Annotated in this window: 48 protein-coding genes (1 of these 48 only partly in view); 10 read left to right on the top strand and 38 right to left on the bottom strand. The window is 40.8% G+C overall.

The genetic code is table 11. The annotated features are described in order from the left end of the window. From CVD27_RS09685 to CVD27_RS09695, 3 genes are all read right to left on the bottom strand, one after another. Positions 1-233, bottom strand: the 5' portion of a protein-coding gene (locus tag CVD27_RS09685; protein ID WP_101647694.1) for a TerC family protein. The gene continues 529 nt to the left of window position 1, outside the view; the window shows 233 of its 762 coding nt (coding positions 1-233); its start codon is at positions 231-233; its stop codon lies beyond the left edge, outside the window. A 183-nt stretch (positions 234-416) separates the two neighbouring features. Then, the gene (locus CVD27_RS09690) at positions 417-1,529 is read right to left on the bottom strand and encodes a cell division protein FtsZ (protein ID WP_101647695.1); all 1,113 of its coding nucleotides are present in this window, start codon (positions 1,527-1,529) and stop codon (positions 417-419) included. 133 nt (positions 1,530-1,662) lie between these two features. Next, positions 1,663-2,868 carry an MFS transporter gene (locus tag CVD27_RS09695; RefSeq protein ID WP_101647696.1) on the bottom strand — a complete coding sequence of 402 codons (1,206 nt, stop codon included), beginning with the start codon at positions 2,866-2,868 and terminating at the stop codon, positions 1,663-1,665. Positions 2,869-3,159: 291 nt separating this feature from the next. Here CVD27_RS09695 and dltX point away from each other — a divergent pair, with 291 nt between their 5' ends. The 5 genes from dltX to dltD are packed head-to-tail and all read left to right on the top strand — an operon-like array spanning position 3,160 to position 7,435. After that, positions 3,160-3,309 (top strand): teichoic acid D-Ala incorporation-associated protein DltX, encoded by a 150-nt coding sequence (dltX, locus tag CVD27_RS09700; protein WP_101647697.1) that lies wholly within the window; start codon positions 3,160-3,162, stop codon positions 3,307-3,309. Positions 3,310-3,328: 19 nt separating this feature from the next. After that, the gene (gene dltA, locus CVD27_RS09705; protein ID WP_101647698.1) at positions 3,329-4,834 is read left to right on the top strand and encodes a D-alanine--poly(phosphoribitol) ligase subunit DltA; all 1,506 of its coding nucleotides are present in this window, start codon (positions 3,329-3,331) and stop codon (positions 4,832-4,834) included. After that, entirely contained in the window at positions 4,831-5,997 is a 1,167-nt protein-coding gene (gene dltB, locus CVD27_RS09710; RefSeq protein WP_101647699.1) for a D-alanyl-lipoteichoic acid biosynthesis protein DltB, read from the top strand. The genes dltA and dltB overlap by 4 nt, the downstream gene beginning before the upstream one ends. Positions 5,998-6,002: 5 nt before the next feature. Further along, positions 6,003-6,239: a D-alanine--poly(phosphoribitol) ligase subunit 2 gene (gene dltC, locus CVD27_RS09715; RefSeq protein WP_101647700.1), complete on the top strand. Its 237-nt coding sequence runs from the start codon at positions 6,003-6,005 to the stop codon at positions 6,237-6,239. Continuing rightward, positions 6,236-7,435: a D-alanyl-lipoteichoic acid biosynthesis protein DltD gene (dltD, locus tag CVD27_RS09720; RefSeq protein WP_101647701.1), complete on the top strand. Its 1,200-nt coding sequence runs from the start codon at positions 6,236-6,238 to the stop codon at positions 7,433-7,435. Before dltC ends, dltD begins: the two co-directional genes overlap by 4 nt. A 73-nt stretch (positions 7,436-7,508) precedes the next feature. On the opposite strand, the gene CVD27_RS09725 is transcribed toward dltD, so the two are convergent. The 3 genes from CVD27_RS09725 to garR form a co-directional block, all read right to left on the bottom strand. Further along, positions 7,509-8,831: a gluconate:H+ symporter gene (locus CVD27_RS09725; protein ID WP_101647702.1), complete on the bottom strand. Its 1,323-nt coding sequence runs from the start codon at positions 8,829-8,831 to the stop codon at positions 7,509-7,511. 71 nt (positions 8,832-8,902) lie between these two features. Further along, positions 8,903-10,339: a four-carbon acid sugar kinase family protein gene (locus CVD27_RS09730; RefSeq protein ID WP_101647703.1), complete on the bottom strand. Its 1,437-nt coding sequence runs from the start codon at positions 10,337-10,339 to the stop codon at positions 8,903-8,905. A gap of 3 nt (positions 10,340-10,342) precedes the next feature. After that, the gene (gene garR, locus CVD27_RS09735) at positions 10,343-11,236 is read right to left on the bottom strand and encodes a 2-hydroxy-3-oxopropionate reductase (protein WP_101647704.1); all 894 of its coding nucleotides are present in this window, start codon (positions 11,234-11,236) and stop codon (positions 10,343-10,345) included. A 250-nt stretch (positions 11,237-11,486) separates the two neighbouring features. Between garR and CVD27_RS09740 the strand changes: the two genes are divergently transcribed. Next, entirely contained in the window at positions 11,487-12,116 is a 630-nt protein-coding gene (locus CVD27_RS09740; protein WP_180960216.1) for a GntR family transcriptional regulator, read from the top strand. 110 nt (positions 12,117-12,226) lie between these two features. Here the strand turns inward: CVD27_RS09740 and CVD27_RS09745 are convergent, their stop codons facing one another. The 12 genes from CVD27_RS09745 to CVD27_RS09800 all read right to left on the bottom strand — a co-directional run bounded on the left by CVD27_RS09745 (position 12,227) and on the right by CVD27_RS09800 (position 24,037). After that, positions 12,227-13,777 carry a phospholipase C gene (locus CVD27_RS09745; protein ID WP_257984316.1) on the bottom strand — a complete coding sequence of 517 codons (1,551 nt, stop codon included), beginning with the start codon at positions 13,775-13,777 and terminating at the stop codon, positions 12,227-12,229. Between the two features lie 289 nt (positions 13,778-14,066). Next, positions 14,067-14,774 carry a M48 family metallopeptidase gene (locus tag CVD27_RS09750; protein WP_101647706.1) on the bottom strand — a complete coding sequence of 236 codons (708 nt, stop codon included), beginning with the start codon at positions 14,772-14,774 and terminating at the stop codon, positions 14,067-14,069. A gap of 18 nt (positions 14,775-14,792) precedes the next feature. Beyond that, positions 14,793-15,290, bottom strand: coding sequence for a YehS family protein (locus CVD27_RS09755; RefSeq protein WP_101647707.1), 498 nt, complete (start codon positions 15,288-15,290; stop codon positions 14,793-14,795). A gap of 48 nt (positions 15,291-15,338) precedes the next feature. Beyond that, entirely contained in the window at positions 15,339-16,091 is a 753-nt protein-coding gene (locus CVD27_RS09760) for an NADPH-dependent oxidoreductase (protein WP_101647708.1), read from the bottom strand. A 36-nt stretch (positions 16,092-16,127) separates the two neighbouring features. Beyond that, a complete protein-coding gene (gene rlmD / locus CVD27_RS09765) occupies positions 16,128-17,504 on the bottom strand; it encodes a 23S rRNA (uracil(1939)-C(5))-methyltransferase RlmD (protein ID WP_101647709.1) in 1,377 nt (458 codons plus the stop codon). 136 nt (positions 17,505-17,640) lie between these two features. Then, complete coding sequence (locus CVD27_RS09770) at positions 17,641-19,110, bottom strand: nicotinate phosphoribosyltransferase (protein WP_101647710.1); 1,470 nt, start codon at positions 19,108-19,110, stop codon at positions 17,641-17,643. A gap of 64 nt (positions 19,111-19,174) precedes the next feature. Then, positions 19,175-19,720: a cysteine hydrolase family protein gene (locus CVD27_RS09775; protein ID WP_101647711.1), complete on the bottom strand. Its 546-nt coding sequence runs from the start codon at positions 19,718-19,720 to the stop codon at positions 19,175-19,177. 83 nt (positions 19,721-19,803) lie between these two features. Beyond that, positions 19,804-20,745: a diacylglycerol kinase gene (locus CVD27_RS09780; RefSeq protein WP_101647712.1), complete on the bottom strand. Its 942-nt coding sequence runs from the start codon at positions 20,743-20,745 to the stop codon at positions 19,804-19,806. A gap of 93 nt (positions 20,746-20,838) precedes the next feature. Beyond that, positions 20,839-21,753, bottom strand: coding sequence for a hypothetical protein (locus tag CVD27_RS09785; RefSeq protein WP_101647713.1), 915 nt, complete (start codon positions 21,751-21,753; stop codon positions 20,839-20,841). Positions 21,754-21,837: 84 nt separating this feature from the next. Further along, positions 21,838-22,923: a DUF6677 family protein gene (locus tag CVD27_RS09790; RefSeq protein WP_101647714.1), complete on the bottom strand. Its 1,086-nt coding sequence runs from the start codon at positions 22,921-22,923 to the stop codon at positions 21,838-21,840. Beyond that, positions 22,920-23,501, bottom strand: coding sequence for an anti-sigma factor family protein (locus tag CVD27_RS09795; RefSeq protein WP_257984317.1), 582 nt, complete (start codon positions 23,499-23,501; stop codon positions 22,920-22,922). Before CVD27_RS09795 ends, CVD27_RS09790 begins: the two co-directional genes overlap by 4 nt. Continuing rightward, positions 23,462-24,037: an RNA polymerase sigma factor gene (locus CVD27_RS09800; RefSeq protein WP_101647716.1), complete on the bottom strand. Its 576-nt coding sequence runs from the start codon at positions 24,035-24,037 to the stop codon at positions 23,462-23,464. Before CVD27_RS09800 ends, CVD27_RS09795 begins: the two co-directional genes overlap by 40 nt. A gap of 372 nt (positions 24,038-24,409) precedes the next feature. Here CVD27_RS09800 and plsY point away from each other — a divergent pair, with 372 nt between their 5' ends. Further along, the gene (gene plsY / locus CVD27_RS09805) at positions 24,410-25,039 is read left to right on the top strand and encodes a glycerol-3-phosphate 1-O-acyltransferase PlsY (protein WP_101647749.1); all 630 of its coding nucleotides are present in this window, start codon (positions 24,410-24,412) and stop codon (positions 25,037-25,039) included. A gap of 41 nt (positions 25,040-25,080) precedes the next feature. Here the strand turns inward: plsY and CVD27_RS09810 are convergent, their stop codons facing one another. Both CVD27_RS09810 and CVD27_RS09815 read right to left on the bottom strand, forming a co-directional pair. After that, on the bottom strand, positions 25,081-25,632 hold the full coding sequence (locus CVD27_RS09810) for a thioredoxin family protein (protein WP_101647717.1): 552 nt from the start codon (positions 25,630-25,632) through the stop codon (positions 25,081-25,083). Between the two features lie 18 nt (positions 25,633-25,650). Beyond that, positions 25,651-26,187, bottom strand: coding sequence for a DUF1697 domain-containing protein (locus CVD27_RS09815; protein ID WP_101647718.1), 537 nt, complete (start codon positions 26,185-26,187; stop codon positions 25,651-25,653). 153 nt (positions 26,188-26,340) lie between these two features. On the opposite strand from CVD27_RS09815, the gene CVD27_RS09820 reads away from it, so the two are divergent. Further along, positions 26,341-26,772, top strand: coding sequence for a VOC family protein (locus tag CVD27_RS09820; protein WP_101647719.1), 432 nt, complete (start codon positions 26,341-26,343; stop codon positions 26,770-26,772). A gap of 419 nt (positions 26,773-27,191) precedes the next feature. On the opposite strand, the gene dgoD is transcribed toward CVD27_RS09820, so the two are convergent. The 6 genes from dgoD to gatC all read right to left on the bottom strand — a co-directional run bounded on the left by dgoD (position 27,192) and on the right by gatC (position 33,522). After that, on the bottom strand, positions 27,192-28,340 hold the full coding sequence (gene dgoD, locus CVD27_RS09825) for a galactonate dehydratase (protein ID WP_101647720.1): 1,149 nt from the start codon (positions 28,338-28,340) through the stop codon (positions 27,192-27,194). After that, positions 28,327-29,364: a 2-dehydro-3-deoxygalactonokinase gene (locus CVD27_RS09830; RefSeq protein ID WP_101647721.1), complete on the bottom strand. Its 1,038-nt coding sequence runs from the start codon at positions 29,362-29,364 to the stop codon at positions 28,327-28,329. Before CVD27_RS09830 ends, dgoD begins: the two co-directional genes overlap by 14 nt. Before the next feature lie 42 nt (positions 29,365-29,406). After that, the gene (locus CVD27_RS09835) at positions 29,407-30,030 is read right to left on the bottom strand and encodes a bifunctional 4-hydroxy-2-oxoglutarate aldolase/2-dehydro-3-deoxy-phosphogluconate aldolase (protein ID WP_101647722.1); all 624 of its coding nucleotides are present in this window, start codon (positions 30,028-30,030) and stop codon (positions 29,407-29,409) included. Positions 30,031-30,318: 288 nt separating this feature from the next. Continuing rightward, complete coding sequence (gene gatB / locus CVD27_RS09840; RefSeq protein WP_101647723.1) at positions 30,319-31,746, bottom strand: Asp-tRNA(Asn)/Glu-tRNA(Gln) amidotransferase subunit GatB; 1,428 nt, start codon at positions 31,744-31,746, stop codon at positions 30,319-30,321. Between the two features lie 12 nt (positions 31,747-31,758). Further along, positions 31,759-33,216, bottom strand: a complete 1,458-nt coding sequence (gene gatA / locus CVD27_RS09845; protein WP_101647724.1) for an Asp-tRNA(Asn)/Glu-tRNA(Gln) amidotransferase subunit GatA — start codon at positions 33,214-33,216, stop codon at positions 31,759-31,761. Positions 33,217-33,228: 12 nt separating this feature from the next. Then, entirely contained in the window at positions 33,229-33,522 is a 294-nt protein-coding gene (gene gatC, locus CVD27_RS09850; protein ID WP_101647725.1) for an Asp-tRNA(Asn)/Glu-tRNA(Gln) amidotransferase subunit GatC, read from the bottom strand. Between the two features lie 205 nt (positions 33,523-33,727). Here gatC and CVD27_RS09855 point away from each other — a divergent pair, with 205 nt between their 5' ends. Further along, a complete protein-coding gene (locus tag CVD27_RS09855; RefSeq protein ID WP_101647726.1) occupies positions 33,728-34,390 on the top strand; it encodes a lysozyme family protein in 663 nt (220 codons plus the stop codon). Positions 34,391-34,396: 6 nt separating this feature from the next. On the opposite strand, the gene CVD27_RS09860 is transcribed toward CVD27_RS09855, so the two are convergent. After that, on the bottom strand, positions 34,397-34,882 hold the full coding sequence (locus tag CVD27_RS09860) for a VanZ family protein (protein WP_101647750.1): 486 nt from the start codon (positions 34,880-34,882) through the stop codon (positions 34,397-34,399). A 91-nt stretch (positions 34,883-34,973) separates the two neighbouring features. Between CVD27_RS09860 and CVD27_RS09865 the strand changes: the two genes are divergently transcribed. Further along, positions 34,974-35,435 carry an OsmC family protein gene (locus CVD27_RS09865; protein ID WP_101647727.1) on the top strand — a complete coding sequence of 154 codons (462 nt, stop codon included), beginning with the start codon at positions 34,974-34,976 and terminating at the stop codon, positions 35,433-35,435. Here CVD27_RS09865 and fosM read toward each other — a convergent pair. The 11 genes from fosM to pruA form a co-directional block, all read right to left on the bottom strand. Further along, on the bottom strand, positions 35,432-35,851 hold the full coding sequence (gene fosM, locus CVD27_RS09870; RefSeq protein ID WP_101647728.1) for a FosM family fosfomycin resistance protein: 420 nt from the start codon (positions 35,849-35,851) through the stop codon (positions 35,432-35,434). The genes CVD27_RS09865 and fosM overlap by 4 nt on opposite strands. An 85-nt stretch (positions 35,852-35,936) precedes the next feature. Further along, positions 35,937-36,380 carry a YueI family protein gene (locus tag CVD27_RS09875; RefSeq protein ID WP_308301794.1) on the bottom strand — a complete coding sequence of 148 codons (444 nt, stop codon included), beginning with the start codon at positions 36,378-36,380 and terminating at the stop codon, positions 35,937-35,939. Between the two features lie 324 nt (positions 36,381-36,704). Beyond that, on the bottom strand, positions 36,705-37,988 hold the full coding sequence (gene aceA, locus CVD27_RS09880) for an isocitrate lyase (protein ID WP_101647730.1): 1,284 nt from the start codon (positions 37,986-37,988) through the stop codon (positions 36,705-36,707). A 50-nt stretch (positions 37,989-38,038) separates the two neighbouring features. Further along, positions 38,039-39,631 (bottom strand): malate synthase A, encoded by a 1,593-nt coding sequence (gene aceB / locus CVD27_RS09885; protein WP_101647731.1) that lies wholly within the window; start codon positions 39,629-39,631, stop codon positions 38,039-38,041. A 182-nt stretch (positions 39,632-39,813) separates the two neighbouring features. Then, positions 39,814-40,431: an NAD(P)-binding protein gene (locus CVD27_RS09890; protein ID WP_101647732.1), complete on the bottom strand. Its 618-nt coding sequence runs from the start codon at positions 40,429-40,431 to the stop codon at positions 39,814-39,816. Next, positions 40,428-41,882 (bottom strand): uroporphyrinogen-III C-methyltransferase, encoded by a 1,455-nt coding sequence (gene cobA, locus CVD27_RS09895; protein WP_101647733.1) that lies wholly within the window; start codon positions 41,880-41,882, stop codon positions 40,428-40,430. The genes CVD27_RS09890 and cobA overlap by 4 nt, the downstream gene beginning before the upstream one ends. A 21-nt stretch (positions 41,883-41,903) precedes the next feature. Further along, positions 41,904-42,224: a nitrite reductase small subunit NirD gene (nirD, locus tag CVD27_RS09900; RefSeq protein WP_101647734.1), complete on the bottom strand. Its 321-nt coding sequence runs from the start codon at positions 42,222-42,224 to the stop codon at positions 41,904-41,906. Continuing rightward, positions 42,221-44,644 (bottom strand): nitrite reductase large subunit NirB, encoded by a 2,424-nt coding sequence (gene nirB / locus CVD27_RS09905; protein WP_101647735.1) that lies wholly within the window; start codon positions 44,642-44,644, stop codon positions 42,221-42,223. Before nirB ends, nirD begins: the two co-directional genes overlap by 4 nt. A gap of 232 nt (positions 44,645-44,876) precedes the next feature. Continuing rightward, the gene (locus tag CVD27_RS09910; RefSeq protein WP_101647736.1) at positions 44,877-45,863 is read right to left on the bottom strand and encodes a hypothetical protein; all 987 of its coding nucleotides are present in this window, start codon (positions 45,861-45,863) and stop codon (positions 44,877-44,879) included. Between the two features lie 94 nt (positions 45,864-45,957). Beyond that, the gene (locus CVD27_RS09915) at positions 45,958-46,185 is read right to left on the bottom strand and encodes a hypothetical protein (RefSeq protein WP_142384084.1); all 228 of its coding nucleotides are present in this window, start codon (positions 46,183-46,185) and stop codon (positions 45,958-45,960) included. A 343-nt stretch (positions 46,186-46,528) separates the two neighbouring features. Next, positions 46,529-48,076, bottom strand: a complete 1,548-nt coding sequence (gene pruA, locus CVD27_RS09920) for an L-glutamate gamma-semialdehyde dehydrogenase (RefSeq protein WP_101647738.1) — start codon at positions 48,074-48,076, stop codon at positions 46,529-46,531. Between the last annotated feature and the right edge of the window lie 192 nt (positions 48,077-48,268).

Here is a 48,268-nt window from a genome sequence, read left to right on the forward strand (position 1 = left end):
ATAAAACGGAATAAATAAGCTCCCCACAAACCGTAAACCAAAGCCTTTTTTTGCTGTTCCTTCGGCAATGGTTTAACAAAGGCAGATAAAACCAAAGCATTATCAGCAGATAAGATACATTCTAATACTGCTAAAGATAAAATTAACCCCCACGCTTTTGGTGAGGACAACACTTCCGCCCACATATGCCAATCAAGCATAGAGGCAAAGGTTGAGACCACATTTTCCCACATCGTTCAATTCTCCTTTTTTTAAAAGCATTTGCTGTCTACCTTTTATTTTAGCGTAAAATCATCAGTACCTTCTAGTTTTTACCTCTATATGCTCTTTACAACTCCTGCATTTATTATTCGTGCCCCAAGAAAGGGACATTTACCCAAAAAGGGCCAGCCTCAAATTCGAGGCTGACCCTTTAGTTACCTGTGATATTTAGATAGTTTGGAAGTAATGTTGTTTGTCTTTCTCTCCTGCGGCCGCGCTTTTAAATTAGATGCCCAGTTAACCTGAGACTGATAGTGCTGGGAATGCTCCTTATTCACTAGTTGCTGCAGGCGTTCTTTATTCTTCTCAAGAAGATCTTCAAGCGTCTTCAAGCGGCGGGCTGGAAAAGCAAGTCCCGCGAGTATGGTCGTAATCGTCGGGTCCGATTCAGAAATATAGGTCCCTTCGAATAATTCAAGCGGTTCTCCAACCCTTTCAAAAATAGACGGAACATTAATGAGCTTTGCCATACCTTCAGGACCTTCATAGATCAATCCGGCTCTTATCACTCCAGTTGATTCAACAGGGCAGAAAATCGAGTTTACCCAAGATTGTTGAATTTTACTGGAAACATCAGCAGTGGTTCTTGCATCCGTGATGGTGGTTGTTGAGATAATGGTAACTCCTCTTGTACTCAGTATATTCATTAAATCCGTTTCATCGAAGTTACCAAAAAAGGAACTCTTCTTCGTTACTTGCAAGACGTTATGAATGGCTTCCATCACTGAATGATTAGAAGAAAGGTAGATTTGATGTTTACTGGACTGTGGAGTAGACTTCCTCAATTGATCATTATCAACAAGGAAGACGGAAGATAATGCCTCGATTCTAGAAATCTCCTCAATACAGGCAGCCGCATTAATTCGGTTCCCCGCCAATACATTACGATCTGGGACCACCGCGATCGCTCCAATATTGACGCCAGGCAGCTGATCCAGTAGTAAGTCCATTAAGAGCGGACTCATCCCTGAACCTGTTCCGCCATCTGTAGAGAAGGCTACTAATAACAGTTTAATATTCTTAAACGACCGTTTAACAAAGTCGATTAACTCCCGGTAATTCTCATTGACTGCCTTTAACCCAATCGACCGATCCTGACCGGCCCCGCTATAACCTGGAACAAAGAATTTCTTTTCTACTCTCGTATTAACTGTACCATCACGTTGATTTGTATTTATTAGTGCGGCCTGAAAGCCCATAGAGGCTGCAATTTCGGCAATATTCCCGCCGGCCTGGCCGACACCTAAAATCCCAACTGATTTCGCCATTTTCCATATCCCCTCCCTTTCTTCTAAAATAATACTCATATTTTATAAATTTAGAATTTACCATTTAAAAAAGCAGGAAAATAGTTGGGACGAAAAAGAACCCTTCTTATTAGAAAGGTTCCTTATTAAATACTTATTCGCTCACAGCCCTTAATGATTTCCCAGTTACAGAGGAAAGTTTAAAGGATAGTGGAAAAGCCATTAGAAGTAAACAAATAATAAAACCAATAACCCCTTTCCAGCCAAAATTGGACCAGAAAAAACCTCCAGCGGTACCAGCAATGCTTGAACCGGAGTAATAAAAAAATAAATAAAGCGACGAGGCTTGAGCTTTGGCCGTTTGAGCCCTTCTTCCAACCCAGCTTGAGGCAATGGAATGGGCTCCAAAAAAGCCAAATGTAAAGACTGCAATACCGATGATTTTTAACACTAATGGTGTCACGAGAGTCAACAACGCGCCAGCTGCCATGATAACAAGTCCGATCCATAGCACCTTCTTGCGACCTAATGTATCTGAAAGACGCCCCATCCAGGTTGAACTAAATGTTCCAGTGATATAGACAATAAAAATCCAGCCCACAATTGTCTGGCTTAAGCGATAGGGAGGTGCAAGCAGTTCAAAGCCAATATAATTATACAAAGAGACAAAGCTGCCCATTAAAAGGAAGGCGATACAAAACAAGCACAAAAGGGCTGGATCCTTTAAATGTCCAACCAGGGATTTACTTAGTGTTTTTAGCTTCAATGGCTTTGGTGTAAAGAAGCGGGAGTTCGGAAGGTGAAGCCAAAACCAGATGCTTAGGATGAGGCTTATGATTCCAATACTCCCCATAGCGATTCGCCAAGAGAACAGGTCTGTAATGGAGCCGGTAATTATTCTGCCAGCCATTCCGCCTATAGAATTCCCGCTTATATAAATTCCCATTGCAATTCCCAGACTCTTTGAATCGACTTCTTCCCCCAGATAGGCCATGGCAATCGCAGGTAATCCTGAGAGTACGACTCCCTGCACAACACGAAAGCCAAGTAACGAGCTAAAGGTCGGGCTAAAGGCTGTGAAAATCACGATAAGTGATGATAAAAGCAGCGAAGCCGACATAATCGATTTTCTCCCCCATGCTTCGGAAAGAGAACTAATAAATAACATAGATATTGCAAGAGTAAACGTAGTAACTGATAGTGTCAGACTCCCAGTCGCGGCCGTAACATCAAATTCCTTTGTAAAGATTGGCAGCAGCGGCTGGACATCATAAAGAATCGAAAAGGTAATAAATCCTCCTGCAAAGAGAGCAAAATTAGCCTTTCGAAAGGCAGTCGTTCCTTGTTGCAGTTTCCCCAACGATAAAACCTTCTTCCCTTCGTTTTTACCTTATCCACTTTACTCCATTTTGGTGTCAGGCACCATCGAAATACATTTGTCTTCTCCCAGTGCACACTTGTTAAAGGTCTGTTTTAAACAAAATAACCCATTAGTTTCAAGCTTCTTTTATCGTTTTTTTAAGATTAAATTAAAAATTAATTTCCTTTTCATTAAATCTTAATGCAAGGAGTTTCAAAGCGCATTATGATAGTTACGTAAAAAAAATAGGAATACAGTCACAATTGACTAACTTTATTGTGAGGTATCATCATGCGGCAAAAATTAAAGAGCTTTTTTTACCAGGAGAAAGTTAGGTGGGGCAGTAGATTTCTGTATTACTTACTTATCCTGCTTTTACTGTTTTTTATGTATGGTTTCAATGACGCGAGTGCAGGTTCGTATATTTACAATGATTTCTAACTTATGGGGGGATTACAAAATGGAATTATTACATGCCATTCAAAACAATGCCAGGTTACACCCAGAAAGAGTGGTTTTTGTCTCTCCCACTAAACAGCTTACCTACAGTGAGCTTTGGCAAAAATCAGACCAATGGGCTGCTTTTATTATGGCACAAAACCTAAACAAGCACTTACCTATTTTGGTTTATGGACATATGGAACCGGAAATGCTGGTTTCCTTCCTTGGCTGTGTAAAAGCTGGTCATCCTTATATTCCTGTTGATACCTCCATTCCATTGGAAAGAGTGGAGAAGATAATTAGTAATTCTCAGACAGAAATATTACTCAATGTATCTGGTCTGGAACTTGCCCTGGAATCTTCGGTTAGAATGATTACCCCTGAAGTGTTAGGAAGCCATAGGGGGAATTCAGTTGATCCAGCCAACTGGGTTAGGGGAAACGATGATTTTTATATTATCTATACATCAGGAAGTACAGGAAATCCTAAGGGAGTTCAAATATCCGCTAACAATCTGCAAAGCTTTGTAGATTGGATGCTGGGGGATTTTCCGATTGAAGGTGGACTTCGCTTCTTAAACCAGGCCCCCTTCTCCTTTGATCTTTCGGTAATGGACCTCTACCCTGCTTTAGCAAGCGGCGGAACCTTATTGGCCATTACAAAAGAAATGATCGCTAAGCCAAAAATTTTATTTGAAGAATTAAAGAATTCCAAGACACAGGTATGGGCCTCCACACCATCCTTTGTGCAAATGTGCCTGATGGACCCTTCGTTTAACAGCGAACTCCTTCCGGAATTATCCGTCTTTCTTTTCTGCGGCGAAATTCTTCCTGTTACCATTTGTAAACAGCTGCGGGAACGATTTCCAATGGCGAGGATTTTTAATACCTATGGTCCGACTGAGGCAACAGTTGCTGTTACCTTTACAGAAATAACTGATGCAGTACTAAAGGAATATCAAACTCTTCCAGTAGGAGCTGCAAAATCGGATACGCAAATCCTTCTTTTAAATCAAGAGAATATGCCTGTATCTGCGGGAGAAAAAGGAGAAATCATTATCGTTGGTCCAAGTGTAAGCAAAGGCTATCTTGGACAGCCAGATCTCACGAATAAAGCCTTCTTTACCTACAATGGACAGCAGGCTTACAGAACCGGTGATGCCGGTTTTATCCAACAAGATTTACTTTTTTATAAAGGAAGACTGGACTTTCAAATCAAATTACATGGGTATCGGATGGAACTTGAAGAAATTGAATACCATATTGCAAAATCTCAATATGTAAAATCAGCAGTGGTTGTTCCGATCTATCAAGAGGATAAAATTGAATACCTTTCTGTCTTGATCATTCCTGCGGAACATCCTTTTGAAAAAGAATATCAGCTCACTGGTGCGATAAAAAAAGAACTAGGGTCAGTACTGCCAGCCTATATGATTCCAAGGAAGTTTTCATATCATAAGGAACTGCCCATTACTCCAAATGGAAAAGTAGACCGTAAGCAAATCCGCGAAAAGGTATTGCTATGATTCCATATAGTTCTTTTACATTCTTTTTCATCCTAGTGATTCTATTAGCACCAACCGTGATTCTTGGCTTACAGGGAAAGAGATTTCAAACCTATAACATGATGGTCACAGTTATCGTCTTAGCTATTATTTTTGCAGCTAAGCCGGCAAGTGCTCTTGCATTAATTCTGTTTACCATCTGGCAGGTTCTGTTGATTGAAGGTTATATAGCCTATAGAAAAAAGGCAAACAGCGGCTGGATGTTTTCCATTGCAGTGATTGCATCCATTCTTCCTTTAACCATTTATAAATTGCTTCCTTATTTTGCTGACACCAACTGGATGTCCTTCTTAGGTATATCCTATTTAACCTTTAAAGGAACACAATTGATTATGGAGACAAGGGACGGGCTAATCAAACAAAGGCTCCCCCTTGCAAGTTTGTTATATTTTATCTTGTTCTTTCCGACCATTTCATCCGGCCCCATTGACCGATACCGCCGATTTGATAAAGATATAAAGGCGGAACTAAGTGGTGAGCAGTATAAGCAGCTTTTATATGACGGGATCAACAAACTATTCCGCGGCTTTTTATATAAATATATCATTGGTTATTCTATTAACCATTTTTTCATTGCAAATTTAAGATTTATCGCGACAAATCATTTTCAAAGCCAGCTCTTTTATATGTATGGATATAGCTTTTATTTATTTTTCGATTTTGCCGGTTACAGTGCTTTTGCCATCGGTATCAGCTATATTATGGGAATCAAATCACCGGAAAATTTCAATCTGCCGTTTATCAGCAGAAATATAAAAGACTTCTGGAATCGCTGGCATATGAGCCTTTCCTTCTGGTTTCGAGATTACGTCTACATGCGATTTGTTTTTTGGATAACGAAAAAGAAGTGGATTAAAAACCGAAACATCACCTCTAACCTCGGTTATATTTTATTATTTCTGTTAATGGGTGTATGGCATGGACTTGAAATTCAATATATTCTTTATGGAATTTATCATGCCTTGCTGATGGTCGGGTACAACACCTTCGAGCAGTTTAATAAAAAGCATAAATGGTGGCCGCAAAATAAATTTACTCGAATTGTTAGTATTGTGATTACCTTCCACTTTATTTGCTTTGGATTTTATCTATTTTCAGGACATTTTATTCAAAAAGGAGTATGATTTCGATGGAATTTAAAGATCAAGTGTTAGAATTATTAGCAGAAATTTGTCAAGATGAGGTTGTTAAGGAAAATCCAGATATCGATTTATTTAATGAGGCACTATTAGACTCATTTGGAACAGTCGAGTTATTGGTTCAAATAGAAGAACGTTTTGGAATCCTTGTCCCGATTACCGAATTTGACCGTGATACTTGGAATACACCAAATCAAATCGCCATTCAGTTGGCTGATTTGAGATGAAGAAGCCTGTATTTATCCCGCTTTTTCTAGCGTTTTTTGTTTTATTTATCCTAGTAATCATTCCCGATCGCTGGATTGAAAGTCTGATTCCGAAAAACCGAATCAGTCAAGCAGCAACAGAATTAAATCCCTTCATGTTTCAGGGTAAATATATACAACAACAAATGCTCGATGATAGCCGTTATCTGCCCATCTATGGTTCATCCGAACTGGCAAGGCTTGACCGTTTTCATCCCTCTAATTACTTTCAAGAGGTCCATGAAGACTTCACACCTTTTTTGATCGGCCGTGGCGGAACCGAGTCATTGATTCACTTTTTAAATTTTTCCGAGCATATTAATCAGTTAAAGGATAAGAAAATTGTGTTTGTGTTGTCTCCGCAATGGTTTAATCCAAAAGGAGCCGATGAATCACATTTTGTACCCAACTATTCTTCCCTGCAGGGATATGATTTTGCTTTTAATCAACAGATTGATCCAGCGGTGAAGAAACAGGCCATTAAGCGCCTCTTAACTTATTCATCTGTTAAAAATGATCCGATTCTCTCGACACTCTATAAAGCGGAGGTCACGAATGATCCTTGGACAAAACGGGAAGCCAGTGCTCTCCGCCCTGCTGCATTAGTCTATCGGCATTTGCTAGAGAAAAAGGATTTATATTACTCCTTGGCAGGCGGTTTTTCTCGTCATCGGGACCTTACCCCGAAAGTCAGAAATAAATCGTGGAACGAATTAGCGCAGGAAGCAGACCAATTTGGCGCCAAGCGGGCAACAAACAATCACTTTTTTATCGTAAACTCTCAATATAATAAAATTAAAGGTTTCATACCGTCTTTAAAAAATAAAGACTTGAACCGTTCCTACGGTGTGTCAAAAGAATACGGAGACTTTCAGCTTGTTCTTGATGTATTAAAGCAAGCGGGAGCAAAACCATTGTTTATCTCTATTCCGGTCAATGGTCATTATTATGATTATACGGGTTTCCCTAAGGAAGGGCGAACTGCCTATTATGAACGGATTAAAAAGCAAATAGCAGCGGAAGGGTTTCAAGTTGCTGATTTCTCTGGCCATGAATATGATCCGTATTTCATGAAGGATACGATTCACATTGGATGGAAGGGCTGGGTCTACACGGACTGGGCCATTAAGCAGTTTTATGAGGGGAATAATATAAACGTAGCTATGGCCAATCATTAAAGCACAGACGGTAAATGGATAACATGAAAAAGGCAACTGCCCACATCGGGTTCAGTTGCCTTTTTCAATAATATTAATTAATAAACAGATTGATGATTAACACACCTGCAAGTCCGACAAGTGATGCAATCGTAACCATTACGGACCATGTCTTAATAGTTTTACCTATAGATAGGTTAAAGAATTCCTTGTAAATCCAGAAGCCTGCATCATTTACATGGGAGAATGTCATACTGCCAGCGCCGGTCGCTAAAACCATAAGCTCTGGACTAACATGTGTTGCTGCAACAAGTGGAGCTGCAATACCAGCTGCTGTCATTCCCGCAACAGTTGCAGATCCCAAAACCACACGTAATATGGCTGCAATTAACCAGGCTAGTACTAATGGAGAAATAGATGATCCCTCCATTAGATGGGCAACGTATTTATCGACATGGCTGTCAATCAATACTTGTTTGAATGCACCGCCGCCGCCGATGATTAATAAAATGACGGCAATACTGCTGATCGATGCTGTTAGTGAATTCATTAGTTCCGGCATTTTTCTGCCGCGGTTAAGACCAAAGGTGAAGATGGCAACGATTACAGAAATTAGCAAAGCAACACCAGGATTCCCTAAAAATTGAGCAGCAGGTAATAGACCCGATTTTGGCGCTACAATTTCTACAATAGCTTGGAACGCGATAAGAATTACTGGAATAAGAGCTGTAAACATACTAATCCCGAATCCTGGCATTTCTTCTTCTTTAAAGTGTTTAGGTGTAAAAAGTCCTTTTGGAATCTCTACTTCCAAATCTTCTTTTTTAAATAACTTCGTATACAATGGTCCGCTTATAATAACAGCAGGAATACCAATGATAATCCCGTATAATAATGTTTTTCCTAAATTTGCTTGATAGATCCCCGCAACTGCTGTTGGTCCTGGATGCGGCGGAACAAAGCCGTGCATGGTAATTAACGCCGCTATAACCGGCATTCCAATATATAGGATCGGAACCCCTGCTTCTGCTGCAATTGTGAATACTAATGGAATTAAAACAACCACACCGGTTTCAAAAAATAAAGCGATTCCAACAATGAACGCAGTAAGCACAGCAGCCAGCTGAACTCTCTTCTTGCCAAATGCCCGGATTAATGTAACAGAGATTCGCTGGGCACCACCGGAATCAGCCATCAGTTTCCCAATCATACCCCCAAATACAATAACCAAAGCTAGATTCCCCAATGTACCGCCTAAACCAGTGGTAATGGATGTCATTGCCTCGACTGGTGACATTCCTTCCATTATACCTACCAACAAACCTACTACAACCAATGAGATGAAAGCATTTAATTTAAAGACCACCATTAATAATAGTAATAGTGCTACTCCTATGCAGATATATACTATTGGCATGTTCTCCCTCTTTTCCTTTGTTTTAAGGGGATGCCAATTCATTCGTAATTGGCATCCTTTTAAACTAAAAATTATTTACCGCTTAATATTTCAGCTACTTCTTTTAAATCAGTTTTGGACCCGACGTTACCAGGGAAAATGACATACGCCATGCCAGGATACTTACTTTCATCACCTGTTCTCCACACCGGGATTCCAGGTCGAATCTGGCCAGCTACTGTTGCCCTTTTCACCTTCAAGCCTTTTGTTCCGACATCACTCGAAGTAATCCCGCCTTTGGCGATAAGAAAATTCGGTCTGACTTGTAATCTGGTAACAATACTTGTAACCGCATCAGAAATAGAAACGGATAGTTTTAACTCTTCTTCTTTTTTCCCTTCCCCAAGGTCAAGACGCTCTCTGCTGGTATAAACGGCAACGGTTTTACCTGCGCGAATGAGAGTTTCTGTTGTTTCAATTACCCTGTCACATTCCTTCTGGAATAAGTCAGGCTGTAAAACTAAATGACTGTTAAACTCAATAAATTCAATATCACTAAACTTTTTAAGCTCTTCCAGCTGTTCAGTTGTCTTTTTCACATGAGAACCGATAATAATTAATCCGCCATTCCCTGTATCTTCTCCGACTAATTCCTCTCTAGTAAGGAGCGGTTTGCAGCTTACTCCTCCAATGACTTTCGGAAGAGCTGCTGCACTTCTAAATAAGAAGTTCTTGCCGCCGTTGATGGCCTGTACTAAAGCAAGGGTAAAGATCTTTACATCCACCTCCTCAACAGCATTTACTACTACTTTATTAAAATTTTTCACTTGAAGAAGCTTTTCTGTTATTCTGTCAATCTGCAATGAACGCAGCTGTTCAAGTGAAATATATAACGTATTTTCAGCTAAAAATTCTCCATTGGACTTTTCTTCGATCCATTCACCTAAATCCGATTTTGTGTACCCAAAGGTGCGGTCCTTGGCAAATTCTGTTTCGCCAGCAGGTACAAGCTCTTCACCATATTGGACATAGTGAATATTATTGATGGTAAGGCGTCCTCCCTCTTTGAAGAAAGGTAGAATGACTTCTCCATCGATTGTTAGATCAGAATCAGTTTCAATGGTATTCTTTAAAACGTTTGTTTCTAATGGATAATGTCCCCTTAAGGTGGAATCTCCACGGCTAATGATGATAAATTCCCTGTTTAATTTCGAAGCTACGGTAAGAATATTTTCCGCCATTTCACGGTGGGCCTTCTCTGTTTCTTCTGCTGTAAATCCTCTTGAATTGGTCAAGATAAAGAACATAGACTGTTCTTCTCTAAAGCCCTGTTTGATGCTCTCTACTGACCAATCTGTAAAAACAGAGATACCATGGACTGTTTGTACACCAGTGGGATCATCATCCAAAACAATTATTTTTTTATTCAATGTCTTTAATGCTTCGGCAAGCAATTGATCCACCTGTGCACGGTTTACTTCAGGAAGAGTTTTAAGAATTTCTACGGATACTCTCTTTGTCTCGTTCATATTTTAAACCCTCTTTACTTCAACATTTGCAAGTTTTTCATAATATCTAACAATGCTGCCATGATCGTCTTTTATTTTCCCATCCACCTTTAATGCATGGAAAATCTCTAGTAATTGGCTTGATAGAGGTAAAGGAACACCGATTTCATGAGCTGTATCCATTACATTCGTAATGTCTTTCATATTGATAGCAATGCTTCCACCAGCGACAAAGTTTCTATCTAATATCATTGGTACCTTTGCATCGAGCACTGCACTTCCTGCAAGTCCTCCTCGGATGGCTTGATACATTTTTTCAACATTAATACCTGCTTTTGCTGCTAATACGAGTGCTTCAGACATAGCCGCAATGTTAAGGTTTACAATAATTTGATTAGCAAGCTTCGCTGTTACTCCGCAGCCATTATCACCTACTAAAGTTACGTCTTTCCCCATACCATACAGCACGGATTGAACGCTTTCAAAAACCTCTTCTTTTCCGCCAACCATGATAGCTAACGTACCGTCAATTGCCTTTGGCTCCCCGCCACTCACGGGTGCATCAAGCATTCCAACACCTTTTTTTGCTGCTTCTTCAGCAAGTTCTCTTGATACTTCAGGAGTAATAGAACTCATATCAATGATAACCGAGCCTTCTTTTGCTCCTTCAAGAATGCCCTTTTCGCCGCTGACTACTGCCTTTACGTGGTGAGATGCTGGGAGCATTGTAATGATGACATCACTATTTTCTGCCACTTCTTTAGGAGATGATGCTGCAGTTGCTCCAGTCTCTACTAAACTATTTACCGCCTCTTGATTAAGATCGAAAACTGTCAGTGTGTGCCCTGCCTTCATTAGATTTAATGACATCGGTTTCCCCATGATTCCAAGACCAATAAAACCAACTTTTCGTTCCATTTTTATTCCTCCTCTAAGTCTTTTCATTCAATATACATTAAGCAAATTGCATCCTCTAAATAGCAACCGCTTTCAATTAATGATTACATTTGTAATTGTATACTAACTTTTTTATTTTGTATACATTTTTATTAGTTTTTGTATATAAAAATTTATTTAGTGTATACTTTACTGTAGATAAAAGGAGACTCTGTATTTTTTTGTCTAAAAATTTGGTAAGATAATTTTAATTAGTGAAATCATATTTGAGGTGAAAACTTTGTTAGGAAGTGATCGTTCTCGTCCTGCTTTCCATCAATCCTATGAAATTATTCGTGATAAGATTTTAAATGGAGAGCTTCCCGGAGGGACCAAGATCGTTGAAGAAAAAGTTGCTGCTGAATTAGGAGTGAGCAGAACCCCAATACGTGAGTCCATTCGAAAATTAGAACAAGAAGGGCTTATTGTGAATAAGAGGGTGGTCAAGCCGACCGAAAAGGATTTGAGAAATATGTTTCAAGTCCGCATTCTATTGGAGGGCTTTTCAGCAAAATGTGCAGCATCTTATTTGAAGGAAGACGAACTTGAATCTCTATATAAATGTGTTGAGATTGGAAGGCAAGGCACCGTTGAAGAGATTATGCGTGCCAATGAGCGCTTTCATGAAATTATCGTTCATGCCAGCAATAATTCGGTTATGATTGATATCATTGACCGTATGCAATCGATCATTTATCTTTTCCGTAAAACCGTTGTATTTTACAACCGTCCTCATCTAATCGATGAACACGAAGAAATCTATGATGCCATTAAAGCCAGAGACGGTGAAAAAGCTGAAATGCTGATGAAACACCATTTACAAGCAGATTTAGACTTTTGCTTGCATTTGATTGGTAAGTAGATTGAAACAACAGGTTATTTAAGAATAATAAATAATCCTTATAATGAAAGCCAAAAGAACCTGCCTGATATTCAGTAGGTTCTTTGGTCTTCCATTCATTAACGGTTTTTTTATTTTTCCGCTTCACCTTTAATAGGTTCCCCTGTTTTTTCATCAAGGAAAAGTTTTTTAGTACGAGGTCCATTTTTAAAATCAAACATACTTTCAATGCTGCCTGCTTTTGCATCAAGAGAAGCACCGCCAATGCGGCCTAAGTTCCAGTTATCCTCAATAAACTTAAGGATAGAGGATTGATCGGTTACTGTATGATCTACAAAATTACTCTTTGCATATGGCGAAATAACTAATAGCGGTAATCTTGGACCATATCCCGCTTTCCCTGACTCAACTGTTTGACCATTATCTGGTCCTAAGACATGATCATACCAGCCATCTGAATCATCATAAGAAACGATGACCGCTGTATCTTTCCACTCAGGTGTTTTTTGAAGACGATTAATGGTATTAACAATAAATTGCTGCTCATCTAATGGATCTGAGTAGCCAGCGTGACCATCTTGATACATAGGAGCTTTAAGGTAGCTTACACTTGGCATACTTCCCTTGTCTACAGCCGTCCAGAAATCTTTCATATCATATTGGTGATTAGCCTGGTCCTGCTTTCCGATCATATCAGGTGAACTTGGAGCCTTATGATCTGGATTTGCCGTTGACTTGTAGTATTCAAAAGGCTGGTGATGCGGGCTATAATCCGTCACTTGTGATCCGCCGATATTTGTACTCTTGTGGGTAGGATCAGCAAAACCACCCTCGAACCACCCCCATGTAATACGTTTAGAATTTAACAAGTTTCCGACGTTTTTATTGGTGTCATCCATTGCTGCTGTCACTCCAGTAGAAGAATTATCAAAGTGAGGGTTTGGATCACCTGTAACCGTTCTATTTTCATACTCATTTAAAACATCATTAGGTACTTCTTGACCATTTTTGTCAAACAAGGTGGCTCCGTGAGTCTCACCCGAAATCAGGTTCAATGCACCAGGGGTCGACGGACCAAACACAGTTCCAAAAGAATTATCGCTCATCGCAAAGTTTTGGGCATAGTTCCAAAGAGCAGTAACAGTATTTCCATCATAATAATCCATTACAATTTTGGGGTCACTGCCTCTTCCCACTGTCTCAACAAATTTGTCCATTTTTCCGCCATCAACAGCAGCAATTTCATCGTGGTAACTATGATCCATATCAGCTGTCATCGCTTGAGAACGATCTAACCGGACTGGATTGGCAGCATTTGGATTATTAGTAATTAGATTGTTTTTTTCGATATCTGGCTGAGTACCATTGTAATCTTTTGGAGTTAATAGATTATTAACTTCGGGGGTATTCTCTTTTGCTATAAATTTAGGTTCTCCCTTCAGATTTAAAGCATATGGATATGTACCAAAGTAATGATCAAATGATACATTCTCTCCGAAAATAACGACTACATGTTTGATTGGTGTCTTTGTTTGGACCTTTGATTCCTTAACCTTTATACTTTGTTCGGTATTAGCCTGGGCATGAACCTTGGTGTTAACAGCTGGATACACCGCTAGCAGTGTACCTAACGCAGCAGCACTTAAAACATTAATCACTTTAATCATTTTCTTTCCATCCATTAGAAATGCCTCCTTGTAAGTTTCTTCCTCTCTACGATCAATATTTTACTCCGATAATGTAAATACAGTGTTTACCTAGAGTAAACGCACGACAAAGAAAGATTAGAAGGAGATTAGAATAAGATGAAAAAAAGATGAAAATAAACATATATTGGCCTTAACCAAATTAAACCCCAAAAAAATAAGGTCCTATCTTATATTTTCAATAGGACCTTTTACTATTATAATCGAATACCAATCTTTACATAAAAATAGTAAATCGTACTCAATTTGTCTTGATATCTAACCGCTAAACCGTCATTTTCCAATTTGATAATGCCAGCCAGTTTTCTTTTTCCTTATAATCAGGCATGATTTTTCCAACAAGGCGCCAGAAGGAGCGGTCGTGATTTAGATGGACCATATGGCACATTTCATGAACGACGACATAGTCGACCACCTCATGAGGTGCCATTGCCAGCCTCCAATTAAATGTTAACTGCTGCCTAGAATCGCAGGTTCCCCAGGTCGTTTTACTATCCGTGATACGTATGGAACGTGGTTTTGTTTTAAAATGTCTTTGAAAGGAGGAGATACTCTTCTCTACAAGTGCTTTACACTGCTGATAATAAAAGCGTTTTAGAGCTTGTCTTACTTTCTCATCCTCTAGATGCCTCACATAGATTTGTAACTTTGCTTCTTCAAACACCACATAGTCCTGCTCCATATTTTTGTTTTCAGTAATTTGTATGGGATACGTGGTTCCTAAATAAAGAAAGCCCTCGCCAGGCTCATAGACCTTTTTTTGCGGCCCATGCTGCCTATCCTTCATTTCTTTTATTTTCTCCTGAATTAAATCCCATTTCTCCTCTAATAATTGAAGCACTCTTTCATCAGATGTTCCTTTTGGTGCCTGAATTTCCAGATTTCCATAGCTATCAATCGTCATTCCTAAGGAGGTTCGGTTTTTGTACTTTATTTCAAAACGTATGGTTTTACCTGAGTAGGTATGTAACATATCTTCACCTATCGTGCTTTATCCCCTGTATTTAATTGCTAGTCCTTTAAGGAAATTCCGGGCAAATTTATCTCCGCATTCCTTATAATTCTTGTGCCCTTCTTTTCTTAATAAAGCACTCAGTTCTCCTTTTGAAACTCTGATGCCTGCCTTATCGAATATATCCAGCATATCCTCTGTGGTTAATGACAAGGCTATTTTTACTTTTTTTAACAGGAGATTATTTACATTTGCGCTTTTAGGTGATACCGGTTCTGGTGTATTGGATTGCCCTGGTTTTTGCTCTTGTTTTCCTCTTTTATGAATAATAAAGCCATTTAAAAAGGAATCAAACATACTGTTGTTACATTTCATTTGAACGTCATTTTCATCATCATCATCATCTGATTTTGTTAGTATTTGTATCACCTCTGGTACACTTACTTCCACGCCGCCCAGTTTAAAGATCTCTGCCATTTCTTTATTTTTTATTTCTAGAGCATATCTCAAACGAATTAAAATATCGTTATTATCCATCTATTAACCTCCTGTTTTTTACAAAGCTAACGCTTATAGACATCTCTACTACTTATAACGAAATCCTTGATTCTTAATCACAGGACTGGTGTTTTTTTCATATTGTTCAAATCCTTTGTCGTAAAAATGCGCTATTTTACTTGACCAGTCACTGGAATCCTGCCCACTCGTCCGTTCAGACATAAAGGCTGAAATGGTCTCATCATATTGGTCAATGCTTTTCATTTGAACTTCAGCATCATACTTTTCTTTAAGATGGGTTGCCTTAAGAGGCAATCTTGGTTTTTGAGCAGGGATCGTTCTTGGATGACCAATGACTAGACCTGAAATCGGAAAAACATATTCCGGCAGTTCTAATAGATCAACAAAGATGTGGGGATTTCTCCTTATCCCTCCAATTGGGACAATCCCCAGTCCCATCGATTCAGCGGCGATTACCGCACTTCCCAAAGCGATTCCAATATCTGTTGAACCGACGATAACAGCCTCCAGATCCTCAACAATTCGGAAATTAGCGCCATTTTTTTCAGCTGCCAGCTTTGCCCGATAAAAATCTATGCAAAATACAAGAAAAACGGGAGCTTCTTTTATCCACCTTTGCTTGCCCGCAGCCTCTGCCAATGCTGCTTTCTTTCCAGGATCTCTTACTTCGATAACGCTCACTTGCTGACCATTAATCCAATTTGGCGCCGCCATAGCAGATTCAATAATTGCTCTCACCTGTGTTTCGCTTACATCTTTTTCAGGGATGAATTCCCGTACGGAACGATGATTTTTAATTACGCTAATCGTTTCATTCATAACATTACTCCTTTTGTATACCATGTTTCACGTTGATCACTTCTCATCTAAAATAAGCTGCGAGACACACTCCACATGTGTTGTCATCGGGAACATATCAACAGGCTGGACCTCTACGGTTTTATATCCGCCATCTTCAAGAATTCTTAAATCCCTCGCTAATGTAGCCGGGTTGCAGGATACATACACCACTTTCTTAGGCTTCATATCAATAATCGTCTGTAACAAGGCTTCATCACAGCCTTTACGAGGCGGGTCTACCACGAGAACATCGGCAGCATTGCCTTCCTTGTACCACTTTGGAATCACAACCTCTGCTTCTCCCGCAGCAAACTCGGCATTGGCCAGTCCATTCAACTCCGCATTTCGCTTGGCATCTTCAATCGCTTCTGGCACCACTTCTACTCCGAAAACATTTTTAGCCTTTTGTGCTAAAAATAAAGAAATCGTGCCGATTCCGCAATAAGCGTCAATAACGGTCTCTTCCCCGCTTAGGTCTGCATACTCAAGGGCTTTGTCGTATAACACCTTTGTCTGAACCGGGTTCACTTGGTAAAACGATAAAGCAGAGATAGCAAATTTCACATCACCAATATAGTCGTAAATGACTTCACTACCCCATAACACCTTTGTTTTTTCACCTAAAATAACATTGGTACGTTTGGAATTTACATTGTGAACAATCGATTTCACCTTTGGAAGCCGGGCAACGATTTCCTCAATCAGCTGATCCTTTTGTGGTAAATCGGCGGTTCTCGTAATCAGCACAACCATAAGCTCGCCAGTCTGCTTCCCGAAGCGGGCCATAATATGGCGAAGGACTCCTTTATGTGACTCCTCCTGATACGCCGGAATGCCAAGCCTGCTGCAAATCTCTTTGATTGTCTGAACTGCCTCATTAATTTCCGGCAGCTGGATAAGGCTTTCATCGGTATCGACAATTTCATGGCTTCTTGGTTTAAAAAAGCCGGCAATTAATTTGCCATCTTTTTCACCAACAGGCACCTGGGCTTTATTTCGATAATGCCACGGTTTGTCCATTCCAAGGATCGGATGAACGACCACATCCTCCAGTTTGCCGATTCGAGTAAGCACCTCTCGAACCTGGTTTTCCTTGTATTTTAACTGGCCTGCATAACTGATATGTTCAAGCTGACAGCCGCCATATTTTTGACGATCGCTGCTTGGAATTTCCACCCGGTACGGGCTTTTTTCATAAAGTTCTATTAGCTTTCCGAAACCATAGCTCTTGCCAGTCTTAATTACCTTCACTTTAGCTTTTTCACCAGGCAATCCATTTGGGACAAATAAGGGATACCCATCTACCTTAGCTACTCCAGACCCTTCATGGGTTAAATCTTCGAACACGACATCTATATACTCGTTTTTAGTTACTGGTACGGTTTTGTTCATTCAATTCTTCCTTTGCTCCGAAATTGACTAGAAAGATTGTAACATATAATGGGTTGGAATACGAAATGGGGTTCGTGGGGGCAACAATTCCACCGCCTATTTAAAAGGGACGCCCTGGTTAGGACGCCCCAATAATTTATTCTTCCGCTTTCATTGCAGCAACTTTTTCCTTTACTTCCTCAATATTTCTCATCTTATTATCCCAGCACTTTTGACTTAAGTCGACTGGATACTCTTCCGGATTCATCGTACGCTTATATTCATCCCAGAGGGCATCAAGGTTTTGCTTTAAGTAGTCACGCGCCTCTTCCAAACAAGGGGCTTCATAAACAAGCTCCCCATTTTTAAATATGTCCACGTGAAGTTCTTTTGCCGTAAAGTTAGTTACGATTTTATTTATGAACGTATGAGTAGGGTGGAACATGCGCAGCCGTTTTTCCGGCAGCACCTCATCCTCCATCGCAATATAATCGCCTTCTGCATGATGATTGGTATTATTAATAATCCGGTAAATTCTCTTCATCCCCGGAGTCGTCACTTTAACCGGATTGGAGGAAATTTTAATCGTATCTTCTAATTCTCCATTTTCATCTTCAATCGCAACAATTTTATAAACCGCACCAAGGGCCGCCTGATCGTATGCGGTAATCAGCTTCGTCCCAATTCCCCAGCTGTCTATTCTTGCCCCTTGCCCTTTCAAACTCATGATCGTATACTCATCTAGGTCACTGGAGGCTACAATCTTCGCTTCTGGAAAACCTGCTTTATCGAGCATTTTCCGAGCCTCTTTGGAAAGATAGGCAAGGTCACCGCTATCAAGACGGATTCCAATGAAATTAATTTTATCGCCCAGTTCCTTTGCTACCTTAATCGCATTTGGCACACCAAGGCGAAGGGTATCATATGTATCAACTAAAAAGACACAATCCTTATGTGTTTCTGCATATTTGTGGAAAGCTGTATATTCATCCTTATAGGCTTGAACCATGGCATGCGCATGTGTTCCAGATACAGGAACCCCAAACAGTTTTCCTGCCCTTACGTTACTGGTTGAGTCAAAGCCTGCTAAATAAGCGGCTCTTGTTCCCCAAATAGCGGCATCCATCTCCTGCGCCCGTCTTGTTCCAAATTCCATCGCTACCGCATCACCAACAACCTGCTTAATTCTTGATGCTTTGGTTGCAATTAATGTTTGATAGTTCACAATGTTAAGTAACGCCGTTTCAATAATCTGTGCTTCGCCGAGCGGTGCATCAACCCGTAAAATCGGCTCATTTCCAAAGACAAGCTCGCCTTCTTGCATAGCACGAATCGTACCGGTGAAACGCATATTTTTTAAATAGTCGAGGAAATCATCTTTGTAACCCACTTCATTTTTCAAATATTCAAGGTCTTCTTCACTGAAATGAAATCCTTGGATAAATTGAATAACTTTTTCTAAGCCGGCGAAAACAGCATAGCCATTTCCAAACGGCAGCTTACGGAAGAACAGCTCAAATACCGCCCGTTTATTATGTATGCCATCTCTCCAATATGTCTCTGCCATATTAATCTGATACAGATCCGTATGCAGAGATAAACTATCATCATGATAAAAGTGTTTCATAATAAAACCTCCGGAATACTATTACAGCTTATTAACATTATAACTCATAATAACATTTAAAAACCTATTTCACCACCGCACCGAGCGTTTGTTCAAAGTGACCAAGCGCCCAATCATGGCCAGCTTGATTAAAAGAAGCAACAGCATCCTTATAGACAACAATAGTAAATCCCCTGTTATAGGCATCGACTGCCGTATGAAGCACGCAGATATCCGTACAAACACCTACTAGATGTACCTCTGTAATACCCCGTTCTCTTAATTTGATTTCAAGGTCTGTTCCTGCAAAGGCAGAGTAGCGGGTTTTATCCATATAGGCCACAAGATCATTCTGTGTATTTTCCTCGTAAACACCTTGAAGAGCCCCAAACAAATCCCGGCCTGACGTTCCTCTTAAGTTATGGGGCGGAAATAACTTTGTTTCGGGGTGGTATTCATCCCCTTTATCATGTACATCAATCGCAAATACCACATAATCACCATTTGCAATGAACTCCTTTGTCAGTTCCACAATTTTCCCTTCAATCCTTTGACCCGGAACCCCGCAGGTTAATGCCCCAGCATCTGCAACAAAATCATGGGTATAATCAATATTGATTAAGGCTTTCATTTCCGCTTCCTCCTTAAGAGTGTCTTTCACTCATTATACACAGAATATGGAAAAAAGTCCGCTCCAAATGGAACGGACTCTCCTTAACTATATCTTTGACCAGACACCCAATCGGTCGGCCGGTCATTCGGACGAATATCAGCAAGTGGAACAAAAACTTCCAAATGGCGGTACAAGTTTTCAAACTCTGCCGGAAGCAAACCGCCAAATTCCCCGTCTAGATTTAATTGCACCTTTTCATTGGAATAAACCTTGATACGATTAGCCTGTGTATAGATTACATTGGGATCATTTACGTGTTCACCACGGACTGCTAACGTAGAAATCCGGATAAACTCTGCAAGGTTTACTTTTTTCAAAATTAATAAGGAAAATAGCCCATCATTAATCGATGCATCTGGTGCGAGCTTTTCAAATCCACCAATGGAGTTGGTCAGCCCAACGAGGAACATCATTGCTTCCCCTTCAAACAGCTTTCCATCATACTCAATCCTTAGGTCTGAAGCTTTAATGGACGGAAGCATTTCCATCCCTTTTAAATAATAGGCAAGCTGTCCAAGCATGGTTTTTAGTTTGCTTGGCACTTCATATGTAAGCTCGGTAATCCGGCCGCCGCCAGCAATATTTATAAAATAACGATCATTTATCCGGCCAATGTCTACAGGGATCAGTTCCCCTTTGGTAATGATATCGACCGCTGTTCCAATATCTCTAGGGATTTGAAGAGCTCTGGCAAAATCATTCGTTGTTCCCGCTGGGATAATGCCTAATTTCGGACGATATTCCTGTTCTGCGAGTCCGTTCACTACTTCATGTATGGTTCCATCGCCGCCTGCTGCAATGACAACATCATATTGGCGTTCCACTGCTAACTGAGCAGCCTTCGTGGCATCCCCCGCACCTGTGGTCGCATGGCAAGATGCTTCATATCCGGCAATCTCTAGTTTTTCAAGGATTTCCGGTAAATTTCTCTTCAGGATTTCCCGGCCTGAAGTAGGATTGTATATCAGTCTTGCTCTTTTCATTAATCATCATCCTATTTTTTAAATAACAATTGGCGTTGTCTGTTGAATATTCTACCAATTATTATTCTAGCTTACAAATATATTGTAAGTAGTTTATTGATTTGTATTCAACTTCACATCATATGCATTGCTAATATGAATACGGTATTTTCCTTCACCAGATTGGTAAACAGCGCTTTTTTGTGCAGCCTCTATCTCATTACCCTTAGTTTCTTCCGAAACCTTCCATTCCTTTCCTCTCAGCTGTTCAACTCCCATTGCCTCAACCTTCAAATTACTATTTTTCAACACATCGACCGTTACGGCTGAGGTACTTTCAATATTCCAGTCGTTGATCATTGTACGCGGCTTTAAACTAAGCGAGTCATTACTTCCAACCACTTCAAGCTTTAGATCATGGGGGATTAAGATGGTTGCCGCTACCAATCCCTGTGAATGAAACGGGCCCATTTCATCAGGGAGCATCTTAAAGTTCAGATAAAGCGTGTCCCCCTTCTGATTTGCAGTAATGATATCCTCCGCACTTTTTAATAGTGCTGTTTTTTTGGCCGATTCCACTCTGTATGTACCAAACATTGAGACTTCTTTTGCCTCTGTTGCCTCAATGGTCATATCATACCCAACTGATTTGACTACTACACGTTTGATACTATCATCGGTCTTATAAGAAAAAGCCGGCAAATCATAGGAACGCACTTCCCTCGCCATTACTTCTTCCACCTTGCCCATCACTCCGGTGGAACTGAGGACAGCAAAAGCGATTCCGGCCATACCAATGATCCCTACAAAGAAAATACTGAGAAAATCATATTTTAAAACAGGCTGCTCCTGTCGGGAGAGAAACAAATAGACTAGAATTTCACCGCCCAAAACCACTAGCAAGATCGGCCACCAAGCTGTAAGTATCTGAACAAGCTTTAAGTCAAGAAACTTTGAAAAGAAAAGGAAGAGGCCGAGAAAAATAAGCGAGGCCCCCATCGAAAATGTTCCAACACGCCAAGTCCTCATTCCTTATGCTCCCCCTTTGTTTTTTTTAAAAGGAACCCAATTCCGGCTCCAATCAGTACAACACCTGCCATCCTGCTTCCCCACTTACTCATGGCCTTTTGCCTCCTTTTTTGGTTTAGTTCCGGTTAAAAGCTTGATTCCACCGCCAATTAACAGCACACAGACTAGCGCAGTCTGGAAATATCCCTGAATCCAATACATGATATCAACATTAATTAAGCGGTTAATCATTGGCGCGAAGGCCGGAAGCAGGATATTCATGAATAAGTAATAAACCCCTAACAAGACAAGGCCAATTCCTACCCATTTTTGATGGTTTATAAAATAAGCGATAATTGGTTCATCTTCCACCTTTTCCACCCCATATTTTGAAACCTTTTGCATGGCATCAAAAAAGCTATAAAACCAGATAATTGGAATTAAAAACAAGAAGATTCCGAGTCTTAAAACATCCAGGATATAAATGGAGAACAAGAATGCGGCCATTAATTGGATCCCGCGGCGCTGGAGACCTAAGTAAAGGTGGCCAGCTCCTGGGAAAATAGACAGGAAGGTCGCAATGGATTTACTCTTCTTGCCGTCTTCCCGGCGCATGTCAAAGTCTTCAAAAATGGTTCGGTCTACAAGCTCCTCCCCGCGCTGCTTTTTATTGACCTGCTGCACCGCATCAAAAAATCCATATACCCAAATAATCGGCAATCCTGCCATGAAGACCATAAACTCCCCTCGGTTGGACATGGCAGTGACAAAGATGACCATGACCGCCAGCCCTAAAAACGCCCCAAGCAAAGTTAATCCCCTGTTCATAAGACCAATTTGGAAATGTCCCAGCCCCGGGATAAAGGAAAGGACAATCGTGTAAAAGCGTTCCGAATCCTGTGCAGATTTGTTTGGATTCTGAAGGTCAGGGTTTTCTTCTGCGAGCAGTGCCTTCTTTTGCTTCGATATTTGTACGCCCATATCAATGAAGCTGACCAAATAAATAAAGATTCCTGCCATAAATGCTAAGATGGCAACTTCTTCAGTGTTAGATACTAATCCAATAACCGTAACGAATGCCAGGCCAACCACTGAAAGTAGATAAAGAACCCCGCGAATCATGTTGCCAAAATAAATATGACCGAGGCCGGGAAAAAGTGATAGTGTTAATGCCTTGGTTGAGCTTTTCATTTCTTATTTGCCTCCTTCTTTTCTAGTGAATCCATCCATGCAAATGTTTTATTAATAACGCCTTCCGTCACAGAAGGCTTAGGCTTCTTTTCCTGAATAATCGGTTTCTCCATGCCGCTGGCATAAGAAGCCAGCGATTGAAACGCCCCTGAGAACATAAGAAGCAGCGTCGCCGCAGCCGCCAATAAATAATGAAACCCTGCCCGCTGATACAACGGCTTTTTGTCAGCGTCAGCGGTGACAGGCACCGAATCCACCATTTCCACAATGTCATCAGCACTTTCGGTGACAGGCACCGATGGGACTATTTCCACATTACTTACGATTTTATTGTTAAAAGGCACCCTTTCCATTACGTGGTCGGTGAAATTGTATTCGTCGGGAAGGACCGGAAGGGATGTTTCATTTTCTGTTACAGCTTGTAGGTATATTTCTAGACATTGATCGCATGTATAGAGATGATCTTCCAACTCTTCACGGAGAGGAACATTAAGTTCGCCCTTCACGTATTGCTGCCAGTCTTCGTAACTGTAATGCCTCATGAAAAATCGTCCTCCTTCCAATTCTTCTTCATCCAACTTCTTGCACGATACAATTTGGTCTCGATTGTTTTTACCTGAACATTTTGTTCCTCAGCCATTTGCTGGTAGCTTTTTTCAGCTATGTAGAAACCATAAATCACTTCCCGGTAATTTTCCGGTACTTCTTTTAATTTCATTTGAACCAGACGGCGTCTGTCTTGGGAAATCACTTCTTTTTCCACACTATCCTTCGGTGTCCCTAACGCCTGCTGTTCAAGCGCGTCTACAACATCCTCTCTTCTGCTTGCCTTCTTTCTCTTTATATCTATCGCATGGTTAACGGCAATACGTGTCATCCACGTTTTAAACCCTTGATTTTCATACTGGGAGAGAGAGACGTAAATTTTTATAAACACTTCCTGTGCAGCGTCTTCTGCTTCCTTTTGATCGCGAAGAACCGCAAAGACCGTCCGGAACACATCATTGCGATACTTCTCGACCAAAAGCCGAAAGGCATGATCGTTGCCCTCGAGTACTTTTTCAATTAATACGGTGTCACTAATCGTTCTCTCCCCCTTTCTTTCTTCTTTCACATCAATAGACGTAACAACGTCAAACGAACCCTACACCTATTTTTAAAAATTTATAAATTTTTTTCATCATCGTCACTGCAAAATAAAAAACGTGAAGGGGAACTCCCTTACACGTTTAATCGTCACTATTCTGTGAAACGGATTCCATTCGGCCTATCCCTTCTTGCTTGGTAAAAGTAACGGAATATTAATCCATTAAAGCCACAGGTATATCTTCTCTTGAACGCGCATAGCTATTAGCAACATGGCCAAAATCTGTCTGTTTCATGTAGAGCGCTCCCTCAGATACCTAATTTTGATAATTTAACAAAATAATCCCATTTAAGTATGTTAAAATGCTATTAGAAAATATTTCATGAGGGAAGGATGCAAATGTTCTGGTCGTTACTTCTAGCTTCCTACTTAATTGGAAGCATTCCTACTGCTTTAATAGTGGGCAAGCTGTTCTTTGACGTCGATATCCGCGAGCTTGGCAGCAAAAATCCTGGTGCTACTAACACACTGAGGGTACTTGGAAAAAAGTGGGCCGTGTTCGTCCTTCTTATCGATCTGGCAAAAGGCTCCATAGCTACATATCTGCCAATCTACTTTCAACTCGATGCAGAACCGCTATACTTCGGACTGTTAGCAGTTGTGGGGCACTGTTTTCCCATCTTTGCAGGCTTTCGAGGAGGCAAGGCCATCGCAACTACCGCTGGCGCCCTGTTAATTGCCAACATTCCATTACTCATCATCACCTATGTTTGCTTCTTCATAGTTATTTTCCTAACGAAATATGTATTCTTCGGCTCCATCTCAGTTGGAGCCAGCATGCTCGTTTATGCCCTGCTCTCTCCTAAACTGGAATTAGAACTGATCTTCTTAGTATTCTCACTTTTTTTACTGTTTCTGCACAGGTCCAACATAAGAAACTTCATCCTTGGCATTGAACCAAAGATTAACGATAAGAACCTGAATAAAGACCGCATCCCTCCAAAGAACGGCGGCGGCTATAAAATGTAAACAAAACGGGGGCCTTCACCTTGAAGTGCCCCCTCCCTTTGTTACAATAATTTAGATATGATGCTGTCTGCGACCGTCTGCCAAATTCTAGCATCCGTTAGATAGGTTTCTCTCAGTTGTTTATACATCGCCATTTGCTTCTCTTGAAAATCTGGTGCATCCTGGTCAGGAAGCCCTGCACGTCTCTCCGTTACAAGCGCCTGCATCTCTGGTGCCCTCGGCCCCCATACGGCTGCCTCATTGCCTTCTTCATCGATAAAAATATAAATAGGAATCGCACGAGATGTGCCGTTGGTCAGGTATTGGTCTATTAGCTCGAGATTTTGATCACGGAGCACAAAACGTAATTCCATCCCCGCCGCTTCGGCTATCTTCATCAAAATCGGGTTGTTGAGCAGCGCATCACCGCACCAATCCTCAGATAAGGCAATAACCCTCAAATTTTGGTCTTTAATAGGAGACAGCTTGGTTTGATCCTCTTCCGTTAGATGGAACTTCTCATAAATAGTCAGCATTTCTTCTTTATTTTGCTTCATGGAGTGGAGATACTCCTCCACCGTCAATCCTTTTTGAAACCATTCATTTAAATTCATCTAAAAAAAGCACCCCTTTTATAGCAATTTTGACATATCAGCAAGCTTGATAACCGTTTTCCAATTACGAACGGTGGCTGGAACGCTGAGCTTTGGCAGCTGCAATGCAAGCTTAGAATCCCTAATACTCTTACGGAAAAAGAAATAGACTTCCTTCCCTTTAATTTTACACTCTTCTAGCTCATTGTTATAAGAGTACATGTGGTCTATGCCCTCCTTGGAAGGTTCTCCCCCCAAAAAGGCAACTTGAACACTTTCCCCTTCGTTTAAAGAATCCGTTAAATATGGACAATCATTAATAACTTGTTGAAGTTCCTCCGCCGTTCTTAAAACAACCGGAACAGGAAAACCAAAAGTATGGTTTAGTTCCTCTTCAATATTCATACTAAGTTGTTCGGCTTCCTCTTCTGATTTAAATAAAACATTTCCACTTTGAATATATGTTTTGACTTTTTGTAACCCCATCGATTCTAAAAGACTTTTCAAATCTGCCATTTTCATCTTATGATGCCCGCCAACGTTAATTCCACGTAAAAGCGCAATATAAATAGCCATTCCTCAGCCCCGCTCCTTTTAAATACCTGCTTACTAAATCTTACCATTTTGTACGGGTGTTAAACATGCTTTTATTTCATCTAATAAGAAGGAGACTAGCAATCTTTTGAAGAACACTATTATTAATCAAGTGATGGCAATGGAGGAAGAAATATGATTCCACAAAGGGTTAGTTTACTTACAATTGGTGCCTATGATTTACCTGTACTTCGTGCATTTTACAAATCCTTAGGATGGGAGGAAACAGAAAGCAGCTCTGACCATTATGCTGTCTTTAGAACTGCTGGCGTCCTGCTGTCCCTTTTTCCAATAGCGGAGCTGGCAAATGATGCGGGGGTTGACCTGCCACAATCACCTGAAACCTTTCGCCCCGTAACTTTTGCGATAAACGTAGAAAAGCCAGATCAAGTGGATTCTATCATCCAATTAATTCGAGAATCCGGCGGAAGGATTTTAAGGGAACCAAGTGATGCGTTTTGGGGCGGTCGCACTGCTTATTTTTGCGACCCGGAGAAGAATCTCTGGGAAGTTGCTTGGAATCCCAGCGCTGTCTTTGATGAACGGGGTGCGATGATCTCCTTTTAGAAACGAGGATGCCTGACATCCTCGTCTTCTTTTTCTCACTCCATTATTCCATACTCCTTCATATTTAATTAAACGTTTGATTAATTTTTCTAAAAAACTAAACAAACGTTTGATTAAATCCCGATCATACCTTATGAAACCTAGGTTCAGGTTAACTTTTAATAATAGTTACAATCAGTAAAACCAGAAATTATTGCTGAGATGAGTCACCTACAACATGTTTCGACAGGTTCTCCTACTATCTCTTACCAACTAAACGTTTGATTAAAAATTCAATTACCCCTTACAACCAAAGGACTTTTCTCCGATTTCCCGGGAAAAGAATGTCGAGACATGTTTCGACATTCACCTGAAATAAAAAGCTGGCAGAATCTATTCTGCCAGCATATTCCTATCAAAATCTTTAATAAGCATGATTACTACCATTCAGCAATCGTACCATCTTTATGTCTCCAGACAGGGTTCTTCCAGTTGTGGCCTGCTTCAGCATGCCTCCTAACAATTTCCTCATTGACTGAAATCCCTAATCCAGGTCCTTTTGGTAAGAGCACCGAACCATCTTTATAATCAAATACAGTCGGGTCAGCGATATAATCTAGTAAATCATTGCCTTTGTTATAATGAATTCCTAAGCTTTGTTCCTGAATAAAGACATTATGGCTTACAGCATCAACCTGCAAACAAGCAGAGAGTGCAATCGGACCAAGCGGGCAGTGCGGGGCAACGGCAACATCATAGGCCTCAGCCATTGCAGCAATCTTTCTGCACTCCGTAATTCCTCCTGCATGGGAAAGATCAGGTTGAATAATGTCTACATATCCATCAGATAGCAGCTGTTTAAAGTCCCAACGAGAAAACATTCTTTCGCCGGTTGCAATCGGAATCGTCGTCGCTCGGGCGATTTCCCGCAATGCTTCATTATTCTCAGGAAGAACGGGTTCTTCTATAAACATCGGACGAAATTGCTCAAGTTCCTTCGCTAAGACCTTAGCCATTGGTTTATGTACCCTTCCATGAAAATCAATACCAATTTCCAGATCATTGCCGCAGTACTCCCGAATAGCCGCTACACGTTCAAGCACCGTATCGATTTTCTTATAGGAGTCGATGTATTGAAGCTCTTCTGTCGCATTCATTTTAATGGCCGTAAAACCAGCTTCTGCTTTTTCCTTAGCTTCCCGCCCCACGTCACTTGGCCGGTCGCCTCCAATCCAAGAATAAACACGAACAGAGTCACGGCAAGCCCCTCCTAGCAAGTCATAAATAGGAGCGTTATAGTATTTCCCTTTAATATCCCATAAAGCCTGATCAATCCCGGCAATGGCGCTCATTAAAATTGGGCCGCCCCGATAGAAACCTGAACGGTACAGTGCCTGCCAATGATCCTCTATTCTCATGGGATCCTTACCGATGAGATATTCTCGCATTTCTTCCACTGCAGCTTTGACGGTATGTGCCTTGCCTTCAACAATTGGTTCGCCCCATCCAACAATTCCTTCGTCCGTTTCAATTTTTAAAAATAACCAGCGTGGAGGAACGACAAAGCATTCTAGATTAGTTATTTTCATTGAATAATCCACCTCTTTGGGAATTAATAGTTTTTGAAAAAACAATTTCGCCAATCACTTTTGAGCCAATAACCGTAGATAGGTCCACTTGTTCATCCGTTGCTTCAATTACATTTTTAATTTCCAGATAGGAAAAAATTTCCACAAAGGCCTTTCGGAGTGGATTTCCTCCGCCAATCACCACATAATCCAGCTCTTCAAGCCTTTTATGCTGTTGAATCGATTGAATATCGCCTGCAATCACGGCACCGACAAAATAGTTTGCGCGCTGATTTTCATCCATTTCTTCAAATAAATCTAATAGACGAACATGATAAAGGGAACGTGATAAACCAAACTTCTCGCTAGATTGATAGCCTGCAATCAGATACTCCGGTTCAACCTTCGTGATTAGCTTTTTATTTAGGGAACTGGATAGGATTGTTTCTCTGCTGACAGCAAACAAAATCTCTCCGCATAAAGTAGAATAGCAGGATTCAATTTTCCAATCAGTTATAAAAACAAATTTCGTATGAGAACCCGGCAGAAGAATCAACCCTTTTCCTTGCAAACCCAACTGGTTTAAAAGTCCAAAGGATTCCACTTCTTCTCCCCTCATCACATCGTAGCGATCAATCTTATCCGCAAGTTTTCCAGTGTAATGCTCCGTTTTATTCCTCATTCCCGGTACAAAAATGCAAGGGATATGATAGAATTGTTCAATTAGTTGTAACGATGAGGCTTTTGCAAAATCCTCAATCATTGCCGGTCCTTCAATATGCTTTACCTCATAAAGGCCTAGGTTGGATGTAATCATCCCTGTTGCCACAATATACTGAATATCGCTGCTTCGGAGCTTGTTCCGTAAAATAATCCCCTGCAGTCCTTCAGCTATTTTACTTTTAAGTGCATCCGCGTTCCCGTCTATCGCTGTATTCCTTACACCTACTGATAGCTTAATAGCATCGATCACTTTGTTACTCTTTTCATCGACGAGTCGAATACGAGAATTGGTTGTACCTGAATCAATTGCAATCATATACATACACTTCACCACTCGTATCTCATTTTTTATTATTCACACACATTATCGAATAGCTTCTACTAGCTTTTTAGCCCGATTATAAATCTCAGTAAAATTTTTCTCTACTATTAGTCTGTCATTCACTAATGTCGATCCGATACCGAGAGCAAAACTGCCGTGATCCAAATATTCCTTGGCATTATGTATATCCACTCCGCCCACAGGCATGATATTGACATACGGCATTGGCCCTTTTATATCTTTAATATATTGCGGTCCAAATGCCCGAATCGGAAACACCTTCACCACTTGTGCCCCTAGCTCATAAGCTCTTAAAATTTCAGTTGGCGTTAAAACTCCCGGAATCAAGGGAATATTATAACGATTGGCCATGATCATCGATCCTTCGTTCAAAGTTGGCGCTAATAAGAAGGATGCCCCAGAAAGAATGGCAAGTCTTGCCGTTTCCGTATCGAGAACGGTTCCAGCTCCCACCATCATGTCAGGAAATTTCAGCCTAATCATTTCAATCCCCTGGAGGGCATTGGGAGTATTCATGGTAATTTCGACGAAACGAATTCCTCCATCATACAAGGCCGATACTACCTCGTCTAATTCATTCGTTGAATTACACCTAATAATCGAAACAACTTTTTCCTGCTTCATTTTTTGTAAAAGTTTTTGCATTGGAGTCCCTTCTTTTCAAGGATATTGTTTCTCATTATGGAATACCATTCCAAATACAGCATCAGTTTATTTCATAATGAAAACGTTGTCAATTATTTTTTTTGAATTTATTAAAAATTCAGTCTAACTAACTATTTACCTTAACTAATCAAACGTTTGATTAGAAAATAAAATAAATTTACTAACATAAAGCTTTTCCTGCGAAATGATCAAGAAATATGTGGAGTCTTGTTTCGACTTTTTTCGTAAAAACAAAAAGCTGGCAGAACTAAATCTGCCAGCTTACTATTAACGTTTTTGCAATTCCTGCTGTAATAACTTATTAACCATCTGTGGGTTGGCCTGCCCTTTCGTTGCCTTCATCAACTGTCCAACAAGGAACCCAACGGCCTTATTTTTTCCATCCTTGAAATCTTCAACTGATTTCGGATTGGCATCAAGTACCTCTGCAATAATCTTAAGAAGTGTTCCTTCATCAGAAATTTGCACAAGGCCTTTCTCTTTCACGATTTGTTCAGCATTTCCGCCATTTTCAATTAACTCTTTAAAAACGGTCTTTGCAATTTTCGAAGAAATCGTACCATTTTCAATCAACTTAATCATGCTGGCTAGGCCTTCAGGAGTTAACTCCACCTGGTCAAGCTCCTTGCCCTCAGCATTTAAGTACCCAGAGACATCACCCATGATCCAGTTTGAAGCCAGTTTCGCATCTGCTCCACCGTTAACAGTTGCCTCAAAGAAATCGGCCATCTCTTTTGTTACGGTCAATACCTTGGCATCATAAACAGGTAAACCTAGCTCTTCTATATATCGCTTTTGGCGCTGGTCTGGAAGCTCAGGAATTTCAGCACGGATACGTGCTTTCCACTCCTCATCAATATACAAATCACATAAATCCGGCTCTGGGAAGTAGCGGTAATCATCGGAACCTTCTTTGACCCTCATAAGAATGGTTGATCCAGTTGCTTCATCAAAACGGCGTGTTTCCTGATCGATTGTTCCGCCTGAAGATACGACTTCACGCTGGCGCTTCTCTTCATACTCGAGACCCTTACGAACAAAGTTGAAGGAGTTCAAATTCTTTAATTCCGTTTTCGTTCCGAACTCCTCTTGTCCGACAGGACGAATGGAGATATTGGCGTCACAGCGAAGCGATCCTTCTTCCATTTTACAATCGGATACACCCGTATATTGGATAATCGATTTCAATTTTTCAAGGTACGCGTAAGCCTCATCAGGAGTACGAATATCCGGTTCTGAAACGATTTCGACAAGCGGCGTTCCCTGACGGTTATAATCGCACAAAGAATATCCTTTTTCATGATTCAGCTTGCCCGCATCCTCTTCTAGATGAATTCTTGTAATCCCAATCCTTTTCGTATAGCCATTTACTTCAATTTCAATCCAGCCATGCTCACCAATCGGCTGGTCAAATTGGGAAATTTGATAGGCTTTTGGATTGTCCGGGTAAAAATAATTCTTCCGGTCAAACTTTGTATGTGTAGCTACTTGGCAATTTAGGGCCATCGCTGCCTTCATTCCAAATTCTACTGCCTTTTTATTGAGGACAGGTAATACGCCTGGATACCCAAGATCGATCACACTTGTATTCGTATTTGGTTCAGCCCCAAAATGGTTTGGGCTTGCTGAAAAGATTTTTGAATCGGTTTTTAACTCAACATGGACTTCAAGTCCAATGACTGTTTCAAATTCCATTGTTTCCACCCCCTACAATTCCGGCTTCTGTTTATGAAAGTCTGTCGCTTGCTCAAACGCATGAGCAACACGATAAATCGTTGCTTCATCAAAATGCTTGCCAATGATTTGTAATCCAAGCGGCAGACCTGCATCAAAGCCGCAAGGTATGGAGATTCCAGGAACGCCTGCAAGGTTAACTGGAATCGTTAAAATATCATTGATATACATGGTTAACGGATCATCGATATTTTCCCCTATTTTAAATGCTGGTGTTGGTGTTGTCGGACCAACAATGACATCATAATTAGCAAAAACGTCTTCAAAATCCTTCTTAATTAATGTACGGGCCTGCTGTGCTTTTTTATAGTAAGCATCATAATAACCAGAACTTAATGCAAATGTTCCAAGCATAATCCGGCGTTTTACTTCATCACCAAAGCCTTCTGCCCGCGTCTTTTTATATAATTCAATTAAACTTTCTGCATCTGGAGTTCGATAGCCATAGCGCACCCCATCAAAACGGGCAAGGTTGGCTGACGCTTCTGATGAAGACAGCAAATAGTATGTTGCAAGTGCATATTTGGAGTGCGGAAGAGAAACTTCTTCCCAGACAGCGCCAAGACTCTCAAGAATCTTTAAAGAATCCATGACAGATTGACGAACTGCATCCGTCACACCTTCACCTAGATATTCTTTAGGTACGGCAATTTTTAGACCTTTAATATCGCCAGTTAAGGAAGCCGCAAAGTTTGGAACGTCAACGTTTGCAGAAGTTGAGTCCATCGGATCTAATCCAGTGATGGCTTGTAGTAAAAATGCGTTGTCCTCTACCGTTCTGGTAATTGGTCCGATTTGGTCAAGCGATGAAGCAAAGGCTACAAGTCCAAAGCGGGAAACACGTCCGTAGGTTGGTTTCATTCCAACGACGCCACAAAAAGACGCCGGCTGCCGGATCGAACCGCCGGTATCAGATCCTAAGGAAAAAAGCACTTCTCCTGCTGCAACTGACGCTGCCGAGCCGCCTGAAGAACCACCAGGTACCCTTTCAAGATTCCACGGATTACGTGTTTTCTGATAGTGAGAGTTTTCATTGGATGATCCCATGGCAAACTCATCCATATTTAACTTACCAATTGTCACTGTTTCTGCTTGATGCAGTTTTTGAACGACCGTTGCGTCATAGATTGGGTCGAAGTTTTCTAATATTTTACTTGCACAAGTAGTACGTAATCCCTTAGTGACAATGTTATCTTTTACACCAATCGGCATACCAAACAAAAGACCTTTAGAATCACCAGTGTTCAACTTTTCATCGAGAGACTTTGCGGTTGCCCGGGCACGCTCCTCATCTAATGTTAAAAAGGCTTGAACTTTATCCTCTACCTGTCCAATTCGCTTATAGGACTCTTCTACAAGGTCAGATACGGTTAATTCCTTCTTATGTATTAACTCATGAAGGTCCGAAACTTTATAATCAAATAGACTCAATGTTTTCACTCCTTACTCTCCCAAAATCGATGGTACCTTAATTTGACCGTCCTGATGTTCAGGTGCATTTTTTAGTACCTCTTCGCGCGGCAGTCCTTTTTGTGGAACGTCCTCACGCAAAACATTTTTCATATCAAGGACATGGTATGTAGGCTTTACATTTTCCGTATCCAATTCATTTAACTGTTCAGCAAAAGTAATAATCTTGTCCAGTTGTTTTGTAAATTTTTCGACTTCTTCTTCCGTAACAGCTAATCGCGCCAAGTTAGCAACGTGTTTTACTTCATCGGTAGAAATTCTTGACATCTGTTTGACCCCCTTTTCCCTTTATTATTTTATAATTGATAATAACAGACTTTTCTGCGTTACCGCAATGATTCCTTCTTCAGTATTAACAAACAAAAAGAGTTTTAGATGATCATTTACCATTTTAACAAATATGAAACCTGACAGGGTAAAGAGACGTCAATTATAATATGAAAAGAAACGTTGAATTTGGGAGAGTACTAAAATGAAAAAGAAACGAAAACGGAAGAAATGGAAAACCTTTTTCGTGCTGTTTCTGCTTTTTTGCACATTGGCATGGTTTCAAAATCACTATCAAAAACAAAGTTCCCCTCCACTCGTAAAAACAACCGATCCCTTTGCTATGGTGAAAAAATATCAGCCTTATATTTCTGAAGAATTAGCAAAATATCATCTTGAGGAACATACTCCTGTCCTTATTGCCTTGATGCAGCAGGAAAGCCATGGCCTTGGCGGAGACCCGATGCAAGCCTCGGAGTCGGCTGGGTTAGCAAAAGATACAATTACCGATCCTAAACAGAGCATACAAGTTGGGGTAAAGCATTTTCAGCGTGTCCTAACTTATGGTACTCAAAAAAAGGTAGATTTTCCAACCATTATACAGGCTTACAATATGGGCATTGGCTATATCGACTATGTGGCACAACACGGCGGTACGCATAGCGAGGAACTGGCAAAGGAATTTTCTCTTCTTCAAGTAAAGCAAAAACCAATCCTCTATAATTGCGGCGGTGACAAAAGCAATTTCCGGTATCCATATTGCTATGGTGATTTTACCTACAGCACGAAGGTGAATAAGAACATTCAACTGTTAGTGGATAGTGTTCCAGTGACAAACGGCGAAAAAACACCTAATGGTTCTTTTTAGGATTCATTAGGTGTTTTTATTTTGTATGCGATTGGCGGTCACCAGCAGAATAATTTTGGCAGGAATATAACCCAAAATTCCTCCAAAGGTATTTAGAATCAGGTCATCCACATCAAAACTGCCAAATTCAAAAACTAATTGGACTATTTCAAACGCAAGGCTCAAACAAAAGGTAGAGAAGGCGACCCTCCTTAGCTTTTGAAACCCTTTAGACAACAATGGTAAGATAAAACCAAGTGGGGCAAAGCCGATAATGTTCCCTGCCAGATTCTCAATTCGAATACTTAAATTAATATCAGCTAAGTACAAATAGAAATAAATAGTTTTAAAAGGGACAAAGTTATTGTCACGCCAGTGGTATTCATCGTATGTAAAGTTGAAATGCTCAATTATTTGTGATAGAGGGATATATTTAAATAAAATTAATTTTGACAGAATGGCTATATATAAACTAAGAAACAATGTCAGGATTATTTTATATATAAACTTCATTATCACTGCTCCATTTTTAAATGTATCAAATAATACCTTACCATAGTTGCCCGATGATGTGGGACTAAATTCCAAAATTGGAGGAAGGCACATGGCAGAACATCACTTTCACTTAAAAGCAAATTGGCCTGGATTAAGAAATGACATTGGAGAGATTGAGGCTGGAAATTTAAAAACAAAGATATCCATTCCACCGGAAATGGACGGACCTGGTGTCGGTACCAATCCAGATGAAATGCTGCTTGGGGCCGCAGCCACCTGTTATATTATTACTCTTGCCGCGATGATGGAGCGCTCTAAATTGGAGAAAGAATCATTAACCATGGAATCGGAGGCAATTGTCGATGTGACAAGCGGTGTTTTTACCTACAAAAAAATTATCCATCGCCCACGGGTAGTCTTGAAAAGCAATGCTTCTGAAAAAGATGTAGCATTGGCTGAGAAGCTGGCTCGAAAAGCAGAAACATCCTGTATGATCAGCCGTGCGATTCAAGGGAATGTGGAGCTGGAACTGCAGGCAACGGTTGAGATAGGAGAGGGGCTCCTTTTCTAGTAAAATTTCAAATGCCCTTTATCCTGATGATAGTAATCCAATCTATCTTGAAGTGTACCTGTATGGAATTCAAATTTATGACCGTCCGGGTCGGTGAAATAGATGGATTTTTTATCTTTTTCATCCCTTGGCCGGCTAGGCAAAATATGGACGTTTAACCCCTCAAGTTTAGCGCACATTTTTGAAAAATCTGCCTCATCTATAGAAAAGGCAATATGCGTATAGGATTGATGGATCTCATTGCGGGGAATGTCCTTTTCAACATTAAGAGCAAGCCACAAACCATTTAAATCAAAGTATGCTGTGTTTTTACCCTTCACTAACAGTTTGGCATCAAAGACATTTTTATAGAAATTTATGGAGTTATCTAGATGAGAGACGGAAAATAGTAAGTGATTGATTCCTTTGATTGTCATATATTCACCTCATTTAAATTCATTTTAATTCCTATTTTTAGAAAATAAAAGTGTGTAATTCCTATTTGAATCACACACTTGGTTCTCACCGTTTGAATAATTTAGCAAATAGACTTCTTTTTTTTTCAGGAAGCTTTTCAGGTATCTGCATTTTTGGGCTTATACATATATCTTCCTTGTCGATTGCATAGCTCATGGCTAACACTAAGCCGATGTCGGTATCATGCTCTTTGTTTGTCACAATCTTGTGTTCGATTTTATTCTTGGCTGCTAGTTTTACGTATTTGGATAACTCTTCATAGACCATATTTCCATTCAGTAAAAGCTGGGCCTTGGAGTTTTCCTTCATTAATTGCTCTACCTGGGGATATATTTTTGTCTCTGCTACCTGGCTTTTCGTTAGTACTACAATAATTCGTTCGCGTAAGGTGCCAAGGTATTTCCGCCGCTCATCTGGTTTTGTTTCTAATGGCCCATAGATGCCTTGCTGCAGGACATCTTCTACAGTTTTCCTTTCCAAGCATATCATCTCCATGTAAAAGGCTATTATTATGTATGATAATACCTTAAAAAACGTTCCGTTCCAAAATTGGTTAGGTAATTGCCCTTTTTGAGAGTAATTTTACCTTATCCGAGAGTAATGATGTCTTATCCGAGAGTTTATTTTATTTATCCGAGAGTACCTCACCGCATCCGAGAGTTTATTTCATTTATCCGAGAGTAACTCACCGCATCCGAGAGTTTATTTCATTTTTCCGAGAGTAACTCACCGCATCCGAGAGTAAAACCACAAAATCACTCTCCAACCAAAAAGATCCCCCCCTCCAAATGGAGAGCAGGATCCACTCGAACACTATTTATTACTAGTAAACTGCTCTACTTCCGTTGACCCCTTCAACGCTGTAGTCGATGACGTTCCACCAGTAATAACCATTGATACTTGATCAAAGTACCCTGTACCAACCTCACGCTGATGGCGTGTTGCCGTATAACCATATTGTTCGCTGTCAAACTCAGCCTGCTGCAATTCGGAGTATGCAGCCATACCACGCTCCTTGTACCCGCGAGCCAGCTCGAACATACTGTGATTCAGGGCATGGAAGCCAGCAAGCGTGACGAACTGGAACTTGTAACCCATTTTTCCAAGCTCCTCTTGGAACCTAGCAATCGTCTCCTGATCCAGTTTCTTTTTCCAGTTAAAGGATGGAGAACAGTTATAGGCTAATAGTTTGCCAGGAAACTTCTCATGGATCGCTTCTGCAAACTTTTTAGCTTCCTCAATATTCGGCTCAGAGGTTTCACACCAAATTAAGTCTGCATAAGGAGCATAGGCTAAACCGCGTGCAATTGCCTGATCAATGCCAGCCCTGGTACGGAAGAATCCTTCCGGGGTACGTTCACCGGTAATAAATGGAGCATCGTTCCTATCGATATCACTTGTAATCAAATCAGCGGCATTTGCATCTGTCCGGGCAACCAGTACAGTTGGAACCCCCATTACATCTGCAGCCAGACGTGCTGCAATCAGATTGCGTACGGCTGTTTGCGTCGGCAGCAGCACCTTCCCCCCTAAGTGTCCGCACTTCTTCTCGGATGACAACTGATCTTCAAAGTGGACCCCTGAAGCACCGGCTTCAATCATGCCTTTCATTAGTTCAAAACAGTTTAACTGTCCGCCGAAACCAGCTTCAGCATCAGCCACAATTGGGGCAAACCAATCGATTGAATGATCTCCTTCAGAATGATGGATTTGGTCGGCGCGCTGAAGGGCTTGATTGATCCGTTTTACGACACTTGGTACACTGTTTGCTGGGTACAAACTTTGGTCTGGATACATATGCCCTGAAAGGTTTGCATCGGCTGCAACTTGCCAGCCGCTTAAGTATATAGCTTTTAGCCCGGCTTTTACTTGCTGAACGGCCTGATTGCCGGTTAACGCTCCAAGAGCATTAATATATTTTTCTTCGTTTAATAGCTTCCATAGTTTTTCAGCACCCTTACGAGCCAAAGTATGCTCAATATCAACCGAACCGCGGAGCTTGATTACATCCTCTGCCGTATAAGGTCTTGTAATCCCATTCCAACGGGTATCCATTTCCCAGCTTTCTTGTAATTGCGCAGCTCTTGAATCTGTCATTTTAAAATTCCTCCTATTTATCTATTAAAATATTTTTTATAAAGAATCCCTTATAACTGTTGATACCCAGGCAGTGTTAAGAAGTCGATAAATTCATCATTCAAGATTAATTGGTCAAACAGTTGAACCGCTTCAGCAAACCGGCTCTTCTCAAAGTTTTGCGCCCCGACCTCCTGCTTGATCTTCTCCAATTCTTCTAACTTAAATTGCTCATACATTTCAGCAGTCACTTTTCTGCCATCATCTAAAATACCTTTTGGATGACGAATCCACTGCCAAACTTGAGCCCGTGAGATTTCCGCCGTTGCTGCGTCCTCCATCAAATGATGGATGGGAGCGGCACCTCTTCCATTGAGCCAAGAGGCTATATATTGAATACCAACATTAATGTTGGTGCGAACACCTTCTTCTGTGATTGTGCCATTTGGTACTTCTAACAAGTCAGCAGCCGTAATCGTAATTTTCTGTTGTTTGGCTGTATGGATTTGGTTCGGTGTTGGCATTTCTCGATTGAATACTTCCATTGCCACCGGTACTAGACCAGGGTGTGCGACCCATGTTCCATCATGACCATCCCGTGCCTCACGCTCTTTATCTGCACGTACCTTGGCGAACGCTTCCTCATTTGCCTGCGGGTTATTTTTCACAGGAATTTGCGCAGCCATTCCGCCCATTGCAGGAGCCTTTCGGCGATGACAGGTTTTGATTGTTAACAAGGAGTAGGAACGCATAAACGGTGAAGTCATGGTTACTTGTGAGCGATCTGGCAGAATGACTTCCTTTTGATTACGCAGTTTTTTAATATAGCTGAAAATATAATCCCAGCGGCCGCAGTTTAATCCGGCTGAGTGTTCCTTTAATTCGTAGAGAATTTCATCCATTTCAAACGCAGCCAAAATTGTTTCAATTAATACAGTTGCTTTAATGGTACCCTGAGGAATCCCAAGCTTTTCCTGTGTATAGACAAATACATCATTCCACAGCCTTGCTTCTAAGTGACTTTCAAGCTTTGGCAGGTAAAAATAAGGCCCAGATCCTTTTGTAAGAAGTGTGTTTACATTGTGGTAAAAGTACATTCCAAAATCGAAAAAGCTTCCTGAGATAGGCTTGCCATCTAATAGCACATGTTTCTCTTCGAGATGAAGTCCACGCGGCCTAACGATGAGCACCGCTGTTTCTTCTCCAAGTTCATATCTTTTCCCATTTGGATTCTCAAAGGATATCGTCCGGTTGATTGCATCTCTTAGGTTGATTTGTCCTTCCATGATACTCTCCCATGTTGGTGAGGTAGCATCCTCAAAATCAGCCATAAACAGTTTTGCACCTGAGTTCAACGCATTAATGACCATTTTCCGATCAGTTGGTCCGGTTATTTCAACCCGGCGATCCTGTAGATCTTTTGGCAACGGAGCAATTGTCCAATCCCCGCTCCTAATAGGTTTCGTTTCTGGAAGAAAATCCGGGAGCTTGCCGTTGTTAATTTCCTCCTGCCGTTTTTCTCTGTACTGCAACAGTTCGTTTCTGCGCGCACCAAACTTGCGCTCTAATTCTTCAATTAAGTTTAATGCCCCGGGTGTCAAAATCTCCTCGTACTGGGCCTTTAAGGCCCCAACCACTTCAATACCTGTAGTTTGCGTCGACATGAACTCCTTCACCTCTTTGTTATAATACAGTACTTACCTACGTGTTGTATTATATAACAGTATTTTGGAAAAAGGAACCACTTTTTTAGAAAATTTTATAAAATGGGTAAATCCCCCTTATAACTCGGTTAATTTATTCAAAAAAAAAAAAAAACGGATACCTTCTAAAAAGGCACCCGCTCTTACTTCCACTCTTCATATAAACGCTTGAAATCCTCCAAGCGATTTTGACTGTCAAAAAAATCCTCACTTACAATCGCTGTTAGCAGTTTTCTTTTTAAAGAAGCATCTTCTACTTCTTTCAAAATAAATTGCCTTGTAGTAAAAAGGAAATCTAGATACTCTTCGTACCGCTCATCAAATTGTTGTTCTAGCTCAGCACGTAACTTTTTGGCAAGTATCGGGCTCGCTCCTCCTGTTGAAACGGCAATACTCAACCGGCCTCGCTGCACATGGGCCGGAAGATGGAAATCCGAGTGATCTGGATCATCCGCTATCGTTACCAGCTGATGTTTTTCTGCAAAGGAATATACCGATTGGTTAATCTCCTTGTGATCTGTTGCCGCAAAAATTAGCGAAGCATCTTTAAGGTCTTCTGCTGAAAAGGTCTTTTCCTTCCAGACAATTTTCCCATCAAGGAAAAGGGTTTGCATTCCAGCAGTTACCTCCGGACTTATAACCTCAATACTGGCCCCTGTACCAAGAAGGCTGCGTACCTTCCGCTCGGCAACCCTGCCGCCGCCGATCACAACTACCTTTTTTCCATGAAGCTGCAACATAATCGGATAGTTTGTATTCATTCTTGTACTCCCTGTAATGGATGCTTCACCATATAATCTACTAATGCTTCTTTCGTAGGAGTGACTGGTTTTTCGGTCTCAGCCAATCCAGCTTTGATAGCAGCAGCTTGTGTTAATTCACCCATGGCAATGACCTGGACTTGATGAAGTAACTCAGCTGCATTCATTTGACAATCTTCTAATGTCGTTAAAAATGGTTCAACTGAAGCACTGCTTGGGAAGATCATCGTATTGATCTTTGCTTCTTTTAGCATTCTTTGAAAAATAGGAAGGAATTGACGGTCTAGTTCTTTTTCGCTCGTTACCATCATTTCAGCTTTTTGATAGTTTTTTTGCAGCAGGTGATTTTCCCCGATAACAAGCATATTCTCTGAATCCTCTATTTGTTGAGCCAGCTTCCCTATTACCCCGCGCTCCCGTAATGCTTTTATCGTTTTACTAGATAATCCATAAAACTCAGCATGTATACGGCGAATATCAATCTCCGCTTCGAGCAAGGCTTCGAAAAATTCAGCCGCACTTTCTGGTGAGGTAAATAATATTTTTTCATAAGCAGCAACCCTTGTGAGATCAAGCGGGATTTTTGTTACTTTCCACTTTGGAAATTCAATCACATCTGCCCCTTGAGCCTGTAATTCTTTGGCTAATACACTTGGGCTTGCACTTGTCCGGGCAAGCAGAATTTGCCTGCCATACAATGGCTTTTTCTCAAACCAGCTGATTTTTTCTCGAAGAGAGATGACGTCTCCGACTAAAATGATTGACGGATTACTAAACTTGGATTGTAACACCTTCTCAGAAATATCTGCTAATGTCCCTTGCAATGTCCTTTGACGGCCAAATGTGCCCCAATGTATCAATATTACGGGTGTAGACGAAGGTTTCCCATATCGGATGAGATTCTCACAAATAAACGGTAAATTTCCGACTCCCATATAAAAAGCAATAGTATCCACACCTCGTGCGAGACCTTCCCAATCAAGGAGCGGTTTGCCATTCTGTGATTTGTCATGAGCGGTAACGACCGCAAAGGATTCTGCATGTTCCCGGTGGGTCACAGGGATTCCAGTATAAAGGGGGGCTGCAATCCCCGATGAAATGCCAGGAACGATTTCAAAAGGAATCTGGAATTCAGCCAGGGCAGCAGCTTCCTCGCCCACTCTGCCAAAAATACCAGGATCGCCGCCTTTTAAACGAACCACTAATTTTCCTTCTAATGCCTTTTGCACTAGAAGGCCATTTATGTTCTCTTGGCGCAATGTATGGCGGTCAGGTAATTTACCGCAATAAATTAGCTCACAATCACTATCTGCATATTCTAATAGCTTAGGATTGGCAAGCCGGTCATATAATATGACCTCAGCCTGCTTAACCGCATCCAATCCTTTTACAGTGATTAAGCCCACATCCCCTGGCCCTGCTCCTACTAAAAATACTTTTCCTGTTTTCATGCTGCAGCCTTCCTTCCCCCGTTATAAAACGATAAAGATAATATCTTCCTTGACTTCCACCTTAAAAGTTCGGACCCGGCCTTCGTCAGGCGCCTGAACCTTTCCATCTACTAATGAGATTTTCCAATCATAGACCGGACAATACACATATTCGCCGCTGACCAGCCCTTCAGAGAGGACTCCGCCCTTTGGATGAGGACTTCGATTCTCTAGTGCGTAAACCTCGCCAGTGGTGGTTTTAAATAGAGCCACTTCTGTAGTATCAACTTTAATAGAATACCCAGCTCTTGGTTTTACATTTGCATAGTGTGCTACTGGAATACGGGTGATTGTTTCGATCATTTGGATTCACTCCCGACTGTAATGTTGTGTCTTGTATAATATTTATCCTTAATTTCTTCATTTTGAATCGCTTCGTTCCATGGCTCAATATATTTTTTCAATGTTTGGTCCATTCTTTCGTTAAGGGCCCTTCTAGTCTCTTCGTTTGCTAGTACTTCCTTGACATGGTCAAGTCCCATCCGCTCTACCCACTTAGAGGTCCTCTCTAAGTAATTGGCTGTTTCGCGGTAATACTGGAGGTATGCCCCTGTCATTTCCATTACTTCCTCTTCGGTTTTCACAGTACATAGCAAGTCTCCAGCGCGAAGGTCTACCCCGCCATTACCAGCAACATAGATCTCCCAGCCGCCGTCGATACCAACAAAGCCGATATCCTTGATTCCTGCTTCTGAACAGTTTCTTGGACAAGCGGATACGCCCATTTTGACTTTGTGCGGTGTATCAAGACGTTCAAATTTCTTTTCAAGCTGGATGCCCAGTGCCATGGAATCTTGTGTTCCGTAGCGGCAGAATTGTGCACCAACACAGGTTTTAACGGTTCTTAACGTTTTTCCGTAAGCATAGCCGGATGGCATATCAAGCTCTTCCCACATAGCCGGAAGGTCTTCTTTTTTCACTCCGAACAAACCGATCCGTTGTCCACCAGTTAATTTTACTAAAGGAACGTTATACTTTTCAGCAACTTCCGCAATTTTTTTCAAATCTGCTGCTGTAGTCACCCCGCCATACATTCTTGGTACAACGGAATACGTTCCATCTTTTTGAATATTAGCATGCATTTTCTCATTTACAAGACGAGAATCACGGTCATCCTTATATCCATCCATATGAATCATACCAAGATAGTAGTTGATAGCCGGGCGGCATTTTGTACAGCCTTCCGTATTATTCCAATCAAGAACGTTCATTACCTCTTTTACACTTGTTAGTCCTTTTTCCTTTATCTCAGCTACCAATTCCTCACGGCTTAATGTGGTACATCCGCATAAGCTTGTTTTTTGAGCCGCTGCCGCATCAAATTGATCCCCAAGTGTATGCGCAAGAATTTGACTGACCATTGGTTTACATCGTCCGCAAGAACGTCCTGCGTTTGTACAATGGCTGACTTGGTCAAGTGTAGTTAGGCCTTGTGTTTGGATCGCTTCAACAATCGCTCCTTTTGTGACACCGTTACAGCCGCAGACTAGTTCATCATTTGCCATTGAGGCAACATCGTCACTGCCGCCTTCACCGGTACATTCTGTATGGAAGATAGAGACTCCGCTGATATCTTCTTTTTTAGTCAGCATACGATATAACCGGGTGCTGTCTGTCGTGTCACCATATAGGACGATTCCAACAATAACATTATTTCTTATTAAAACTCGTTTATAAAGACCTTCAAACTCATTGTAGGTCATAATGGATTTAGTTGTACCATCCTCGAAAATTTCACCCGCAGAGAAAAGATCCACACCGGCCACTTTCAGCTGTGTACCTGTAACAGAACCTTCATATGTCTTAGTATCGATACCACAAATATGGCTGGCTAAAATTTTACCTTGCTCATATAATGGTGCAACCAAGCCGTAAACAATTTCTCTGTGCTCCGCACATTCTCCGACTGCGTATATATGAGGGACACTTGTTTCCATAAAGTCATTGACAACAATTCCGCGATTCACATAGATTCCGCTGTCTTTTGCTACTTGAACGTTAGACTTAATTCCAATAGCCATGACAACAAGATCCGCTTCAACTTCAGTACCGTCTTTAAAACGAAGACCTGTTACTCGGTCATCACCTAAAATTTCAACCGTTGCCTTCTCCATTAAGAAATTCATGCCTTGTGATTCTAGCTCTTGTTTAAGTAAAGAAGAAGCAATCGGGTCCAGCTGACGCTCCATGAGATGCGGCATTAAGTGTACCACGTCCACTTTCATGCCCAAGTTTAGCAGCCCTCGAGCTGCTTCAAGTCCAAGCAGCCCCCCGCCAATAACGACCGCTTTCTTGTATTGGTCCGCTGATTTGATCATCATTTCACAATCTTTTATATCACGAAAACCCGTTACACCTTTTTTGTCAGCACCGGGAATTGGAAGAATGAAAGATTTTGAACCAGTCGCAATAATCAGCTCGTCATACTCTACTTCACGCCCCTGATCACTGATTATACGTTTTGCCTCTGCATCGATTTGTACAACCGCTTCTCCTGTATAAAGTTTAATATTATTTTCTTTATACCACTCTAGCGGGTTGATAATAATTTCTTCAAATTTTGTGTCCCCTTGAAGGATATTTGATAGTTTAATACGATTGTAGTTTGGATGCGGCTCTTCACCAAAGATGGTTATCTCAAATTCCCCTGAATTAACTTTAAGAATCTCCTCAATAGTTCTTACTCCAGCCATTCCGTTACCAATCATTACTAATTTCTTCATATCTGGTTGGCTCCTTTATATTTAATGGTTTATTTAAAATTTGAATTAATAGGTTATCTCTATAGTTAGATTGTAAATGGTCCTCCCTAGAAAAATTGTGACGTTCGTCACATCTGTTTGCTCAATTGTGAACATTTCAAGGAAATAATCAAAAACAATGATTGGCTAAACTAACCATTCCACCATAAAAAAAATGCCAAAACAAAAAAGGGTGACAGGCACCCTTTTTACGTTATGCAGGTTGTTTACTTTTTTTTAGTAGGAGATGAGGTTTGATGAAGGCATTAAGGACTGGAATTAAGATACCGATTAGAGCGGCGGGAACTAGTTCCCATATGGCTAACGGTGGTGTAATGAGTAGTCCAAACTCGTGGATAGCATATATGCAGAGAAAGTAAGCGGTGCTTCCAACAAGTCCAGCGAGCCAATTGGTTCGTTTAAATAATAAAAAGGCTAGCGGAATCAGTATGAGAGTAATCGGTACATAGGATGTAGGATATTCTACGGCAGCAAAGATTGTTTTTCCGGCAAATCTTAGTCCAATGTATAATACCGCTGCCGCAAATGGTATGGTGAAATCACGAAAAATTCGAATCGTCACCACAGTCAATAACCCCACCATTAATACTGAATAAATAGGATAAACATATTCCGGGATGCCTCCAAATATCTGTGAAGCTGGATCCGAAATTAACTGAAGAATTTCCTTTGAGGCAATGGATTTACCGTGAATGTACTGGTCATAAGAAATGGCCCCATTTTCCTGCTGCATATTTGGAAACATGAAGCATTCTAACAGAAACATGGCAAACCAAGTATGCATGGACTTCCATGTGGGTACGATATGCCACGTATATAAGTTATATGCTCGCCATACTCCAATGATCATGATATCTGTGGCTATATAGTAAATAAAGTGGGTTGGGCTCCAAGTTGTTAGATCAATTCCATAGGCAATATGATACGTAAAATCCAATGGGATCCCTATAAGAAACAGCGCATACCCAATGGTAATCAGATTTCGTGAAAAGCCATCCATATAATTAGCGCGTCTCCACTCCTGAAATAACAGGATTCCACCCAACGCAAACCCCATGGTATTTACAATATGGGGAATTGAGTATTCCTCAAATAAATATTTAAAATGATAGGATGCGTCCCAAGCGGAGCCAATAAATTTTAATAAAAAGGCCAGCACCCATAATCGATAATATTTCAATCAGTCCATCCCCTCTCAAGCTTTCAGCTTTTTGCCCCAAACACCCATCAACTAGTCAATTTCGATTTTCATTACAACTTCTGTTCATTTCATCTTATCCTAACAAGTCAAAAGGGTCCCCAAATATAGCGATAAGGATATAATTAATAGCCAATGCCAATCCAAACAAAATTCCGGCAATCTTTACCGTTTTTTGAGTAAACAACTTATACATAAAGACAATACCAGCTACGACAACAAAAGCATTACAGGTTAAAAAGGTCCATAGCAGACTTTCACTATGTTCAACTGCTGTGACATGGAACAAATATAATGAGATCAAAGGCATGTTACCTCCAAGGATGGCAATTTCATTAGCGGATCTATTAGTTAATTAATATTTAGAATATGATGTCTTTATTAATGACGATTTTCCTATTAAGAATGTTTCATTTGTTTTCTTAATATTATCATAGCGCCTCTGCAAATTTACATAAATTTCTTGTAAAGGCTGATTTATGCATTATACAGTTTGATTAGTGTATATGAACAAAATCTTTCTTTTAGTTGTATTCAAGGATTTATCTTATTTTTCTCAGATTCACCCAAATTATAAAGGAAACGGCATTTTTCAAATAAAAAAAGATAACCCCTCCTCGAAAGAGAAGGGGGCTTTTGTGATATTATTAATACATTTCAGAAGTCGTTTTTGCCTGCATATGAAGAAGCAAGTAGTCAGGACCGCCTGCTTTAGAATCAGTACCGGACATGTTAAAGCCACCAAATGGCTGGTAGCCAACAATAGCTCCTGTACAAGAACGATTGAAGTAAAGGTTGCCTACATGAAAATCTTCACGCGCCTGCTCTAAGTGTTCACGATTATTTGTAATAACCGCTCCTGTTAAGCCGTATTCCGTATTGTTAGCAATTTCGATGGCTTCCGTGAAATCTTTTGCCTTTGTAAAGCCGACCACTGGGCCAAAAATTTCTTCCTGCATAATACGGGATGTAGGCGTAAGGTCTGCAAAAACAGTCGGTTGGACGAAGTACCCTTTGGAATCATCACCAATACCGCCAGTCTTTAACTTGCCCTCTTGTTTCCCAATTTCAATATACTCAAGTATTTTTTTATACGCATTATTGTCGATTACCGGTCCCAAAAAATTCCCCTGTTCAGCCGGATTACCAACTGTTAACTGGTTCGTTAACTCAACCACACGATTTAGTACCTGATCATAGACATCTTCCACTATGACTGCACGTGAGCATGCCGAACATTTCTGACCTGAAAACCCAAACGCTCCCGCAACGATGGATTGGGCAGCAAGCTCTAAGTCAGCCTCTGAATCTACAACAATCGTATCTTTACCACCCATTTCAGCAATTAGGCGCTTCATCCAAATCTGACCTGGGCTTAATTTAGATGAACGTTCAAAAATACGAAGACCGACATCACGAGAACCAGTGAAGCTGATGAAACGAGTATCTTTGTGGTCAACTAAATAATCGCCTACTTCCGCACCGCTACCTGGGACAAAGTTTAAAACACCTTTCGGAAGACCTGCTTCTTCCATTACTTCCACAAATTTTGCGGCTATGATTGGTGTGGTCGAAGCTGGCTTTAATAGAACGGTGTTACCAGAAACAATGGCTGCTACAGTTGTACCTGCCATAATTGCAAATGGGAAGTTCCAAGGTGAAATAATAATCCCAACGCCTAGAGGAATATAATGATAACGGTTGAATTCATTTGAACGGCTTTGTACTGGCACACCATCTTTTAACGACAACATTTGGCGGCCATAATATTCTAAGAAGTCAATAGCTTCTGCGGTATCTGCATCTGCTTCTCTCCACGGTTTACCTGCTTCTTTTGTCATTAAAGCTGAAAATTCATGCTTACGGCGGCGGATGATCGTTGCTGCTTTAAATAGGACATCTGCGCGAACTTCTGCTTTCGTCCTTTTCCATGTTTTAAATGCCTCTACAGCCGCCTGCATTGCTTTTTCAGCAAGCTCTTTATTCGCTTTTGACACACGGCCGATTACTTCTTCTTTATTTGCTGGATTATAGGAAATGATTTTCTCTTCTGTTGTGATTTTCTCTCCGTCAATAACCAAGGGATAATCTTGCCCCAAATAACCTTCTACTGTTTTTAATGCCTGAAAATAGGCTTGGCGGTTATCTTCCACCGAAAAATCAGTAAACGGTTCGTGCTTATATGGTTGCATCATTTCTAACCCCTCCTATACATTAAAACGGTTACATACATGTTCATTTTATCACGATTAAGAATGTTTAGGAACTACAATGAATGATGACTCAGATGGACTTTCTTTTAAAATCAATCGAGTAGAGGGAAAATAATTTAATTATTTTCGCCCCTCTCACACCACCGTACATATGGTTCCGTATACGGCGGTTCA

Source organism: Neobacillus cucumis (genome assembly GCF_002860255.1).
Lineage (GTDB): Bacteria > Bacillota > Bacilli > Bacillales > Cytobacillaceae > Neobacillus > Neobacillus cucumis_A.

Excerpts from the sequence above, each read along its gene's own strand:
- CVD27_RS09690 (WP_101647695.1), bottom strand. The coding sequence starts at position 1,529 with ATGGCGAAATCAGTTGGGATTTTAGGTGTCGGCCAGGCCGGCGGGAAT.
- dltX (WP_101647697.1), top strand. The coding sequence starts at position 3,160 with ATGCGGCAAAAATTAAAGAGCTTTTTTTACCAGGAGAAAGTTAGGTGG.
- dltA (WP_101647698.1), top strand. The coding sequence starts at position 3,329 with ATGGAATTATTACATGCCATTCAAAACAATGCCAGGTTACACCCAGAA.
- dltB (WP_101647699.1), top strand. The coding sequence starts at position 4,831 with ATGATTCCATATAGTTCTTTTACATTCTTTTTCATCCTAGTGATTCTA.
- dltC (WP_101647700.1), top strand. The coding sequence starts at position 6,003 with ATGGAATTTAAAGATCAAGTGTTAGAATTATTAGCAGAAATTTGTCAA.
- dltD (WP_101647701.1), top strand. The coding sequence starts at position 6,236 with ATGAAGAAGCCTGTATTTATCCCGCTTTTTCTAGCGTTTTTTGTTTTA.
- CVD27_RS09725 (WP_101647702.1), bottom strand. The coding sequence starts at position 8,831 with ATGCCAATAGTATATATCTGCATAGGAGTAGCACTATTACTATTATTA.
- CVD27_RS09730 (WP_101647703.1), bottom strand. The coding sequence starts at position 10,339 with ATGAACGAGACAAAGAGAGTATCCGTAGAAATTCTTAAAACTCTTCCT.
- garR (WP_101647704.1), bottom strand. The coding sequence starts at position 11,236 with ATGGAACGAAAAGTTGGTTTTATTGGTCTTGGAATCATGGGGAAACCG.
- CVD27_RS09745 (WP_257984316.1), bottom strand. The coding sequence starts at position 13,777 with ATGGATGGAAAGAAAATGATTAAAGTGATTAATGTTTTAAGTGCTGCT.
- CVD27_RS09750 (WP_101647706.1), bottom strand. The coding sequence starts at position 14,774 with ATGTTACATACCTACTCAGGTAAAACCATACGTTTTGAAATAAAGTAC.
- CVD27_RS09755 (WP_101647707.1), bottom strand. The coding sequence starts at position 15,290 with ATGGATAATAACGATATTTTAATTCGTTTGAGATATGCTCTAGAAATA.
- CVD27_RS09760 (WP_101647708.1), bottom strand. The coding sequence starts at position 16,091 with ATGAATGAAACGATTAGCGTAATTAAAAATCATCGTTCCGTACGGGAA.
- rlmD (WP_101647709.1), bottom strand. The coding sequence starts at position 17,504 with ATGAACAAAACCGTACCAGTAACTAAAAACGAGTATATAGATGTCGTG.
- CVD27_RS09770 (WP_101647710.1), bottom strand. The coding sequence starts at position 19,110 with ATGAAACACTTTTATCATGATGATAGTTTATCTCTGCATACGGATCTG.
- CVD27_RS09775 (WP_101647711.1), bottom strand. The coding sequence starts at position 19,720 with ATGAAAGCCTTAATCAATATTGATTATACCCATGATTTTGTTGCAGAT.
- CVD27_RS09780 (WP_101647712.1), bottom strand. The coding sequence starts at position 20,745 with ATGAAAAGAGCAAGACTGATATACAATCCTACTTCAGGCCGGGAAATC.
- CVD27_RS09785 (WP_101647713.1), bottom strand. The coding sequence starts at position 21,753 with ATGAGGACTTGGCGTGTTGGAACATTTTCGATGGGGGCCTCGCTTATT.
- CVD27_RS09790 (WP_101647714.1), bottom strand. The coding sequence starts at position 22,923 with ATGAAAAGCTCAACCAAGGCATTAACACTATCACTTTTTCCCGGCCTC.
- plsY (WP_101647749.1), top strand. The coding sequence starts at position 24,410 with ATGTTCTGGTCGTTACTTCTAGCTTCCTACTTAATTGGAAGCATTCCT.
- CVD27_RS09810 (WP_101647717.1), bottom strand. The coding sequence starts at position 25,632 with ATGAATTTAAATGAATGGTTTCAAAAAGGATTGACGGTGGAGGAGTAT.
- CVD27_RS09815 (WP_101647718.1), bottom strand. The coding sequence starts at position 26,187 with ATGGCTATTTATATTGCGCTTTTACGTGGAATTAACGTTGGCGGGCAT.
- CVD27_RS09820 (WP_101647719.1), top strand. The coding sequence starts at position 26,341 with ATGATTCCACAAAGGGTTAGTTTACTTACAATTGGTGCCTATGATTTA.
- dgoD (WP_101647720.1), bottom strand. The coding sequence starts at position 28,340 with ATGAAAATAACTAATCTAGAATGCTTTGTCGTTCCTCCACGCTGGTTA.
- CVD27_RS09830 (WP_101647721.1), bottom strand. The coding sequence starts at position 29,364 with ATGTATATGATTGCAATTGATTCAGGTACAACCAATTCTCGTATTCGA.
- CVD27_RS09835 (WP_101647722.1), bottom strand. The coding sequence starts at position 30,030 with ATGCAAAAACTTTTACAAAAAATGAAGCAGGAAAAAGTTGTTTCGATT.
- gatB (WP_101647723.1), bottom strand. The coding sequence starts at position 31,746 with ATGGAATTTGAAACAGTCATTGGACTTGAAGTCCATGTTGAGTTAAAA.
- gatC (WP_101647725.1), bottom strand. The coding sequence starts at position 33,522 with ATGTCAAGAATTTCTACCGATGAAGTAAAACACGTTGCTAACTTGGCG.
- CVD27_RS09855 (WP_101647726.1), top strand. The coding sequence starts at position 33,728 with ATGAAAAAGAAACGAAAACGGAAGAAATGGAAAACCTTTTTCGTGCTG.
- CVD27_RS09860 (WP_101647750.1), bottom strand. The coding sequence starts at position 34,882 with ATGAAGTTTATATATAAAATAATCCTGACATTGTTTCTTAGTTTATAT.
- CVD27_RS09865 (WP_101647727.1), top strand. The coding sequence starts at position 34,974 with ATGGCAGAACATCACTTTCACTTAAAAGCAAATTGGCCTGGATTAAGA.
- fosM (WP_101647728.1), bottom strand. The coding sequence starts at position 35,851 with ATGACAATCAAAGGAATCAATCACTTACTATTTTCCGTCTCTCATCTA.
- CVD27_RS09875 (WP_308301794.1), bottom strand. The coding sequence starts at position 36,380 with ATGATATGCTTGGAAAGGAAAACTGTAGAAGATGTCCTGCAGCAAGGC.
- aceA (WP_101647730.1), bottom strand. The coding sequence starts at position 37,988 with ATGACAGATTCAAGAGCTGCGCAATTACAAGAAAGCTGGGAAATGGAT.
- aceB (WP_101647731.1), bottom strand. The coding sequence starts at position 39,631 with ATGTCGACGCAAACTACAGGTATTGAAGTGGTTGGGGCCTTAAAGGCC.
- CVD27_RS09890 (WP_101647732.1), bottom strand. The coding sequence starts at position 40,431 with ATGAATACAAACTATCCGATTATGTTGCAGCTTCATGGAAAAAAGGTA.
- cobA (WP_101647733.1), bottom strand. The coding sequence starts at position 41,882 with ATGAAAACAGGAAAAGTATTTTTAGTAGGAGCAGGGCCAGGGGATGTG.
- nirD (WP_101647734.1), bottom strand. The coding sequence starts at position 42,224 with ATGATCGAAACAATCACCCGTATTCCAGTAGCACACTATGCAAATGTA.
- nirB (WP_101647735.1), bottom strand. The coding sequence starts at position 44,644 with ATGAAGAAATTAGTAATGATTGGTAACGGAATGGCTGGAGTAAGAACT.
- pruA (WP_101647738.1), bottom strand. The coding sequence starts at position 48,076 with ATGATGCAACCATATAAGCACGAACCGTTTACTGATTTTTCGGTGGAA.